This is a genomic window from Salarchaeum japonicum, assembly GCF_049705945.1.
Lineage (GTDB): Archaea > Halobacteriota > Halobacteria > Halobacteriales > Halobacteriaceae > Salarchaeum > Salarchaeum japonicum_A.
Genome location: NZ_JBNAMV010000004.1, coordinates 1246264 through 1299680, shown reverse-complemented (window position 1 = coordinate 1299680; position 53417 = coordinate 1246264). Strand labels below are relative to the sequence as shown.

Genomic DNA, 53417 nt, shown 5'->3' with positions numbered 1-53417 from the left:
TCGCGTGGGCGGACGACGGCTTCTACTACGTCGCCACCGGGGGGATGGGCGAGCAGATGTCGAAGGAACTCCGCCACGAGACGCTCTCCGGCGAGCGGACGGTCGTCGGGACGCACGACGACCAGCACGTCTGGCCGGGACTGGACGCCCACCGCGATCGATTGGTCGTGTCGTTCAGCGAGATGAGCGGCGGCACCGAACTCGCGGTGCTCGACGACGGCGAGTTCGTGCCGGTGTTCGACGGCGAGGACGCGGCCGCGGACGTGTCGTTCGCGGGCGACGACGCCTACGTTCGCACCGAGAAGAACGCGCCCCGCGGTCGCGTACTCCGCGCGGACGCGGACGGTTTCCTCGCCGGTGACCCCGACTTCGAGACGGTCGTGCCGGAGGGCGAGGGCGTCGTGCGGAGCGTCGCGGTCGCCGACGACTTCCTCGTGGTGCACGAGCACCGGGACGCGCACTCCCACCTCGCGGTGTACGACCGCGACGGGAGTCCGGCGTTCGACGTGCCGCTGCCGGACTACGTGAGCGTGGACGGCCTCGACGCGGACAGCGACGCCAACGAGTGCCACTATCGCGTGCAGTCGTTCGGCACGCCCGCGACGGTGACGCGCTGCGACCTCGGCGCGCGGGAGACGGAGACCTTGGACGCGCCCAGTCTCGACACGGAGGTGGACGTGGACGTGACGCAGGAGTACGTCGAATCGACCGACGGCGCCCGCGTTCCCGTGTTCATCGCTCACGCGCGGGAGACGACGCCGGACGCGGAGACGCCCGCGGTGCTGTCGGCGTACGGCGGCTTCCGTATCAATCGTACGCCGGCGTTCTCGCGGTTCCGACTGCCGTTCCTCGCGGACGGCGGCGTGTTCGTGCAGGTGTGCGCGCGCGGCGGGTCCGAGTTCGGCGAGGAGTGGCACGAGGCGGGAATGCGCGAGGGGAAACAGCACACGTTCGACGACGTCATCGCGGCCGCGGAGCACGTCGTGGACGAGGAGTACACGTCCACGGACCGCCTCGGCGTCGTCGGCGGGAGCAACGGCGGACTGATGGCGGGCGCGGTGCTCACGCAGCGCCCCGACCTCTGGGGTGCCGTCGTCTCGGCTGTTCCCCTGCTCGACATGCTGCGCTTCCACGAGTTCCTGCTCGGGGAGTCGTGGACCGTCGAGTACGGCCACCCCGAGGACCCGGAGGCGTTCGAGTACATCCGCGACTACTCGCCCTACCACAACGTGGCGGACGAAGAGTACCCGGCGACGCTGTTCACGACCGCGGTCGGGGACTCGCGAGTCCACCCGAGCCACGCGCGGAAGATGACGGCACGCCTCCAGGACGAGGGGCAGGGCGGCCCGTTCTGCTGTCGGACGAAGACTGACACCGGCCACGGTACCGGGAAGTCGATGTCGATGGCGGTGGCGGAACAGCTCGACCAGTGGACGTTCCTCTACGGGTTCCTCGGCGCGGAGGCGAACGCCTGAAATAGCCGGCGGGAGTATGGAGGATATCGTGGCGACGCAGGTTCAGCGCGTGGATACGTTGTTCTTCCACGAGGTCGGCGACGAGTACCTCGTGGTGGCGGAGCGGGACGACGAGCGACTGTTCCGCGCGAAACTCGAACTCGCGGAGAAGGCGGCGGGCCCGCGGCCGGTGAAGTTCCGCGTGAAGGACGGGTCGTCGGAGGACCCGCGCCCGCCGGACGAGTTCGTGGAGATCGCGCGCCGAGCGACCCGCATCCGCATCAGCCAGCAGACGCGCCGGGCGAAGCGCGACGAACTCCGGGAGATGCTGTCGGGGTATCAGCTCGCGGGGAAGTCGAAGGCGGTGCGGACGTGCCGGTACTGCGCGAACCAGGGGCGGTATTCGCCCCTCACGGAGGACACGGCTATCGAGGCCGACGGCGAACACATCTGCCAGGACTGTGCGAAACAGGAGTTGGAGCGCGAACTCGCGTTCAACGGCGACCTCACGGGCGCGGCCCAGGACCGCCTGGAGGACCTCCTGCTCGAAGTCCAGGACCTCGACCGCATCACGAGCCTCCTGCAGGGCCAGCTCGACCCGGATTTGACGAAGTTCGACGAAATCAGCGCGAACACGGACGACATCGACCCCGTGCCGGTGAGCGACCTCGACATCCATCCGGGGATGCGCGACCGGCTCGAAGACCGCTTCGACACCTTGCTGCCCGTGCAGTCGCTCGCGGCGAAGAACGGGCTGGCCGAGGGCGAGGACCAGCTCGTGGTGTCCGCGACCGCGACCGGGAAGACGCTCATCGGCGAAATCGCAGGCCTCCACCGATTGCTCTCCGGAAAGGGGAAGATGCTGTTTCTCGTGCCGCTGGTCGCGCTCGCGAACCAGAAGCACGAGGACTTCGAGGACGACTACGGAGATATGGCGAACGTCAGCATCCGCGTGGGCGCGTCCCGGATTCGGGACGACGGGATGGCGTTCGACCCGAGCGCGGACATCATCGTCGGCACCTACGAGGGAATCGACCACGCGCTCCGCACCGGCCGCGACCTCGGAGACATCGGGACGGTCGTCATCGACGAGGTACACACGCTCCAGGAGGACGACCGCGGCCACCGGCTCGACGGCCTCATCAGTCGCCTGAAGCACTACTGCGAGCAGCGCGAGCGGGAGCGCGCGGAGTACGGCGGCGCGCAGTGGATCTACCTCTCTGCGACCGTCGGGAACCCCGGCGTGCTCGCGCGTGGGTTGCGCGCGAACCTCGTGGAGTTCGAGGAGCGCCCGGTCCCCATCGAGCGACACGTGACGTTCGCGGACGGCCAGGAGAAGCCGCGAATCATCAACAAACTGGTGCGTCGGGAGTTCGACAAGGAGTCCTCGAAGGGCTACCGCGGGCAGACCATCGTGTTCACGAACAGCCGTCGGCGTTGTCATCAAATCGCGCGAAAGCTCGACTATCCGGCTGGCGCGTACCACGCGGGCCTGGACTACGGGAAGCGCAAGAAGGTCGAGCGCGAGTTCGGCGACCAGGACCTCGCGGCCGTGGTGACGACGGCGGCGCTCGCGGCGGGCGTGGACTTCCCCGCCTCGCAGGTGGTGTTCGACTCGCTCGCGATGGGAATCGAGTGGCTTTCCGTCCAGGAGTTCGAGCAGATGCTCGGCCGCGCGGGCCGCCCGGACTACCACGACCGCGGGAAGGTGTACATGCTCGTCGAACCCGACGGCGTCTACCACAATTCGATGGAGATGACGGAGGACGAGGTGGCGTTCAAACTCCTGAAGGGCGAGATGGAGGACGTGGTGACGACGTACGACGAGACGAGCGCGGTCGAGGAGACGCTGGCGAACGTGACGGTCGCGGGGAAGGGCGCGAAGCGCCTGAACGACCGCATGATCGGCGAAATCCCGACGAAGCAAGCGCTGGGGCGGCTTCTCCAGTACGAGTTCATCGACGGCTTCAGTCCGACGCCGCTCGGTCGCGTGGTCACGTCGCACTTCCTCGAACCGGACGAGGCGTTCCAGATACTCGACGGTATCCGAAAGGAACGCACGCCGTTCGAAATTGTTGCGGAACTCGAACTGTACGGCGAAGACATCTAGCGTCTCTAAACGAATTCTAGCAGTTTTAGGGACGAACGTAAACCATTCCGCGGCAGAGTGTGTTGTATGCGACCAAGTGACAGTGCGGGCGGGAGTGGCGTGTTCGAGTGCTTCTCGTGCGGCGCGCGCGTCTCCGGGCCGTCAGGGCGAGCGTGCAGCGAGTGCGGCGGCGAACTCAACAATATCAGCGCGCCCCGGGACGTTTAGAGCCCCCAGAGCACGGCGATACCGCCGACCGTGACGAACGAGAGGAGGAGCTGGAGCGGCGCGCCGACCCGGAAGAAGTCCCGGAACTTGTAGCCGCCCGGCCCGTACACGAAGAGGTTCGTCTGGTAGCCGACCGGCGTCATGAACGCCGTCGACGCGGCGAACATCACGGCGAGGATGAACGCGAACGCGTTCGACCCGACCTGCTGGGCGGACTCCACCGCGACCGGAATCATCAACACCACCGAGGCGTTGTTGCTGACGACGTTCGTGAGGAGCGCGGTCGCGACGTAGAACACCCAGAGCACGCCGATGACGGGGAGGAACTGGTCCGTGCTCGCCACCGCGTTCCCGAGGAGTTCCGCGCCGCCCGTCTGTTCGATGGCGATGCCGAGCGGGATGACGCCCGCGAGCAGGAAGATGACGTTCCAGTCCACCGAATCGTAGATTTCGGGTGGTTTCAGCACGCCGAGGAGCACCATCGCCACCACGCCCGCGAGCGCCGTCGTCACGATGTCGAACGTCGGAATCCCCGACAGCGCGCCGAGAACCGGGACGCCAGAGAGGACGCCCCACGGCATCGCCGCGAACCCGATGACGCCCGCGATAATCGCGATGGCGTGCGGGATTTTCTCGGTCCGGTAGTCGGGGTCCTCGGGTTCGTGCGCGACGATGAAATCCCGGTTCTGGCTGAGGCGGTCGAGACTCCCCGTCGTCGCCTGCACGAGCAAGGTGTCACCGACCTTCAGCGGCGTGTGGTCCATGCGCTCCCGGACGAGCTCGCCGCGCGACCGGAACGCGAGCACGTTCACGTCGTAGCGGTCGCGGAACGTCGAACTCGCCAGCGTCTCCCCGACGAGCGCGCTCCGCGCCGGCACGATAACCTCCACCAGCCCCTGCTCTTCTTCCTCCTGCTCCAGTTCGTCCCCCGTGATAGCGCCGACGAGGTCGAGGCCGTCCACGTCCATCAGGCGTTCGAGGCTCGTGCGGTCCGTCCGCACCTTCAGGAGGTCGCCGGAACGCAGCGTCTTCCTGTTCAGCGGTTCGACGAACGACTCGCCGCTTCGGTCTATCTGGAGGATGTCGAAGTCCAGCGGCGTCTCCTGGCCCACGTCCTCCACGGTCATGCCCGCGACCGGCGAGTCCTCCCGCACCACGACCTCCGTCAGGTAGTCCTGGAGTTCGTACTCCTCCACGTAGTCGTCCTCGGGGAGCACGCGCTCCGGCAACAGCCAATAGCCAATCGTCATCAGGTAGGCGATACCGATGATGAGCACCACCACGCCCAGCAGCGTGAACTCGAACATCGAGAACTCGCGGAGGCCGAGTCCCGCGTACTCCGGTTGTTCCGCCAGCCGCGCCGCCACGTCGCTCGCGAGGATGTTCGTCGACGTTCCGATGAGCGTCAACATCCCGCCGAGCATCGACGCGAACGACAGCGGAATCAGAAGCTTCGACGGACTCGTCTTCCCCTCGTGCGCCAGGTCGGAGATGACAGGAACGAGAATCGCCACCACGGGCGTGTTGTTGATGAACCCAGACACCGGCCCCGCGACACCCACCGTCGCCGCCAACTGCCGGAACGGGTCGTCGCCCGCGAAATCCGCGAGCCGATTCCCCAGCCGCTGCACCACACCCGTCCGACTGATACCCGTCGACAGAATCAGCATCGCCAACACCGTAATCGTCGCCGGACTGGAAAACCCCGAAATCCCCTCACGCGCCGAAATCTGCGTCCACGGTTCCAGAACCATCAACAACACCATCACCAGAATCGCCGTGATATCGATAGGGAGCGCTTCCGTCGCGAACAACACCAGCGCCAAACCCACCAACGCAAACACCACCAGCATATCCACCGACACCCCGAACGGCAGCGCTAGAGGACAGAGAGACATACACCCCGCTACGGCAACCCCCAATAAGAAACCACTCGCCACGCAACGAAACGCTTTACCGCAGTCGAGAGCAATACTCGAACGCGGGACCGTGGGTTAGCCTGGTATACTTCGGGCCTTGGGTGCCCGTGACCCCGATTCAAATTCGGGCGGTCCCATTCTTCGACGCCTGTTCGACCCGGAGCCGTAGGGTTAGTTCTGGAGCCAGGTGGGGACGGGGCCGATGCTTTGGGGGGAGTTGTGGTGGAGTTGTTCGAGGCAGTGCGTGATGAATTGGACGATGTCGCGGCCGGCTTCGGGTGCGAGGGTGATGATGGTGCCGACGGTGGTGGTGAGTGTGAAGTGGAAGAGGATGGCTTCGTCGTAGACGGAGATGGTGCAGTGGTCGTGGCCGAGGTCGAACGGGCGGTCGGGTTGCTGTTCGCGGCTTTTGGTGCGGTAGTGGTCGACGAAGGTGGCGAGTTCGGCGTCGGTGTAGTCGCCCGCGACGTCGTCGCGGATGTATAGCACGTCGTGGTCGTGTTCCGTGTAGTGGATGGCGGCGCGGAGGTAGTCGCCCGCCTGCTCGCGGAGGAACTCGACTAGCTCGTTCGCGGGTTGCTCCGGCATACTCGAACGGAGGCTGGGCGCGTATATCACCTTTTCCTCGCTGAAAACCGTCACGAAATCTTCTAATGTCGGTTGACAGGTGTGCTCGCGGCTGTCAGTCGCGGGCGAGTCGGTTTCGGGCGGCGTAGGCCGCGCCGCCGAGGACGCCGGCGGCGGTGGTGAGCGCGCCGAATCCGGGCGTGGACCCGGACGCGTCCGTCGTCGTTCTAGTGGTGGTCGACTCCGCCGAGTCGGTCGTAGTGAGTGTGGCCGTGCCGTCGTAGGCGGTGAACAGGCTCTCGTCGCCGGGGAAGACCGTCGTGGTCGGGTGGGCGGCGTTGCCGCGGACGTTGTCGTCGGGGTCGGTGACGTCGCCGGCGGTGAACGCGAGGTCGGTGTCGAGCGCGGTGGCGAGCGAGTTCTGGCGGGCAGTGGCGTTCCCGGGCGCGGCCGCGCTTCCGAGGAAGACGACGGCGCCGCCGCCAGCCTGGAACGAACGGAGGGCGGCGAGTTCGCCGTCCGCCAAGTCGTCCGCGGGCGCGGTGACGAGGAGCGCGCTCGCGCCGTCGAGGACGCCGGACGTGAAGTCGTTCACGCCCTCGATGCCGCGGTCGACGCCTTCGAGGTAGCGCTGGTAGGTCTGCGCGCTCTCGGCGGAGACGGCGTACGAGGCGTCGAACTGGCCGTGCCCGCCGTCGATGGCGAGGTGGCCGTCGCGCTCGGAGAGCGCGCTCGCGAGGTTCGTGAGGAACGCGTAGTTCCCGTAGGACGTCCCGCCGTCCGCGAGGTCGAGGAAGCCGTAGTCGTCGGCGAGGAAGGCACTCGCGACGAGCGCGACCCGGTTCTCGGCGTCGGCGGCGACGAGCGGCGCGCCCGGCTGTGACGCGGACGACCCCGCGGCGACCACGACCGATTCGTCGGGAACGCTGCCGCCGGTGGCGGTAAGCGGGACCGCGTTCGGGAACGCGAGCGAGTCCACGGGCTCGTTGGCGAGCGTCGGACTGTCGTCCGGGTCGCTCTGCGCCCAGACGCCCGTGCCGTCGGCGCGCGCCGCGAGTTCCGTCTCGACGAGCGCGTCGTGGCCCATGTACCCCGAATCGTAGACGCGGCCGTGGCCCGTCTCCACGACTGTCTCCGACCAGTTCGTGTCGCGGTCGCCGGAGCCGTCCGCGTCGTAGTAGACGGTGGCGAGGAGGCGGCCGTACGGCCCGCGGATGCCCTCGTTCGGGTCGAACGCGAACTCGACGGTCTCGCCCATGAGGCGGTCTTCGGCGAGCGCGGACGCGTTCGCGCCCCACTCAGCGAGGACGGGATAGTCGCCGTCCACGTCGCGGCCGGACGGTTCGTCGCCCAGTCCCTCCCACTCGTAGGGGTTCTCCGCGTCCGCGTTCCCGGCGGTCTCGGGCGTGTCGATGCCGAGGATGCGGATCGTCTCGGTCGCGCCGCCGTCGAGTTCCACCTCCACGGTGTCGCCGTCCGCGACGGCCGTTACGGTCGCGGTGTACCGCTCCCCGACCTCGTACGTCGGCCCGCTGCTGATTCCCTCGCGGGGCGCGAAGTAGGGGAAGGCGGTGTTGAACTGGTCGGTTCGGACGACGTAGGGTGCGCCCGCGTTGTGCGCGTCGTCCACGATTTCGGTGTCGTTGAACCGGAACGCGAGGTCGAGCGCGCCCGCTATCTCGTTCAGGGCGTCCGTCCGGTCGTACCCGCCGTAGTCGGCCTGGTGGTGGAGGAACACCGCACCGCCGCCGTCCCGGAACGACCGGAGGGCGTCGAGTTCCGACTGGGAGAAGGCGTCGGGAGAGGTGACGACGACGGCGTCCGCGCTCGGGAGGTCGTCGACGAGACTCGTCGTCGCGTCGACCGTGTAGCCGTTCGACTCCGCGTACGACTCGAAGCGCGAGAACTTGGAGAGCGCGTAGTACTGGCCGTGACTCTCGTCCCAGAGAACGGTGCCGCCGCCGACGTGTTCGTCCCAGACGTTCAGGAGGAACTCGTCGTTTCCGGATGCGAAGTCCGCCTCGTCGGTGGCGAACGGCGCGCCGAACCCGACGACGGACCCGTCGACGGCGACGAGGGGCGGCCGACCGTCGGGGTAGGGAACGGTGTCGCCGTTCCCGTCCTCGTCGGTGGTGGTCGCGCTGTCGTGCGCCCAGACCGCGACGTGCTCGTCGGCGAGTCCGGGCGTCAGGGAGTCGTCGAGGAGGGCGCTCGTCGAGTCGAAGACGAGGGCGGGGACTGTCTGTTGGGGGAGGGCTGTCGCGTGGCCGGCGGTCGCAGCGGCAGCCGTGCCGGCGACGGCGGTCTTGAGGAAGGCACGTCGACGCATACCGACTACTGCGGGATTGGTCAGAAAAAGATACCTATGACATCTATATAGTCGGTGTGTTGGGAAGGTTCTTACGCGAGTACGCCCTACCTCGGAGAGAATGGCGCAGTCCCAGGACCAGGAACTCACGGAGCGCTTCGAGACGTTCTTCCGCCGGTACTACAGCGACGAGGTCGGCGCGCTCGCGCGGCAGTACCCGCGGGAGAAGAAGTCACTCGTGGTCGACTGGGACGACCTCTACCAGTTCGACCCGGACTTCGCGGAGGACTTCGTCCGCCACCCCGACCAGCTCCAGGAGGCCGCGGAGGAAGCGCTCCGCGTCTACGACCTCCCCATCGACGTGTCGCTCGGCCAGGCGCACGTCCGCGTGCGAAACCTCGGTGAGGCCACCGAAATCCGGCGTCTGCGCGCGGAACACATGAACACGTTCGTCGCCGTGCAGGGCATCGTCCGGAAGGCGACCGACGTGAAACCGAAGATTCAGACGGCCGTGTTCGTCTGTCAGCGTTGCGGGAGCGAACAGCACGTCGCGCAGGGCGACGGCGGCTTCCAGGAACCCTACCAGTGCGAATCCTGCGAACGCCAGGGCCCCTTCCAGTTGGACTCGGAGAAATCGGAGTTCGTGGACAGCCAGAAACTCCGCATCCAAGAGAGCCCGGAAGGCCTCAGCGGCGGGGAGACGCCGCAGGCCATCGACGTACACATCGAGGACGACATCCCGGGTCGCGTGACGGCGGGCGACCACGTCACCGCGACCGGCGTCCTCCGCCTCGACGACTCGAACACCGAGAACGACTCGCCCGTGTTCGACCACTACATGGAGGGGTCGTTCATCGAAATCGAGGACGAGGAGTTCGAGGACATGGAAATCACGGAGGACGACAAGGAGGACATCGTCGAAATCTCCCAGGACCCCGAAATCTACGAGACGATGGTGGACTCCATCGCGCCCTCCATCTACGGCCACCGGCAGGCGAAACTCGCGATGCTCCTCCAGCTCTTCAGCGGCGTCACAAAGCACCTCCCGGACGGCTCCCGCATCCGCGGTGACCTCCACATGCTCCTCATCGGTGACCCCGGGACCGGAAAGAGCCAGCTACTCTCGTACATCCGCCACATCGCGCCGCGGTCGGTGTACACGTCTGGAAAGGGTAGCAGTTCGGCCGGACTGACGGCGGCGGCGGTTCGCGACGATTTCGGTGACGGCCAGCAGTGGACGCTCGAAGCGGGCGCGCTCGTGCTCGCCGACCAGGGCATCGCGGCGGTGGACGAACTCGACAAGATGGCGGCCGACGACCGTTCGGCGATGCACGAGGCGCTCGAACAACAGCAGATTTCGGTGTCGAAGGCCGGTATCAACGCGACCCTGAAGTCGCGGTGTAGCCTGCTCGGTGCGGCGAACCCGAAGTACGGCCGGTTCGACCAGTACGAACCTATCGGTGAGCAGATCGACTTGGAGCCCGCGCTCGTGTCGCGGTTCGACCTCATCTTCACGGTGACGGACAAGCCCGACCCCGAGGAGGACTCGCGGCTCGCGCGCCACATCCTCCAGACGAACTACGCGGGCGAACTGAACACCCAGCGGGAGAAGGTGACGTCGAGCGAGTTCACGGAGGCGGAGGTCGAGGACCAGACGGAGGAGGTCGCGCCCGCGGTCGACCCCGAACTCCTCCGGAAGTACATCGCGTACTCGCGGCGGAACGTCTATCCGACGATGAGCGAGGAGGCGCGGCAGGCCATCGAGGATTTCTACGTCGACCTGCGCGCGGAGGGGCAGGGCGAGGACGCGCCCGTGCCGGTCACCGCCCGTCAGTTGGAGGCGCTCGTGCGGCTTGCGGAGGCGTCGGCGCGGGTTCGACTCGCGGACGAGGTGACGCAGGAGGACGCGGACCGCGTCATCGAAATCGTGCGCTCGTGCCTCCAGGACATCGGCGTCGACCCGGAGACGGGCGAGTTCGACGCGGACGTTGTGGAGACGGGGCGGTCGAAGACCCAGCGAGATAGGGTGAAGAACATCCGGAGCATCATCGGCGAGATTCAGGAGGAGTTCGACGAGGGCGCGCCCGTCGAGGAAGTGCTCGACCGCGCGGAGGAGGTCGGGATGGAGGCGTCGAAGGCCGAACACGAGATAGAGAAGCTCAAGCAGAAGGGCGAGGTGTACCAGCCGAGCCAGGGCCACCTCCGAACGACCTGATGGACCGAATCAGCGCACTCCGGAACGTCGAGGACGCCCTGTCCGCGTACGAGGACGGCGACCTCGACATGGAGGGAATGGAGGAGCGCGTGCTGGGCGTGCTGCGAACGTACGCGACGGAGTTCGAACCGGAGGCGGAGTTGGCGGCGTACCGGGCGCGCGGCGACAAACGCGCCGACGGACTGGTCGTCGTCGCCGAGTCCAGCGAGGAGGCGCGCGAACGCGTTCGCGGACTGCTCGACCCGGACGAGGTCGAATTCGACCTCGAACACGTCGGATAGGAACTTATTTTAACTACACGTTTCTATCGAAGTTAGTGCTACTCGTGGTGACGTACTCCCGGGACGCCCGCCAGACGCTCCGGACGATGTGCGGGACGTACGACGAGACGATCGTGCGGCGGTTCGGGCGCGCCGCCTTGTTCGCGGAGACCGAACTCGGGGCGTTCCTCGCGCTCCGCCTCCGCGCGAAACACGGCGGCGACGTACAGGTCGAGCGCACCGCGCCGTGGAACGAGTTCCGGGATGCGCCCGAACGCGTCCGGGACGCCGCCGCAGAATACGAATCTCGAAAGTCCACGAGCACGCCGTACGCGAAATTCCGCGCGGGAACCCCGCATCCCGCAGTGGACGCGATGCGGGACGCCGACCTGTGAAACTCGCCCTCGCGGGCGTCCACGCCGCGGGACGAGCGCTCGACCTCCGCGAACGGGACATCGCGCCCGTCCGGCTTCTCGCCGAGCTCCGCGACCCCGAGAGCGAGCGGGTCGTCTGTCGTCGCCCGGGGCCCGCGCACCGCCACGTCGGGCACCTCACCGCGACGACCAACGCCACAGACACCGACGTGCTCGCGGCGGTCGCGTCCTCTCGCGGCCTCGAACCGAATGCGGACCCGCCGCCGATGGACACCGCGGCAGAGCGGCGCGCGGTGGCGGCGGCGACCGCGGACGTGGTTGCGCTCCGGGAGCGCGTGGAGCGCGCGAGCGGCCGCCTCGAAGCCCTCCGCGACCTCGACGCGGGCACCGCCGACGCCACAGCCGAACTCCGTCGTGCGACACTCGAACTCACCGACGCGGAGACGGAGCGCGTCGCCGCCGAACAGCGCCTCGACGCCGCGGAAGCCCGGTTACGGCGCGAGCGCGACAGCCGAGAAGCCGGGTTACGGCGAGCCGACGCACGCCGAAACCATCCCGACCGGAGGACGGCGGCGCTCGCGGAGCGCGCACGACCGCTCGTGCAACGAGCACGTGAGGCAGTCCCGGACTGGAATCCCGCGGCGCTCGCCGCCACGCGCGCCGCGCGCACTCCCGCGCCCGTCGTCGTGGAGGACGGTCTGTTCCGTCACCCCGCGCAGGCCGCCGCGTGCCTCGACGCGCCCGTGAGTCTCCTCTAACTTCAAGTACGAACCCGCGGCCAGCGGAGGCCATGGAGCACGACGCCAGAACCATCCGAGGAGACGTGACGCTTGTCATGGTGCTCGTCGAGAACGACGCCGAGCGCGAGCGCGGCGTCCGGGTGACGAACCTGCTCGACGGCGCGGTGTGGCCGCCGCGAACGAACGGCGTTCCCGAGGAGGGCTGGAGCGAGTCGGGCTACGAGGGCGTGCTCGCGCCCGGCGAACGCCGCGGTATCGGGTACGCGACGCCCGCGCCGCCCGACTCGAACCCCGTTCGCGTCGAACCCATCGAGCGGCGGAGCGCACCCAAGGGAACCGACCCGGTTCGGGGCCTCCCGGACCCGCGACCGCCCCGCGACGCGCTCCGAGCGGACGTGCCGGCCGCGGTGACGGCGTGGCTGGACGACGTGGAGCGACGGGGCGGACAGACCGACCGCGAGCGCGCGGCGCTCGAACGGGCCGCTCGACTCCGGGAGGATTCGTGATTCTCGCGGTCTGCGGCGGGAAGGGCGGCGTCGGGAAGTCCACGACGGCGTTCAACCTCGCGGCGCTCCTCGACGCGGTCGTGGTGGACGGCGATTTGGCGATGGCGGACCTCCCGACAGCGCGCGGCCCCGACTTCCACGACGTGCTCGCGGGCCGCGCGAGCGCCGTGGAGGCCGTGCGCGAGGACGGCCCGGTGCGGATTCTGCCCTGCGGGCGGTCGCTCGCTGGCGCGCGGGCCTGCGACCTCGGCCGCATCGAGGCCGCGCTCGCGGCGGTCGAGGACGAGTACGGACGTGTCGTGGTGGACTGTCCCGCAGGATTGAACGCGGCGGTCGGCGCGCCGCTCGCCGCTGCCGACGCCTGCGTGCTCGTGACGACACCCGCGCCGGCGGCGCTCGCGGACGCGCTCAGAACGCGGGAACTCGCGCGGGAACTCGGCTCCGGACTCGCGGCAGTGGCGCTGAATCGAGCGAAGGAGAACGAGTGTGACTCCCGCGAGTCGTACGAGCGGGCGTTCGGCGGGCCGGTGGTTCTAATCCCCGACTGTTCGGCGGTTGCGGTGGCGGGCGCGCGCGGCGTGCCCGTGGTGCTGTCGCGGCCCGACGCAGTGGCGAGCGAGGCGTTCCGGCGGCTCGCGGCCCGCGTTCAGTCGAGCGCGCGGTAGGTACTGCGGAGAGTGACGGGCGTCACGTCCGCGACAGCGGCGGCGTCGGCCTGCGTGACGGCGTGGTCGGTGTCGCGCGCGGCGGCGTACAGGCAGGCGGCGGCGACGCCGCTCGGGTTCTTCCCGCCGACGACGAGGTCGTCGAGGAGGGCGCGGGCGCGGCGTTCGAGCGCGGGCGGGAGGTCGAGTTCGGTGGCGAACCGTGGGAGGTACTCGCGGGGGTCGATGGGGCCGACGGGGAGGCCGAGGTCGCGGTTCATCGCGCCGTAGGCGGCGCGGAGTTCGTTCCGGTCGGCGCGCGCGACGGCGACCACTTCGCCGACGGTGCGGGCGACGTTGTTCGTGCGGCAGACGGCGTAGACGGCCGCGGCGGCGAACCCTTCGAGACTCCGGCCGCGCAGGAGGGACTCGTCCTGCGCGGACGAGAACAGCGCGCACGCCTGGTCGCGGACGCTGTACGGGAGGGACAGCTGGCCGACGACGCGCCGGATCTCCGTGAACGCGTACACCTTGTTCCGGTCGGTCTTCGAGGCGATGCGGGCGCGGTCATGCTGGCGGCGCATCCGCGCGAGCCGTCGGCGCTTGCGTCCCTTCACGCGCGTGCTGCGGCCGATTTCGGTGGAGAGGCCGCGGTCGTGCCGGGAGTGCGTGAGCGGTGCGCCGGTGCGTTCGCGTTCGTCGGCGTCGCACGCCCGCCACTCGGGCCCGCGGTCGAGGGGGTCGTCGGCGACGACCAGCCCGCAGTCCGTGCAGACGGTTTCGATGCGTTCGGTGGCGAGCGAACCCTGGCATTCGGGGCAACTTCGACTCATCACTTTCACCTTGGCCCCACAAGAGTATTTAAATGAGCGCGGAATCCGGGTGTCGGCCCCCGAATCGACGGTTGGAACGTCCCGGTAACCGTGACGTTCCCGCGCTCGATGGCGCAGTCGCTGTATTTTCCCGGGTAAACGTTATGTACGAAAGCCGCGGAGAGTGAGTGTATGGCGTTGTCGGATATCGCGGCGGGACTGGAGGTCACGGCGACCCAGCGCGAGCGCGGGCCGACGACCGTCGACGGCACGGAGCGCGCACTCGCCGACCGCCTCCGCGAGTTCGCGGCAGACCTCCCATGCGATGCGCCGACCGCTGCGCTCCTCCTCGAAGCGTACTACGATGGCGGGAGCGTCGAATCCGCCGCGCGCGCCGCCGGCCTCGCGCCGGTCGCGGGCGCGAAGGCGCTGCACTTGCTCGGCGTGGACGGGCTCACGCCGTTGTCGCCGCTCGCCCGCGACATCGTCGCGGACTGGCTCGCCGGCGAGCTGTCGCGGTCGGACGCGCTCGCGTTGACGGGCGCGGGAGAACACGAGTTCGCGCTCGGCGCGTTCGTCGAGGCACACGACCCGCTGCCGGGCGCGCGGGCCGTCGTCGACGGCGAGTTCCTACGGTAGTCGGCGTCGGAGCGCGTCCAGCCGACCGGCTGATTCTTCGAGCGCGAGGTCGAGTTCGAACACGGTCTCCGCGAGCCGACCAGCCGCTCGTGCGCCAGCGCTGTCGGGCGTTCCGGTGACTGGCTCGGATGCGAGGTCGGGGAGCGTGTGGTCCGCGTCCGGCGGCGCGGCGTCGGGCGTGGTTCGCGTGGCGACGAGGAGGTCGGCGTTCGCGCCCACGTCGGCGAGGCGGCCGCGCTCGCGGGCGGTGGCGTCGGTTCCGCGCGGCGTGCCGGGGAAGACGAGTGCGACGCGGTCGGCGTCCGTCACCGCGGCGACGGCGGGGTTCGCGGCGACGGGCGGCGTGTCGATGAGGACGTAGTCGAAGTCGCGGAGCGCGTCGTCGAGAACAGCACGAAGGCGCTGGGCGGCGTCCGGGCTCTTGGCGGCGGCGACGCGGCCGAAGGGTGCGTGGGCGGGCGCGAGCGCAAGGCGGCCGGGCGCGTCCAGTGCGTAATCGTGAACGGCGTCACTGAGCGCGGTGTCGGGGTCGGTGAGGAGCGCCGTCGTGTCGGTTGTGATGTCGCCGCGGACGTGTCGTGCGAGGCCCTGCGTGTCGAAGTCGAGGTCGAGAACGAGCGCGTCGTGGTCGGCGGCGGCGAGCGCCGCGCCCGTTTCGAGGCAGGCCCGAGTGGTGCCCGCGCCGCCGACGGTGCCGACGAACGCCGCGGTTCGAGGAGAGTCCATCGACAACTATACTCTCCTTCTTAGATTAAAACATCCCTATTTCTCGCGGAATTAGTCCCGGGGTTCGTCGGCCGCGGCCGCGATGTCGTCGGCGAGGGCGTCGAGTTCGTCGTCTCCGAGGTTGGGCGGGCTCCCGGCGACGGCGTGGATGGGGTTGCCGCCGTCGTCCTCGAAGCGTGGGACGATGTGTCCGTGGACGTGCGGGACCTCCTGGCCGGCGGCCGCGCCGTTGTTGAATCCGATGTTCGACGCGTCGGCGTCCACGGCATCTTCCACGACGGGCGTGAGGGAGTGAATAGCCGCGAACAGGCGGTTGGCGTGTTCGGCCGGCACGTCGCCGAGCGTCTCGTAGTGGGTTTTCGGGATGACGAGGGTGTGCCCGGGCGCGATCGGGTTCGCGTCGAGGAACGCGAGCACGTCCTCGTCCTCGTACACGACGCGCGCGGGGATGTCGCCGTCGACGATCTGGCAGAAGATGCAGTCGTCCATACGCGCAGTGAGGGCGGGCGGGAGTATGAAAGTAGGGCTACAGGGAGGTGTCGGTCCAGACGGCGTCCTCCGGCGGGCGGCGCATCGTGTACTCGCAGGGCCGCGTGCGAACCGTCTCGAACCCGAGGTTCTCGTAGAGCGCGACGGCGGGCCGGTTGCTGCGTTCGACGTGGAGGCGGACGGCGACGCCGGCCTCGTCGGCGCGCGCGAGCAGGGAGCGCAGGAGCGCGGTGCCGACGTGTGCGCCCTGGTAGTCCTGGTGGACGAAGATGGCGAGTTCGTACGCGCCGTCGTGGTCGGGAACGAGGGCGGCGTGCCCGACCGGGTCGCCGTCGTGGTTGGCGACGACGTGGTAGCCGTCCCTGAAGCCGGCGAGCCACGACGCTATCTGCGGGACGCCGGCCGGTGGAATGCCCTGCGCGCGGTCCGCGGGGTCGAAGTCGTCGTACATTCCGACGAGCGCGTCGCGTTCGCCTTCGGGGAGGTGCGGGTACGCCCGGATGGTGAGCGAACGCTCCTCGTCGTCGAGGACCGACCGGACGACCGGTCGCGTTGAGTGGTCGCCGAACAGGGCACCGGAATCGCGTTTCGCGTTCGTTCCAGCCATCGTTCTCGTGAGAGGCAATTGTTTCTACCAAATATATACGCGTTCCCCATATATACGTTCAATTAAGAATGGGTAAAGGGAGGACGCTAGGAAGTGGTTACGTGATAATACGAATATTAGGACAGTGGCGGTGGAAAAGAGCCTTGAGTATCGACGGCAACCCAGCAGTATGCTCGAACTCCTCGTTGAAGTCGCGGAACCACTCGCGTTCGCGCTCGGCGCACTCGTGTTCTCCATCGCGGGTGCAGTAATCGACCTCACCGCCGTCTCGACGTTCAGCGGCGGGGAGACGACGCTCGCGCTCTGGATGGCGTTCATCGGGTCCGCCGCGCTCTACGCCGGCGTGTTCCTGTTCGGGTCGGAGGCGCGAGCGCGACTGGCGGCGCGCGAGGCGTAGACTGCAGGACCGAACACCCTTTTAGCGGGGCGCGTGAGAGACACGCGTATGGAACGCTTCGCTTCGGTCCCGGACCAGTACGACCCCGAAGACGTGCGAGAGCGCGTGTTCGAATACTGGGACGAGGTCGACGCATACGAACGGACGAAACAGCATCGCTCGGACGGCGAGGACTTCTTCTTCGTCGACGGCCCGCCGTACACGAGCGGTGCCGCCCACCTCGGAACGACGTGGAACAAGACCCTCAAGGACGCCTACATCCGCTACCATCGGATGCTCGGGTACGACGTGACGGACCGTCCGGGCTACGACATGCACGGCCTCCCCATCGAGACGAAAGTCGAGGAGAAACTGGGGTTCGAGAACAAGAAGGACATCGAGGAGTACGGCATCGAGAACTTCATCGACGAGTGCAAGACGTTCGCGGAGTCCCAGTTGGACGGCCTGCAGGAGGATTTCAAGTCGTTCGGCGTGTGGATGGACTGGGAGAACCCCTACAAGACCATCGACCCGACGTACATGGAGGCCGCGTGGTGGGGATTCTCGCGCGCCGCGGAGCGCGACCTCGTGGAGCAGGGGAAGCGCTCCATCAGTCAGTGCCCGCGCTGCGAGACCGCCATCGCGAACAACGAGGTCGAGTACGAGGACGTCGAGGACCCGACGGTGTACGTGAAGTTCCCGCTCCGTGACGAGGAGGGGAGTCTCGTCATCTACACGACGACGCCGTGGACGATTCCCGCGAACGAGTTCGTCGCGGTCGGCGAGGACATCACGTACCAGAAGGTCGCCGCGGAGACGGACGGCGAGCGCGAAGTCCTCTACATCGCGGAGGACTGCGTGGAGAACGTCCTCTCGAAGGGCCGCTACGACGACTACGAGGTCCTGGATTCGTTCCCCGGCAGCCACATGCTCGGCTGGGAGTACGAGCATCCGCTCCGGGAGGAAGTCCCGGACAACCCCGATGTAGACGGCGTGCACGAGGTCTACCACGCGGACTACGTCGAGGCGGCGGACACCGGCCTCGTGCACTCCGCGCCCGGACACGGGGAGGTGGACTTCGAGCGCGGCGAGGAACTCGGCCTCCCCGTCTTCTGTCCCGTCGCGGGCGACGGCACGTACACGGACGCGGGCGGGAAGTACGAGGGCCAGTTCGTGAAGGACGCCGACGAGGAAATCACGGACGACCTCGCGCGGAAGGGACTGCTGCTCGCCTCGGGCACGGTCACGCACTCATACGGACACTGCTGGCGGTGCGACACGCCCATCCTCCAGCTCGCGACCGACCAGTGGTTCATCACCATCACCGACGTGAAAGAGGACCTCCTCGACAACATGGAGGACTCGGAGTGGCACCCGCAGTGGGCGCGCGACAATCGATTCCGGGACTTCATCGAGAACGCGCCGGACTGGAACGTCTCCCGCCAGCGCTACTGGGGAATCCCCGTCCCCATCTGGGTCGCGGAAGGAACGAAAGGCGAGAACCCGGAGGACCGCATCGTCGTCGGGAGCCGCGAGGAACTCGCCGAACTCGCGGACCAAGACCTCGACCCCGACGAGATGGACATCCACAAGCCGACCGTGGACGACGTGACCATCACCCAGGACGGCGTGACGTACGAGCGCGTGCCGGACGTGTTCGACGTGTGGCTCGACTCCTCGGTCGCGTCCTGGGGGACGCTCGACTACCCGAGCGAGGAGGACGACTTCGAGGACCTCTGGCCCGCCGACCTCATCATGGAGGCGCACGACCAGACCCGCGGCTGGTTCTGGTCACAGCTCGGAATGGGGACGGCCGCGATGGACGAAGTCCCCTACGACGAAGTCCTCATGCACGGGTTCGCGAACGACGAGAACGGCCGGAAGATGAGCAAATCGGTCGGGAACGTCGTGCAGCCCAGTGAGGCAATCGAGCGCTACGGCGCGGACGCGATGCGGATGTTCCTCCTCTCGGTCACCCCGCAGGGCGACGACATGCGCTTCTCGTGGGACGAGATGGAGAACATGGCGCGCGACCTCAACATCCTCTGGAACGTCTTCCGCTTCCCCCTGCCCTACATGCGGATGGACGGCTTCGACCCCGAAGTCCCCGAATCCGCGGGCGGAACGGGCGTCGAACTCGCCGTGGACGACGACGCCCTGCTCGTGGAGGACGAGTGGCTGCTCTCCCGACTCCAAGAGGTCAAACACGAGATGAACGGCTACTGGGAGGACTTCGAGCAGCACCGCGCGCTCGACGAACTCCTCACGTTCGTCGTGGAGGACGTCTCCCGGTACTACGTGCAGGTCGTCCGCGACCGCGTCTGGGAGGAGGACGCCACGGACGGGAAGACCGCGGCGTACGCGACGCTCTACAAGGTCCTGCTGGAGGTCGTGCAGTTGCTCGCGCCGTACGCGCCGTTCGTCAGCGAGGAGATCTACGGCCACCTCACGGGCGACGACGGCCACCCCACCGTCCACATGTGTGACTGGCCGACGGAGACCGAGCGCTACCGCCAGCCTGCCCTAGAGGACGACGTCGAAGTCCTGCGGGACATCGAGGAAGCCGGCGGGAACGCCCGCCAGCAAGCGGGTCGGAAGCTCCGCTGGCCCGTCGCGGAAGTCATCGTCGACGCCGACTCCGAGGCGGTCGCGGACGCCGTGGACAGCCACCGCGGCCTCCTCGCCGACCGACTGAACGCCCGCCCCATCACGGTCGTCGGCCCCGACGAGAACTACGGGAACGTCGAGTACTCCGCGCGCGCCGACATGAGCGTGCTCGGCCCGGCGTTCGGCGGGGACGCCGGCGACGTGATGCAGGCGCTGAACGAGGCCCGAGTCGCCAACGACGACCTAGACGAACTCGAAGCCGTCGTGAGCGACGCGCTCGACCGCGACGTCGAACTCACCCCGGAGATGGTGGAGTTCGTCGAGGAAACCCCGGAGGACGTGGCGGCGACCGACTTCGAGGGCGGCACCGTCTACCTCGACACCACGTTGGACGACGACGTGGAGAGCGAGGGATACGCTCGCGAGGTCATCCGGCGCGCGCAGGAACTCCGAAAGGACCTCGACCTCGACATGGACGCCCAAATTCGACTGGACGTTCGCGTGTTCGACGACCGGGTCGCCCGCCTCATCCACGAGCGCGAGGACCTCATCACGGACGAAGTCCGCGCGCGAGAACTCGACGACGTCGACGCGGACACCGCGAACGCCACCGTCGAGGAGTACGAGGACGTGGAGGGCGTGCGGATGATTCTCGGCGTACAGAAGGTCTAGGCGAGTTCGGCGGCGACCGCTTCGGCGGCGCTGACCTCGCTCACGGCGCGCTCGATGGTATCAGTCCCGTACACTTTTTCCGCGCCGGCGTTCGCGAGTTTCGTGCGCGCGTTCCCCGCGAGCAGCGGGTGGACGCACGTGACGAACACGCGTTCGGGCGCGTCGAGGACGCTGATGGCTTCGCTCATCGTGGAGCCGGTGGCGATGATGTCGTCCACGACGACCACGTCCCGGCCGGTGACGTCGGTGTCGCTCGGCTCTATCGAAACGTCGGTGCCGGAGTGACGGGTCTTCTCGAAGTAGTCCGCGTCGCCGGGCCCGTAGGCGTCCCGCACGGACTGCGCGAGGTGGATGGCTCCCTCGTCCGGCGCGACGAACACGGGGTCGCGGAGGTCGTCCGGGAGCGCCCCGGCGAGCCGCGGCGCGGCGTTCACGTTCCGCGTCGGCACCGTGAAGAAGTCGCAGACGCCGTCCTCGTGAACGTTCACGGTCAACACTTCGTCTGTTCCGGTGGAGACGGCGCGCGCCAGCGCCCGCGCCGAGACGGGTTCGCCGGGTTCGAACGCGTCGTCCTGTCGGGCGTACCCCATGTAGGGAATGACGGTGACGACCTCGGTCGCGCCGGCCTCGCGCGCGGCGTCCTGTAACTGGAGGAGTTCGACGTAGTCCTCGTCCGCCGTCGTGCTGCAGACGACTACCGCCCGACCCTCGACTGGCGGCACGCGCACGAGGCGTTCGCCGTCCGGGAACCGCTCGTACTCCACGTCCGCGAGCGACTCCCCGAGCTCCGCGGCGAGCGCGGCGGCGAGCCCCTGCGAGGACGACCCGCTGACTATCATAGTTGAGGACTGTGGCGGACGGGGGGTATCGGTTTCGGTCCGCACCACACGGAAAACACTTGTTCGCGCACCGCACAGTCCCGGTCGATGAGTCGGTTGTTCCCGTTCCGGTCGCCCGCGTCCTCCGACGCCGACGAGCCGCGACTGGTCGACATCTCGGAGGACGCCGCGGACGACGTGTTCGCCGCGCTCGCCTCAGGAACGGCGCGCGCCGCGTACAAGGCGCTGCACGACGACCCGCGGACGGCGTCCGACCTCGCCGAGCTGACGGACACGACGGTGCAGAACGTCCGCTACCACCTCGACAACCTCCGGGACGCCGGCCTCGTGGAGGTCGTGGACACGTGGTACTCGGAGCGCGGAACGGAGATGAATGTGTACGCGCCGACGGACACGAGCCTCGTCGTGTTCGCGGGCGACGACGACGACCGCTCCACCCTCCGCACGGTGCTCCGCGAACTCATCGGCGGCGTCGGCGCGCTCGCGGTCGGCGCGGTCGCCGTCCAGCGGTTCGCCGAGGAAGGCACGCTCGCGCCCGCGTCGGGCGGCGCGCCGATCGGGAACGTCACCGCGACGACTACGACTGCGGACGGCGGCACCGTCCCGGAGGCGACCACGGACGCGGTGACGACGGCGACGCAGACCACGACGGACGCGGTGACGACGATGACGCGGACGACCGCGGAGGCGACGGGGACGCAGGTGTCGTACACGCAGACGACGACGGAGACGGTGACGTACGCCACGCAGACGACGGAGCCGACGACCGCGGCGGAGACGGTGACACAGACCGCGGCGCAGACCACGACCACCGCGGCGGACGCCGCGGCCGCCAGCCCGGACGTGTTCGCGCCGGGTCTCGTGTTCTTCGCCGGCGGCCTCGCCGTGCTCCTCGCGATAGTGGCGTACCGGTACGCGCGCTAGGGAACGGCGATACCGGCTACCTCGCGCAGCCCCAGGCTTCGGGAGCGCCAGCCGTCGCCGGCGTCCACGAGCAGGGTGGCGTCCGCCGTTATCGCGTACACCGCGCCGTCGCCGTGCGCAACGTCCACGAGCGCGGCGTCGGTGTCGGTCGCGCGTTCGCGCCAGCCGTCGGCGGTGCGTTCGTACAGGCGGCCGTCCACGATAGCGTGCGCGCGGTCGCCGTCCGCGACGACCGCCGACGCAGCTCCAGAGAGTTCGTCGAGCCAGCCGTTTCCGAGGCGGAACACGCCGTCCGCGGTCGCGGCGTACGGGCCCGCAGCGGCCACATCCCGCGCGTCGTCCAATCCAGCGTTCGAGACGCTCTCGGAAGTGATGCGGTGGACGCCGTCCGCGGCCGCGACGAGGTCGCCGTCCACGGCGCGCACGTCACCGAGCGTACCGCGGTCGACCCAGTCGCCGTCCGCGTACTCCGCGAGCGTCCCGGAGGCGTCCGCGGCGAAGAGCCCGGTGCCGTAGCCGACGGCGACGGCGTCCGCGAACCCGGCGTTCTCGAACTCGTCCTCGCCTCGCGTGACGACGACACCGTCCTCGGCCGCGACCGCCCCCTCACCGGGACGGGCGGCGACATCGCGGGCGGTGCAGCGGTGTGCGAGCCCGAACCGGCCGATCTGGTCGGCGGATACCGACACCGACGCGACACCCATCGCGGTGGCGACGAGCACGACCTCGCTTCCCGCCTTCTCGGCGTACACGCGCTTCTCGTCGATAGTCGTCATAGTCGCCCCATCGGGTTTCGGCGTGAAAGCGTTGCGGCTATCCGCTTCGACTCCGAACCACGAATATGAAGCGACGCGGGTTCCTCGCGGCGACCGGGACCGGAGTTGCGGGCGCGCTCGCCGGCTGTTCGGGCGCGCTGAGCACGCAGTCCCCCGAGTGGCGGTTGCGCGCGATGGCCATCACGGAGTCCACCGCGAGCGAGACGGACACGACGTGCACGCTGAACGAGCCGTTCGTGGAGGCCTATCCGAACCTCCAGAACGTGCTCGCGCTCGCCTCGCAGTCCGAGACCGGCGAGTGGCAGGCGATTCCCGTGGAACTCGAACCCGGGAACGAACTCGGGGACGCTCTCTACGAGTTCTGCGGCGGAAGCATCCGGGGCGCGTACTACTACAAGGACCAGCCGTACTACATCAGCCTCGTGGACACGCGACCCGAGAACGGGAAAGGCCACGGCGCGCACGACCACTAACGGAACGCCTTAGGACGGCCGGACTAAGGGAAGCGTATGAAAGTGTTCGGGTCGAGCGGGACGCGGGGCGTGGTGAACGAGGAGCTCACGCCCGGGTTCGTGCTCGACGTGGCGAAGGCAGCGGGGACGCTCTGGGGGGCGGACCGCGTGGCCGTCGCGCGGGACACGCGAGCGACGGGCCGGATGCTCGCGAACGCGGCGACCGCGGGCCTGCAGGCGGTCGGGTCGGACGTGGACCGACTCGGCGTCGTCCCGACCCCGGGCACGCAGGTGTACTGCGAGGAGGAGGGCGTGCCGGCGATGATGATTACGGCCTCCCACAATCCGCCCGAGTACAACGGCGTGAAGCTCGTCGGACCCGACGGAATCGAACTGTCCGTGGACGAGCTCGAACGCGTAGAGAACGTCTTTCTCGGCGACGGCTACGAGACCGTGGCGTGGGACGAGACGGGCGACGACCGCGCCGTGGAGGATGCGCGCCGCCGCTACACCGACCAACTCATCGACGCCGTCGATACCGACCGCATCCGGGACGCCGACCTCACCGTCGCGATCGACCCCGGGCACGGAGCGGGCGCGCTCACCAGCCCCGACTTCTACCGCGAGCTCGGCTGCGAGGTCGTCACCGTGAACAGCCAGCCGGACGGCCGATTCCCGGGCCGCGACCCCGAACCCATCGAGGAGAACCTCGCGGACCTCGGACGGCTCGTGGGGGCCGCGGACGCCGACGTGGGTATCGCACACGACGGCGATGCCGACCGCGCCATCTTCTTCGACGAGACCGGAACGTACGTCGAGGGCGACGCCGCGCTCGCCGCGCTCGCCGCCGCCGAACTATCCGAGGGAGACACCGCCGTCTCCGCGGTGAACGTCAGCCAGCGCCTCGTGGACGTCTGCGAGGACGCGGGCGCGTCGCTCGACCTGACGCCCGTCGGGAGCACACGCATCATGACCCGAATCCGCCAACTCCACGCGGAGGGCGAGACCGTTCCCGTCGCGGGCGAGGGGAACGGCGGCATCATCTTCCCGAACTACCGGCTCACGCGGGACGGCGCGTACACCGGCGCGCGCTTCCTCGAACTCCTCGCGGACTCGCCCGCGAGCGAGGTCGTCGAACCCTACGCGGACTACTGGAACGTCCGCGTGAACGTCCCCTACGACTCGGAATCCGACCGCGAGCGCATTCTCGGCGCGGCCGAGGAGTACGCCCGCGACGCGGACGCCGACCTCACCACCGTCGACGGCTACCGCCTCGACTACGGCGACGCCTGGGTGCTCGCCCGACCGAGCGGCACCGAACCCGTCGTTCGCGTGTACGCGGAAGCGACGAGCGCCGACCACGCCCGCGACCTCGCCGACGCGTTCGCAGACGCAATCGAACCATAGAGAGTCACGCCTAGTCGAGCGCCGCCTCCAGTTTCTCGCGTTCCTCCCGAAGCGCCTGAAGCTCTTCTTCGACCGCGCCCGATTCGAGTTCCGCGCGCTCCTCATCGGTGAGTTCGGCTTCCGCGACCGCTGTGGTGCGGAGTCGGCCGTAGTCCTCGCGGAGCGCGACGTTCCGCACCTCGCGTGCGAGCGCGACCGTCTCGTCGTCCGCGAATCGCGCGACGACCGCGACGAGTTCGCGCGCCCGATATCGGAGTTCGTCCGCCGGCAGCGGCGGCCACTCGACGGTCAGCGGGTCGGCGTCGAGCCGGTCGAGGTAGGTGGTGTTCCCGCCGACGGCGCGCTTCAACCGCTGGGGCTGGTCGACGTAGTGGTCGAGTTTCGACACCGAGTACTCCGCGAACTCCAGGAGGTCGGAGATGGGTTTCTCGCCCGCGTCGGCCTCCCTGACGTACGCGTCGAGGTCGCTCGGCGGGTGCGGAACGCCGACGAGCGGGTAGCTCGCGGCGGTCTCCGCGAAGTCGAGGAACTCGCGCGCGCTCGCCGACCCGCGAAAGGTGGAGAAGTCGTCGCGGACGGCGTCGTTGTAGGACTCGATGGGGTCGCGGAGTTCCTCGGTGGGCGCGTCGAGGTCGGCGTTCCCGAGGTCGTGGAGGCGTTCCAAATCCGCGAGTCGTTCGTTCACCTGGTCGAGACGCTCCCGGACTGCGCGCACGGCTTCCTGATGGCGGTTTCGTGCGTCCGCCCGGGTTTCGAGGAGGTCGCGGTACTCGCGGGCCGGCCCGAGGGCGTCCCGGGCGTTCTCGAAGTCGGACTCTGAGACGCGGCGCTTGTCGAGGCGGTCGTCGTACGCCTCGAACGCGCCCCGGGCCGGGAAGTCCTCTGGGATGTCGTCGAGCAGGTCGTCGACGTCGCCTTGGAACGCGACGAACGACTGGAAATCGCCCGTTCCCGTCGCGGACTCCTCGTATTTGGCGAGCAAGCGCTCGGCGCGCTCCAGTTTCTCCACGACGCGTTCGATGGTGTCCTCGCCGACCTCCTCGACGGCCGCCGCCGCGTCCTCGCGCGCGGTCTCGGCGGCGTCGAGTTCGGCGAGGACGCTACTCGTAGACGGCATCCGGGTCGAACACCTGTTCGCCGACGGTGTCGCCGTCGAGCGTTCGATGGAAGCACGATTCGTAGCCGGTGTGGCACGCGCCGCCCGCCTGCTCCACGACGTAGAGGACGGCGTCGCCGTCGCAGTCGACGCGGATTTCCTCCACGTCCTGGGTGTGCCCGCTCGTCGCGCCCTTCTCCCAGAGTTCCTCCCGGGAGCGACTGTAGTAGTGCGCGCGACCGGTCTCCGCGGACCGTTCGAGCGCCTCCCGGTTCGCGTACGCGAGCATCAACACGTCGCCCGTGTCGGCGTCTTGCGCGACCGCCGGGACGAGGCCGTCGTCCCCGAAGTCGAGGTCCACGCCGAACTCTGCTGACATACCCGATTCGACGGTGCTGGGACGGATAGTCTTTCTGTCAGCCCTCGGTGCGTCCCGTGACGACGCGCCAGCCGACGTAGCAGACGACGGCGAGAATCAGCGCGAGCAGGAGGCCGTAGAGCGTGCCGGTCACCAGCGTGACGAGGAGGACGAGCAGGGCGAGCGCGGCGACGACGGCGGCGTGTTCGGTGTCGCGGGCGCGAACGAGCGCGGCCACGGTGAGGCACGCGAGCGCGACGATACCGCCGAGTAGCGGCGTGAACAGGACGAGGACCGAGTACGCGAGGACGGCGAGTCCGAGGAGGGCGACGACGCCCGCGAGGGCGTCGTGTCGGTCGATGGCCATGTTCGTGGGTTCGGTCGAACCGCCAAGGGCGTTTCCCTACACGAGGCCGATGAGGCGCATCAGGGCGAACAGGAGGTCGCCGGCGGTGAGCGCGAGCAACAATCCGACGAACAGCGGGACGATGAATGGGACGCCGGGCGTTATCCAGACGCGCTCCTGGCTCGTGATGACGTCGAGGCCGTCCCGGAGTTTCCCGGGCGTGGTGCCGTACGCCGTGGAGTCAATGTCGTCGAGGAAGCGCGCCGCCCCCCACGGGTCGTCGTACCCGCCCGCGGCCTCGCCCGGCATCGGTTCGGAGGTGGGCGCCGAGATTGCCTCCGTCGTCACGGAGCCGTCCCCTGGTTCGTTCGTTTCTTCAGGGACGGTCGCGGGGTCGCGGTAGCGCTCGGGATGCGCGAGCAGTTGGCCGAGCGTGACGCCGCGCCACCGCAGGTACATCCGGAGCGCGTCCAGATCGAGACCGCCGCGCGAGAACCCGTCCGGTGTTTCGAGGAGAGTGCCGTGCGCCTCCGCCAACTGATGGCTCGTGACCGGCCGTCCGACGAACATCAACCGGGAGAACACGCCGGTGAGCGCGTTCCGCACCGCGAGCGCGAGCGGATACCCGAGACTCGCGAGCATCGCGTTCGTCACCACCGTCACCGAGAACACGCCCAGTTGGGTGCGAACCAGCGGGAGCGCGAGGTCCGCGACGTAATAACTCGGATACGTCGGGTAGAGCAAGGCGACGACGCAGAACGCCTTGAAGTCAGCGCCGCCGAACCCGCCGATGAACCAGAACGCGTACGCCAGCGGAATCACCAGCAGACTCACCGCCGCCCGCACGAGGAACAGGGTCGTCCGCTCGACCAGCACGTACTCCCACGCCAACAGGCCGAGGCCGAGCGCGACGAACGGATACCAGAGTTCGTTCGGCACCCGCCGCACGCGCACGTCGTGGTAGGCCGCCCACGCCAACGCCGGAACGAACAGCAATCGAAGGAGGTCGGGAAGCGTCGCGTACACTACCTCAACGAGCGCGGTCCGGCGTGTTAGGCGTTACTCCCCGTGACCGTCGAGCCAGCGGCTACGAGCGAGTGAAAGAAGTGAGAAGCTGGACGCGTCCGAAGGGATTCACGGAACCCCCGTCCCGCGAACCGACGTTGCCGCGTTAGATGACGCGGTTCTGGAGGTAGTCGAGGTGCTTCGCGTTGTAGACGATCTTGACTTCCTCCGCTTCGGGGCTGCCGATGCAGGTGAGGCGGACGTTCTTCTCCTCGACCTCCTCGTCGGAGAGGATCTGCTGCATGTCCATGTTGATCTCGCCCTCCTTGAGGATGGCAGCGCAGTTCGCGCACGCACCGGCGCGGCACGAGAACGGCCAGTCGTAGCCCTGTGCTTCGGCGGATTCGAGGATGTAGCCGCCCTGCGGCACGTCGAGTTCGCCGTAGTCCTCGGCGTCGAGACCGGCGTCGGCGGCCTTCTCGAAGAGGTCGTCGTCCTCGATATCCCAGCCGTGGTCGTCCAGCACTTCGTAGTTGAGGTATTCGACGGTTGGCATCATCCGACGGTTCTACGGCCGGAGGCATATGGCTTGTGGGATACGTCCGCCCTCAGGGCGTGTAAAGCGGTATCAGGGTGAACAGTCCCCAGGACGCGGCGGCGGCGATAGAGGGGGTGAGCACCCAGAGCATGACGACGCGTGCGGTGGTAGATGGGTCGAAGAGGTCGCTCGCGACGAGTTCGTCCGGGTCCTCCTCGCCCATCGCGGGGACTTCGTCGGGGCGGTCGGCGGCGAGCGCGTTCATGCTGACTTTCGCGTCCACGTCCCCGCGCGCCACGTCGGTCGCTTTCACGGTGCGGGTGGCGCGCCCCCAGCCGAGGCCGACGATGCACATGGTGGCGGAGACGGCGAGGCTAGCGGGGATGCCGATGACGGAGAGGAAGGTGATGAGGGAGGCTGAGACGACTTCGACGATGAGCGCGGCGAGCAGGGGGAGGTCGGTGAGGTCGTTACCGACGGTGTCGAGGGTGCGGCGGGCGATGGTGAACGCACCGACGCCAATAGCCGCGCCAGCGAGGAGGACGCCGCTGCTGGCGGTGATGGCGTCGCTCCCGACGAGCGGCGCGACGGCGTTCGCGACGTTGGACGCGCCGGCGGAGAACGCCATGTAACAGCCGATGACGACGACGAGCGCGCTCGCGAGGAGTTCGCGGCCGGTGGCGTCGTCGGCGATGCGCGGCCGTCCGCCCTCCAGGTAGACGACGGAGCGTTCGGACTTCTCGATGGGGAAGGCGGCGTCGAGGTAGGGGTAGAGGTAGCGGCCGATGACCGCGCACAGCCAGAACGCGAGAATCGGGGCGACGAGCCACCAGACGACGATTTCGCCCATGACGGCCCAGTCGAGCGTGCCCGAGGCGACGCCCAATCCGGCGATAGCGCCGACGGCGGTCATGGAGGTGGACGCGGGAACGCCGAACGTGTTCGAAATGAGGAGCGCGAGGCCGACGAAGAAGAGGACGCCGACGGACGCGGCGAGCGTGAACGTGTCCGCGGGAACGATGTCGCCGCCCATCGTGTCGATGACGTTCCGGCCGACCGTCCACCCGCCGAGTAACGCGAACCCCGTCATGAGGCCGGCGGCACCGAGTTTGGAGACGACGTTACTCCCGACGGCGGGCCCGAACGCGACGCCCGTCGACGACCCGCCGATGTTGAAACCGACGAACGCGGCGACCGCGAGACCGACGATAAGGAGCAGTTCCATCTACCCGGCATAGTCGATGGCGGCGTTTCAACCCCCCGAAAAACCGGCGGCGTTTTTCCCGGTCGGGTTCGAACTCCGGGTATGTTCGAGTCCTTCGAGGTCGTCCCCGCCGTGGACATGCAGGACGGGGAGGTCGTGCAGTTAGTGCAGGGGGAGCGCGGCACCGGGAAGACGTACGGCGGCCCGCTCGCCGCCGCCGAGAACTGGGTGGACGCGGGCGCAGACACCTTGCACCTCGTCGATTTGGACGGTGCGTTCGAGGGCGAGCGAAAGAACGCGGACGCCGTCGAAGCCATCCTCGCGGCGGTCGACGTGGACGTCCAGCTCGGCGGCGGCGTGCGCACCGCGGCGGACGCGATGAGCCTCCTCCGGCTCGGCGTGGACCGCGTCATCCTCGGGACGGCGGCCGTCGAGGACCCCGGAATCGTGGATGTCGTGACGAACAGCTATCCCGACGGCGTGCTCGTCAGCCTCGACGCGAAGGACGGCGAGGTCGTCGTCTCCGGCTGGACGGAGGGGACGGGACTCGACCCCGCGGACGCCGCGGAGCGCTACGAGGACCTCGGTGCGTCCGGCATCCTGTTCACCGACGTGGACGTGGAGGGACAGGAAGCGGGCGTACGAACCGAGGAAATCGAGCGCGTCGCGAGCGCCGTCGACATCCCAGTCGTCGCGTCGGGCGGCGTCGCCACCGTCGAGGACGTTGTCGCGACGAGGGACGCGGGCGCGGCCGCCGCCGTCGTCGGCACCGCGCTGTACGAGGGGAACTTCACGCTCCGCGAGGCGCAGGACGCCGTCGGGCAGCGCTAGACCCTTGTGGGGCGGCGTCGAAGGAGGGGTATGAGCGAGAGAAGCGCGAGCGTCGCACGCGCGACCGCCGAGACCGAAATCGAGGTCGCGCTCGACGTGGACGGAACCGGGGAGAGCGAGGTCGACACCGGCGTCGGCTTCTTCGACCACATGCTGGAGTCGTTCGCGAAACACGGCCTGTTCGACCTCACGGTCTCCTGTGTGGGCGACCTCGACATCGACGACCACCACACCGTCGAGGACGTGGGTATCGTCCTCGGGCGCGCGTTCGCGGACGCGCTCGGCGACAAGTCGGGCCTGGAGCGGTTCGCGGACCGCCGCGTCCCCCTCGACGAAGCCGTCGCGAGCGTCGTCCTCGACCTCTCCGGTCGCCCGCTCTACGAATTCAGCGGGGAGTTCAGTCAGGCGTCCGTCGGCGAGTTCACGAGCGTGATGGCGCGGCACTTCTTCCGGTCGTTCGCGACGAACGCCGACGCGACGCTCCACGTCGAGGTCGCGGGCGAGAACGCCCACCACGAGATAGAGGCGCTGTTCAAGGCCGTCGCTCGCGCGCTGGACGACGCGACCCGCGTGGACGACCGACGGCAGGGCGTCGCGAGCACGAAAGGCCAACTGTAGATGTTCGACGAGATACTCGAAAAGTTCGAGGGAAGCCCCGGCCAGCAGGCCGTCATCCGCCTCCTGCTCGAACGCGGGTTCTCCGTGAACGACGAGGGCCGCGTCGTCTCCGGTGACATCGAAATCCCCTACACGCAGATAGCGCAGGAGGCCGGCGTCGACCGGCGGGTCGTGGACTCGACGACAGACGCGATTCTCGCGGACGACGACCTCACCCGCATCTTCCGGAACATCAGTCAGATTCCGAGCCTGATGGACCTCGCGCCCGTCCTCGACCTGACAGTGATAACCATCGCCGTGAACGACGCCGACGAGTCCGGTATCGTCGCGCAGGTCACGAGCCTCGTCGCCGAGTACGACATCAGCATCCGCCAGACAATCAGCGAGGACCCCGAGTTCACGGACGAACCACGGCTCTACCTCGTCACCGACGAGACGCTTCCCGGCGACCTCGTCACCGACCTGATGAACCTCGACTTCGTGCGGTCGGTCGAACTGTCCTGATGCCGGCGTCGTATCTGACTGTCGCGAACCCCGGACAGGCGTCGTTCGAGGTGCGGGGGTCCGAGTTCATCGGCCACATCCGTCGCGCCGCCACGACCGAGGACGCGGAGGCGTTCATCGACGCCGTTCGCGCGGAGTACGACGACGCGACGCACAACGTACCCGCGTACCGGGTACGGGTAGAGCAGGGCGGCCCCGGACGAGGCGGCGGAGCGACGAGCGGCGACAGCCGCGAGTCGGGCGGCCCGGGAGGCCAGTACATGTTGCGGGAGTACCAGAGCGACGACGGGGAACCGTCGGGGTCGTCGGGAAAGCCGGCGTTGAACGTCCTGCAGGGCGAGGAGTTGGAGAACGTCGTGGTGGTGGTGACGCGGTACTACGGCGGGACGAACCTCGGCGTGGGCGGATTGGTGCGGGCGTACTCGAAGGCGGTGAAGGACGTGATTGCGGACGCGGGAACGGTCACGGAGCGCCCGCAGGAGTCGTTCTCGGTGGCGGTGGCGTACGATGATTCGGGGACGGTTCGCGGCATCCTCGAATCCGCGGACTGCGCGTTCGACGCCGAGTACGGCGAGGACGTGGCGTTCGACGTGACCGTCGCGGTCGAGGACGCGGACGCGCTCCGGGACCGACTTCGGGACGCGACGAGCGGACGAGCAGACATCGCGTGACGGTGTGAGAGAGCGGCTTTTCGTGGAGGGTTTGCGGCGGTCGAGCGCGCGAGACCGCCGGCAAACGGTCCGACGCGACGAGCGGGCGCGCGGATATCGAGTAGTTTCGAACCGAAATGTCCTTTGTGTCGGGTTCCCACGCGATGGTATGAATCGGATTCGTGCGAGCGAGTATCACGACATCGCGAAGCCGAGCGACCCCCGGGTGTCCCCGGACGGGGACCGGGTGGCGTTCGTCCGACGGGTCCCCGAGGACGACGAGTCCTACGACGCCACCGTGCACGTAGTGCCCGTGGGCGGCGGGGAGCCGCGGCAGTTCACGACCGGCGAGGGCGCGGACTCCCAGCCGCGGTGGTCGCCGTCGGGCGACCGGCTCGCGTTCGTCAGCACCCGGGGTGGGGACGACGACCGCCCCCAGCTCTGGATTCTCCCGACGACCGGGGGCGAGGCGCGGCGCGTGACGGACGTGCCGGGCGGCGTCTCGAACCCCGAGTGGAGTCCGGACGGCGAACGCCTCCTGTTCACGCAGTCGGTGACCGAGACCGAGCGCGAGGACGGCATCGACCTCGAACTCCCCGACGAGGAGTACGAGCGCGACCCGCCGGACCCGCGCGTCATCGACCGGCACGTCTACCGCGCCGGCGCGCGCTACATCGACGACGCCCGCAGCCACGTCTACGTCCTCGACACCGACACCGACGAACTATCCCGACTCACCGAGGACGACCTCGACCACGTCTCCGCGACGTGGGGTGACGCGAGCACCGTCTACTTCGCCGTGAAGCGCGGCGAGAACCCGGACGACTCGATGACGTTCGACGTGGACGCCTACGACCTCGACGAAGAGGCGACGGAGACGGTGACCGAGGCGACGGGCTGGCTGCCGACGCTCGCCGCCACCCCGGAACGGCTCGCGTACACGTGGACGCCGCTGGAGAACGCGTCGATGCGCCAGTCCGAAATCGACGTGTTCGACCTCGAAACCGGGGACACAGAGACCGTCACCGACGACATCGACCGGACGGTGAGCGCGCTCGGCATGGAGTTCAGCGGCGACTCGCTGTACTTCGCGACGCCCGACGAGGGCCGCGTGACGCTGCGGCGCACCACCGATTCGGGTGTCGAGACCGTGCTTGACACCGGCGGACACATCGACGGGTTCTCCGTGTCGACGGACGCGGTGGCGTTCACGCAGTCCGAGTGGGACCATCCCGGCGACGTGTTCGCCGCGACGCCCGGCGGCGCGGAGGAAGTCCGCTTGACGCGGCTGAACAGCGACTACCTCGACGAGCGCGCCGTCTCGGAGCCTGAAGAACTGTGGTTCGAGAACGGCGAGGCCGACGAAATCCAGGGCTGGGTGCTCACGCCGCCGGACTTCGACCCCGACGAGGAGTATCCGCTCGCGGTGGAGATTCACGGCGGCCCGCACACGATGTGGAGCACCGCCGGGACGATGTGGCACGAGTTCCAGTCGCTCGCCGCCGCGGGCTACGTCGTCTTCTGGTCGAACCCCCGCGGTTCGACGGGGTACGGCGAGGACTTCGCGACCGCAATCGAGCGCGACTGGGGCGACGTGACGATGGTCGACGTGATGGCGGGTACCCGCGAAGTCGCGGACAGGGAGTACGTGGACGACGAGGACACGTTCGTCACCGGCGGCTCCTTCGGCGGGTACATGACCGGCTGGATGGTCGGGCACACCGACTACTTCGACGGCGCGGTCGCGCAGCGCGGCGTCTACGACCTCTCCTCGTTCTACGGTTCCACGGACGCGTTCAAGCTCGTGGAGGGCGACTTCGGCACGACGCCCTGGGAGGAACCCGACTTCCTCTGGGAGCAGAGTCCGGTCGCGTACGCCGACCAGGTGGAGACGCCGACGCTCGTGGTGCACGCGGACAACGACTTCCGCGTCCCCGTGAACAACGGCGAGATGTTCTACCTCTTCATGAAGAAGAACGGCGTCGACACCCGCCTCGTGCGGTATCCCCGGGAGGGCCACGAGCTCTCCCGGTCGGGCGAACCCGGGCACGTCGTCGACCGCCTCGAACGCATCGTCCGGTGGTTCGACGGCTACTCCGCGCACAGCGACGCCGACCGCGCGCTCGACCGCCCCGCGAACGACGGCCTGAGCGCGGATGACGAGGCCGACGAAGCGGACGGGACGGACACCGAGGAGTAAGGAGCGCTAGGTAGCCGTCCGGGGGTCGGCTTCGTTCGGAGAACGTGGAGAAAAACCGCACGCATGCAGCGGTGTTCGAGGTGAAGGAAAGGGGTTAGACGAGGTAGGTTGCGACGAGCGTCGCGCCGGCGATAACGAATCCGCCGATGAAGAACGACCGCAGCGCGACGATGCGCGGCGAGGTGCGGTTCCACTCGTCGTGTTCCTGAAGGTCTTGCCAGGCGGTCATCGGATTCCGCCCCATCGCCTCCGCGTTCTCGATATGGTCGTCCGCGCCGCTCGTCAGCACCAGCGAGACGGAGGCAAACACGAAGGCGAGCGCGAGCGCGACGAGTCCAGGCGGGACGGACTGGAACGCGGCGACGGCGAGCGCGAGCGCGACGACAACGCCGGGGAGCAGGACGCCGTAAAGCGCGACGATGCGAAGCAGGCGTTTCATACACTCCCGGAAACGTCGGTTGTAGGTAAATTAGTCGACGATGATGTTCTCGTCGTCGACGACGGTCTGCTCCTCGGGTTGCATCTCGGACTCGTAGCGGTCGATCCAGTCCGCGAAGCACGTCGGGCAGAGGCGCTGTTGGTCAATCTGGGAGCGGTCGACCGTGACGCGGACGGTGCGGGCGAGCGCGTCCGACACGTCGTCCCCGCAGTGCGCGCAGGAATCCTCCGACATATCTACCGCATACACGCCGAGGTATAAAGAACTGCGGCGTCAGAACCCGTACGCGACCGCGAACGTCCAGACGAGCCCCCCGAGGGAGAAGACGAGGATCTGTCGCGCGATGCGCTGGCGTTCCGCCGGGTCCATTCGGTCACGCGCTTCGATCTGTTGCTCGTCGCCGCCGCGTGCGAACGACGCGAGGCGTTTCCAGAGCGAGTCCGGCAGGTCGTTCTCGCGCTCGGTCTTCGTCTCGACCACGGAGAGCGCGTAGAGGAGGAGCGCCAGCAGCGGCAGCGTGAGTACGATGAGCGCGAAGTCGGGCGCGACGCCGACGAGCACCGCGCCCGCGTAGACGACCGCGACGACCAGGAGGGGGAGGCCGACGGCGAGCACGAGCAGTGCGACCGGAGTCATACGTGAACACTCTCGCGAGCGACGTTGGGCGTTACGGTCGCTAGTTCGTGCGGAACGCGCGATCGCCCGCGTCGCCGAGGCCGGGGATGATGTAGCCTTCCTCGTTGAGGTGGTCGTCGATGCTGACGGTGAGAAGGTCGGCCTCGGGGAACCCGTCCTGCACGCGCAGCAGGCCGTCGGGCGCGGACACCGCGGAGAGCACGAAGAGGTTCTCCGGGTCCGCCTGTCCCTCCAGCACGGTGTCGAGCACGGTGCACATCGTGGAACCGGTGGCGAGCATCGGGTCCGCGACGATGACCGTGTCGTCCTCCGTGATTTCGGGGAGCTTCACGTAGTCGACCGTGATGGGGAACGTGCCGTCCTCGCGCTGCCCGGACTCGTCGCGGCCCGCGCTGATGACGCCCTGCTTCGCTCGCGGGAACGCCTTCAGCAGTCCTTCGACGAACGGCGTCGCCGCCCGCAGCACGTTGATGATGACCACGTCGTCCAGTCCCTTCACGCGCTCGCCCGTCGTCGGCGCGAGCGGCGTCTCCAGTTCGACGTACTCGGTCTCCATCACGCCGTCGATGACCTCGTAGCCGCAGATGCGGCCGAGTTTCACCAGGCCCTTCCGGAACCCGACCTGTTCCGTCGATTCGTCTCGAATCCGAGAGAGCGTGTCCTTCGCGAGCGCGTGCGTGATGACGTGCGCGTTCTCGCGGTCCTCGATTGGCATACCGGAAAAAGGGGCTGGGGATTGCGTTAAGGTGTCGGTTACGCGGCGCTACGCGCCGCGGGACAGGTGAGCGGGGAACACCGTGACCCGCAAACAAGGCGAACGCGCCACGAATCGACGTGGGAGTGGGAATCGTTCGCAGCGGCAACACGTAAGGGCGCGGGTGTCGTAGGCGTGTCAAACCGCGATGCAAGAGAGTATCTCCGGGTTCAAGGTTCGGGGTGACTGGGGCGATATCGTCGAGCACGGCGAGCGCGTGACGCGGGCGTTGCGGGACGCCGGCGTCGAGTCGGGCGCGCTGGAATCGTGGAACGAGTGGCGGCCGAAGGCCCACGAGCGCATCGACGAGGAGGTGTCGGAGAAGACGGCGGAACAGGCGAGCGTGGACGAGGGCGAAGGCGAGCGCGCGGGCCGGTCCGCGGACGACGACCTCGGGTCGGCGGGCGAGCGCCTCACCGAGTCCTACGAGAAACTGGGGGAGGACGACGTGGGTGGCGCGATGTCGAAGTGGCAGGACTCCATCGACTACGTCGCGCGCGCCGCCGACACCGCGGGCCGGAAGGCGCTCAGAACCATCGAGAACACGGTGTACCGGAAGGTGATGACGCAGATAGCGCCCTACTACTTCGACAACGACCTCGTGAGCGCGAACGTTCGGTACGTGCGCTCGCAGGAGGAGTTCGTGTTCGAGGTGAACGTGAACGACGACGACTTGAAGGACTCTGTACGCGAGTACCTCGACTCCTACGAGGAGGACGTGACGCGCTGGCACGTGGACGCGGAGAAGGACGTCGAGGACGTCGCGGCCGCGGAGGGCGTCGAACTGCCTGAGACGGACGCCGACACGAACCCGACGACGAACTAAGCGACACCCTCAAGCGTCGCCCTCTACACGGGAGCGTATGGCAGGTATCGCCGTTCTGGTCGTCGCCGCCATCGCGAGCCTCTTCATGGCGTGGGCCATCGGCGCAGGGTCGTCGGGGTCGACGCCGTTCGCACCCGCGGTCGGCGCGAACGCAATCCCCGTGATGCGCGCAGGCTTCCTCGTCGGCATCCTCGGCCTCGCCGGCGCGGTGTTCCAAGGGGCGAACGTGAGCGAGGCGGTCGGACAGGACCTCATCATCGGACAGTCGCTCTCCCCGACAGCCGCCGTTATCGCGCTCACCATCGCCGCGGTGCTCGTCGCTATCGGCGTGTTCGCGGGCTACCCCATCGCCACCGCGTTCACCGTCACTGGCGCGGTCGTCGGCACCGGACTCGCGATGGGGGGCGGTCCCGCGTGGGCGAAATACCAGCAGATAGCGGCGCTCTGGGTGCTCGTGCCGTTCGTCGGCGGCGGCATCGCGTACGCCACCGCGCGAGCGCTCCGCCGCCTCGACCGCGACCGCGTCGTCATCCCCGTTCTCGGCGGCGTCGTCGGCGTCATCGTCGCGAACGTGAAGTTCGTCTTCCTCGGGCCCGCGGGAACGAGTCAGTCGCTCTCCGCCGCCGTCACGCCCGGCCTCCCGGGTCGCGCCGGCGTGTCCTTCGTCGTCGCCGCGCTCGTCGCGCTCGTCCTCTACCGCGAAATCGACCGCGACCCCGCGCGCGGCCAGCGACGGTTCCTCCTCGCACTCGGCAGCCTCGTCGCGTTCAGCGCCGGCGGCAGCCAGGTCGGATTGGCCGTCGGCCCGCTCCTCCCGCTCGTCGGCGAGGACATCCCCATCACGTACGTGCTCGTCGGCGGCGGCATCGGCCTGCTCGCCGGGTCGTGGACGGGCGCGCCCCGGATGATAAAAGCGCTCAGTCAGGACTACTCCAGCCTCGGCCCGCGGCGCTCGATTGCGGCGCTCATCCCGAGCTTCGCCATCGCGCAGACCGCGGTGTTCTTCGGCATTCCGGTCTCCTTCAACGAGATAATCGTCTCCGCCATCATCGGCAGCGGGTACGCCGCAGCGGGCGCTGGCGGCGGCGTGAGCAAGCGGAAAATGGTGTTCACCGTGCTCGCGTGGATCGGGTCGCTCGCGCTCGCGCTCGGCGCGAGCTACGGCGCGTACGTCGCTGTCGACGCGGTGCTCTAGGCCTCGGGTTCGTCCTCGGCTTCGAGCGACTCCGCGTCCTCGACCGGCTCCTCGACCCGGGAGACCCGGGCTTTCATGATGCGCGTGTTCTCCACTTTCTCCGCGCGGAGTTCGACGCCGTCGTACTCGAACGTCTCACCCTCCTCCACGAGTCGGCCCGCGCGGTTGAAGATGAAGCCCGCGATGGTTTCGAACTCCTCGCCCTCCGGGAGGTCGATGTCGAGCGCGTCGTTCACCTCGTCGATGTTCACCTCGCCGCGGACGAGCACGGAGTCGTCGTCCACGAACGTCACGGGCTTTTCCTCCTCGCCCTCCAGGATTTCGCCGACGATCTCCTCGATGAGGTCCTCCGTCGTGATGAGTCCCTCCGTGGTGCCGAACTCGTCGATGACGACCACCATGCCGACGCGTTCCTCCTGCATCTCCGCGAGGAGTTCGTCCACGTTCTTCGACTCCGGAACGTGCAGGGTCGGTTCGATGAGGTCGGAGAGCGGAACCTCCTCGCCCTCGCCGTAGACGTGCTGGCGGACGAGGTCGCGGAGCGCGACCACGCCGATGACGTTGTCCAGACTCCCCTCATAGATGGGAAGGCGTTCGTGGCCGGACTGCACGCACGTCTGAATCGCCTCGTCCACGGACGCGTCCTTCGCCACCGCGTCCACGTCGAGGCGCGGCGTCATCACTTCCTTCGCGATGGTGTTGTTGAACCGGAAGATGCGCTGGAGCATCTCGCGTTCCTCCTCCTCGATGACGCCCTCGCGCTCCCCGGTCTTGATCATCTCCTGAATCTCGTCACGGGAGACGTACGAGGTCTCGATGGCCGCGCGACCACCGGTGACGCGGTTGACGAGCCGCGTGAGGTAGTCGAACAGCACGACGAGCGGGTAGAGGATGCGTTCGGAGAGCTTGAGGAAGGGCGCGACGCGGAGCGACCACGACTCCGTGTGTTCGACCGCGTACGACTTCGGCCCGGACTCCCCGAAGAGGAGGACGAGCGCCGTGACGCCGAGCGTCGACACGAGCACCGCGACACCGGAGTTCGTGACGTACATCCCGACGAGCGCCGTGGCGAGCGACGACATCGCGATGTTCACGAGGTTGTTCCCGACGAGAATCGTCACGAGGAGGCGGTGCGGGTCCTCCTTGAGGTCCGCCACGGCCTCCGCACCGGGGATGTCGTCGTCGCGGAGCGCGTCGATGCGGTGGCGGGCGATGGAGAACATCGCTATCTCGGACGACGAGAAGAACGCCGACAGCGCCATCAGGAGGATTATCGCAGCCGCGCCGAGCACGGCGTACGTATCAGTCCCGAGTGTCACGCCGAACACCAGCGGTGTCAGTACCGGAGACAAACCCACAATAGTCGTGGGTTTCGTCCGCTGCCGATTAAACGTTATCCCCTGCGTGCCGCGGGCAACACGTTTACGCCGGGTTCGACCGAACAACGAGGTATGAGCGCGAGCGAAGCAACCCCGACACCGGAGAGCGCGGACGCCGACGTCCTGCTCTACCGGCTACAGGCGTGTCCGTTCTGTGAGCGCGTCGTCCACAAGCTCGACGAGTACGATATCGACTACCACTCGCGGTTCGTCGAACCCCTCCACTCGGAGCGGGACGCGGTGAAGCGCGTCGTCGGCGCGCGCACCGTCCCCGCCATCATCGACGAGAACACGGGGGTCGCGATGGCCGAATCCGGGAACATCGTCGACTACCTCGACCGAACCTACGGGGGTGAGGACTGATGGACTTCGACGTGGTGAGTCTCCCCGACGCGGACCACGTGGAGGCGGGCGAGCAAGCGCCGAACTTCACGCGGCCGCTCGTGAACGACGAATACTGGGAGGACACCTCTCTCACGGACCTCCTCGACGAATCGCCCGTCGTGTTGGTGTTCCACTCGATGGACGGCGCGTTTCCGGCGACGTACGCGTGGCAGGAACTCGCGGAGCGCGAGTTCGAACAGTACGGCGTCCAGGTGGTCGGTCTCTCCATCTCGTCGCCGTACGAGCACAAGCGCACCATCGAGGAGCGCGGCATCGAGCAGTACGCGCTGTTCAGCGACCCCGCGAACGACGTGGCGCGCAAGTACGGTATCGAGCACGACCTCGACGGCATGACCGGCATCGAGGAGCCGCGGCCGGCGGTGTACGTGGTCGACGAGGACCGCACCGTCGAGTACGCGTGGGTCGCTTCGGAGTGGCCGGAGTTCCCGGACTACGACGAGATCGAAGCCGCGGTCGACGACCTGTAGATGTCGCTCACGGACGCCACCGCCGCCATCGACGACGGCGGCCTCGTCGTCTACCCGACGGACACCGTCTACGGTCTCGCCGGCGACGCCCTCGACGCCGACGCGGTGGAGCGCGTGTTCGCGGCGAAGGGCCGCGACCGCTCGAAACCGCTGTCGATGGGCGTCGGCAGCGTCGACGCCGCGCTCGACCACGTCCACGCGAGCGAGCGCGAGGAGGCGTTCATGCGGGAGTTCCTCCCGGGCGCGGTGACCGTGGTGTGCGAGAAGCGCGGGAGCGTGCCGGACGCGCTCACCGGCGGGAAACCCAAGGTGGGCGTGCGGGTGCCCGACCACGACCTGGCGCTCGACTTCCTCGCCACCGCGGGGCCGGTGACCGCGACGAGCGCGAACCGGAGCGGTCGCTCGAACGCCCGCCGCACCAGCGACCTCGACCCCGAAATCCGGGACGCCGTCGGCGTGGTGCTGGACGGCGGCGAGACGCCGGGCGGCGAGAGCACCGTGGTGGACGCCGGCGCGGGCGTGATTCACCGCCGCGGCCGGGACGCGGACCGTATCGAGGCCTGGCTAGAGGAGCGACCGTAGGCTCCGCGTTTTCGCCCCGCACTCCGCCCGATAGTCGCAACTCCCGCAGCGCGCGGTGTCGCGGAGGCGCGGCGGCGGGCCGTCCAGTCCCTCGACGGCGCGGAGCGTGCGGCGGTAGAGCGCGCGATTCCCCGCAGTCAATCGTACCTCTCGGACGACGCCGTGCCGGGGGTACTCGACGAGCGCGGACTCCACAGGAGTGCGTTCGCGCCACGCGAGCGCGAGCGCCGCGGCGACGGCGCGGACGCGCTGTGGCTCCCACACACCGCTGTCCGCGGGGTCGCCCGGCGAGACGAGCACGGGCCGGAGCGGGTCGTATCCGATTTTCTGCACGAGACCCCGGCAGTCACGGCCCTCCACGAGCACGTCGCGCTCGGGCGGGTCGGTGAGCGTCCGCCAGCAGTCGCGCTCGCGGAGCGCGCGGAGGCGTCGCCGGTAGGTGTCGGGGTCGACGGCGAGGTCGAAGGTTCGGAGCGCGGTGTCCGACGCGAGGAGGAACTCGGGGTAGCGCGCGGCGATTTCGTGCGCGCGTTCGGCCGCAGCCGGCATCCCGTCGGGCGGGTCGCGCCGCCGATAGTAGAGCTGGCGCGGACAGTACGCCGCCGTCGCGAGCGCGCTGAACGAAGTTGTCACGTCGTCCGCTGGCCGCGCTCTCCTACTTGAACACTCGGCCGAACCACCGCGGAGAGCAGGTGGAAAAACGAGGCGGAGAGAACGGGAGAAAGAGAATTGTCGTGGGCGGTTTCAGGGGTTAAAGCGAGATGTCCATCTCCTGGCCTTCGGTGGCTTCGTCGAGGCCGTCCTCCTGCACGCTCTCGGTGAGGGGGTCGGTGAGTTCGCGGTCGGTGAGGATGGCCTCGAATTCGTCGCGGTAGCGGTCGTTGACGCGGCGGATGTCGCGGCGGGTGTCGCGGACGCGGCGGTAGCGTCGGACGGTACTGGTGCTGACGTCGAGAGCGTCGGCGGCGTCCGTGAGGGTGTCGTGGTCGTCGAGCGCCGCGTCGAGCGTTTCGAACTCGAATGGTGCGTCGAGGTCGGATTCGGTGAGGAGGTGGAGGTCGAGGCGGGCGCGGGTGACGGTTTCGGACGTGGTGTCGAGGTCGCGGGCGATGGCGGCGTCGGCTTCGTCGGCGTAGAACCCGCGGACGACGCGGACGTACTCCTCGGTGTCGAGGTCGGTGGTGAAGTCGAGGGCCTCGTGCATGTGGGCGACGGTGTCGCGGAGGCGGTCGTCCACCTCGTCGTCGGAGGCGAGAGTGCCGTGGGTCTCCGTCTGGGTCTCGGTGACGGTGTCCTCCTCGGTGACGTCGAGGAAGATGTCGCGGAGCTCCTCGGTCTTCTCGTTCATGATGGTCAAAAGGCACGTCCCGCTCCGGTAAAGGCTTGATGGGTATTCTCACGCGGTGAGAGAAGTCGTAAACCAGTAAGTTGAACACGGTTGACGGAAGGCGTGTGGGTATGAGTACGAACCACGAGTCGGTCGAACTGGTCGGCGACCAGGTCGTCGGAAACCTCGCACGCGCGGCGCTGTTCGCGGCGCTCACCGGCGTGTTCGCGTACGTCTCCTTCCAGCTTCCGGTGTCGAGCGTTCCGTTCACGCTGCAGGTGCTCGGCGTGTTCCTCGCGGGCGCGTTCCTCGGGCCGGTCTGGGGGTTCGCGGCGATGACGCTGTACGTCGTCGCGGGCGCGGTCGGCGTCCCCGTCTACGCGTACGGCGCGAGCGGCCTCGGTACATTGTTCGGCCAGTGGGGCGGCTACCTCTGGAGCTATCCGCTCGCCGCCGCCATCGTCGGGTACGCCGCGCACGGCGCGAACGGCCTCCGGGACCTCGACGCCATCTCGCTCCCCCGGTTGGTCGCCGGGATGGCCGTCGCAACTGTCCTCATCTACGCGTTCGGCACCGTCTTCTTCGCGTACGTCGGGAACGTCGGCCTCGTCGAGGCGGCGCTCACCGCCGCCGTTCCGTTCGTCCCCGCCGAACTCCTCAAGATGGGCGCGACCATCGCGGCGGTCCGCGCCGACGACATCACTGCATCCTGATGATTCGCACTGACTCGCTCGTCCACGAGTACGAGGGGACGCGCGCGCTCGACGGCGTCAGCCTCGACATCGCGGACGGCGAGTTCGTCGTGCTCGCGGGCGCGAACGGCAGCGGGAAGACGACGCTCGTCCGGCACTTCAACGGCCTGCTCGAACCCGACGCGGGCGACGTGCGGGTGAACGGAACGCCCGTCTCCGAAAACCTCGTCGCGGCGCGCGCGAGCGTCGGCATGGTGTTCCAGGACCCCCGCGACCAGTTCGTCGCCGGCACCGTGCGCGAGGACGTGGCGTTCGGTCCGGAGAACCTCGGCCTCCCCCGCGAGGAGGTCGATGAGCGAGTCATCGAGGCGCTGGACGCGGTGAACATGAGCGGGCGGGGCGACGAACTTCTGAGTCGGCTCTCGGGCGGCGAGCAGGAGCGCGTCGCCATCGCGGGCGTGCTGGCGATGCGGCCCGACCACGTCGTGCTCGACGAACCGTTCACGGGCCTCGACCAGCCCGCGCGGGAGAGCGTGCTCGACCGATTGGACGCCCTCCACGAGTCGGGGACGAGCCTCGTCGTCGTCACCCACGACCTCCGGGACGTGCTCTCGCGGGCGGACCGCGTCTGCCTGCTCTCCGAGGGACGCGTGCTCGCGGACGGCCCGCCCGAGGACGTGCGCGAGCGACTGCCCGAGGCGAGCGTGCGCGACCCGTGCTGACGCACGAACCCGGCGACTCCCCGGGCCATCGCCTCGACCCCCGGTCGAAGCTCGCGCTCCAGGCCGGGTTCGCCGCCGCCGCGTTCGCCCACACCACCCCCCGGGGTTTGCTCGCGCTCTCCGCGCTCGCGGTCGCCGGAACGCTCGCGTGCGGGCTCTCCCCCCGGAGCGCGCTCCGCGAGTACCTCGCCGTCCTCCCCTTCCTCGTGCTCGCACCGGTGATTCAGGCGCTCACGTGGGGCGCGCCCTGGATAGTGCCCGCCGACGCCGTACAGCCCGCGCTCGCGTCCTGGCGCACGCTCCTCCTCCTCCTGCTCGCCGCCGCCTACGTCCACACCACGCCCGTCTCCGAATCCCGCGCCGCAGTGGCGTGGCTCGTCCCCGGCCGCGTGGGGCGACTGCTCGGCGTCGGAACGGGCCTCGTCTTCCGCTTCCTCCCGCTCCTCCAGAGCGACGTGCGACGCCTCCGGGACGCCTCGCGCGCCCGCCTCGGCGACCAGCGCAGCGTCCGCGACCGCGTGCGACTCGTCGGCGTCGGCGGCCTCCGGCGCGCCCTCCAGCGCGCCGACCGCCTCGCGCTCGCCCTGCGCGCCCGCTGTCTCTCCTACAACCCCACGCCACCCCCGCTCGCCTTCGCGGGCCGAGACTGGGTCGCCGTCGCGCTCACGCTCGCACTTGTCGCAAGTGCGTACGCGGAACCGCTCGCCACGACCGTCGCGGCGCTCGCGTAACGGTTACAAGTGGTAGCCAGGACGGACAACTCGCCTCACAGCGTTAGCCGTTGTGGCAACCTTTAAGCGCGTCCTGTCCGGGATAACGCGTATGTCACTACTCGCGCAGGCGTCGGACGTGACGCGTCCGACCTTCTGGCGAATCGGCCACGTCGGCGAGGCCCTGTTCTACTATCTCGCCGCCGTCGCCATCGCCATCTTCCTGTACGGCGTCTACGACCGGTTCGCGCGCTACACCCGGGGAAGCGAGGACCCACGCGAGCGCGTGAACGACCTCGCGGGCCGCGTCGTCTCCGCCGCGAAAATCGTCGCGTCCAATGAGAAACAGTTCGACCGCGACCGCTACGCCGGCGTGATGCACCTCTTCATCCTCTGGGGCTTCCTCACGCTCCTCATCGGCACCACCATCCTCGCCATCGACATGGACATCTGGACGAAAGCGCTCGGCCAGCCGTCCTTCTGGACGGGCGACTTCTACCTCGCGTACTCGCTCGTGATGGACGCGCTCGGCCTGCTCTTCGTCGTCGGCGTCGGCATGGCGCTCTACCGGCGCTACTGGGCGAAGACCGACCGCCTCTACGGCAAGCACACGTCCGCCGAGGACGGCCTCTTCCTCTGGACGCTGTTCGGCCTCGGCGTCGGCGGCTACCTCCAGGAAGGTATCCGCATCCTCGGCACGAGCACCACCCGCGACGTGTCCTTCGAGACCGCGAGCTTCGTCGGCTGGTTCACCAAGGACGTGCTCCAGCTAGTCGGCGTGACGCCCGAGATGGCGACAGCCGCGTACGCGCCGCTCTGGTGGAGTCACGCCCTGCTCGCGCTCGCGTTCATCGCCGCCGTCCCGTACGCGAAGCCGTTCCACATGATTTCGAGCTTCGCGAACGTCGTCACGCGCGACGAGAACGCCGGCAGCCGCCTCCCCCGCGTTCCCGAGGACGCCAGCCCCGACGAGATCGGCGCGAGCGACATCGACGACTTCTCGTGGAAACAACTGCTCGACCACGACGCCTGCACCAAGTGCGGCCGGTGTTCCTCGGTGTGTCCGGCGAACGCCTCCGGGCGGAACCTCGACCCCCGTGACGTCATCCTCGACCTGAAGAACTACCGGGAGAGCGTCGACGCCGGCGGCGACGAGAAAGCCATCGTCGCGGACGGCGGGACGTCCGTCATCGACTCCTCGACGATGGAGTCCTGCATGAGCTGCATGGCCTGCATGGACGCCTGTCCGGTGGACATCGAGCACGTCACGCAGTTCACGGAGATGAATCGTCGTCTGACGGAGTCCGGCCAGATGGACGAGAACGTCCAGGAGACGATGATGGACCTCTTCCAGAACGGGAACAGCTTCGGCGACCCCGCCCGGAAGCGCCCGGACTGGGTCGAGGACCTCGACTTCGACGTGCCGGACGCCCGCGAGGAGAGCGTCGAGTTCCTCTGGTACGTCGGCGACTACCCGAGCTACGACGACCGGAACAAGAAGGTCGCGCGGTCGCTCGCCCGCATCCTCCACGAGTCGAACGTCTCCTACGGCATCCTCTACGAGGACGAACAGAACGACGGGAACGACGTGCGGCGCGTCGGCGAGGAAGGCCTCTTCGAGATGCTCGCGGAGGACAACATCGCGGCGTTCGAAGACTGCGACTACGAGAAGATCGTCACCACCGACCCCCACTCGTACAACACATTCTCGAACGAGTACGACCAGTTCGGGTTCGAGAACACGGACGCCGTCTACCACTACACGCAGGTCGTCGAGGAGCTCGTCACGGGCGACCGCCTCGGCCTTTCGGGGACGGAACTCGACTACACGGTCACCTACCACGACCCCTGCCACCTCGGCCGGTACAACGGCGAGTTCGAAGCGCCCCGCGAGGTCATCCGCGCGACCGGCGTGACGCTGGACGAGATGCCGCGCAACCGCTCGAACAGCTTCTGCTGCGGCGGCGGCGGTGGCGGCCTCTGGATGGACATCGACGAGGAGTCGAAGCCATCCGAGGAACGCATCCGGGAAGCCCTCGAAGACACCGACGCCGGCTCCGGAATCGACCGGTTCGTCGTCGCGTGCCCGATGTGCATGACGATGTACGAGGACGGCCGCAAAACGGGAAGCTTCGAGGACCAGATCGAAATCACGGATATCGCGGAGTTGGTCGTTGAAGCCCTCGATGCGAAGGCGGACGCGGCGGCGTCGGGCGATACGTCGCCCGCGGCGGCGGACTAGCGGTACTCGTTTTCGAGGAGTCGGTATCTGCGTTCGTCCGCGTACTCGCCGTCGTAGAAGAACTCGTCTTCGAGGCGCGCCTCCTCTTGGAAGCCGACGGATTCGAGCACGCCCGCGGAGGCGTCGTTGGAGGCGACGAGGCCGGCGCGGAGCTTGTGGAGGCGGCGCTCCCGGAACGCGTACTCGCAGACGGCGTCGAGCGCGTCGCTCGCGTATCCCTCGCCCTGATAGCTGGGGCGAATCCAGTAGGAGACCATACCGCGGCCGTGGCGTTCGTCCACGCGGAAGAGCGAGCACGCGCCCACGCGGCCGTCGTCGACGCGCACGACGAACCGCGCGCCCTCGTCCTCCAAGAGGCTTTCGCGCATCTCCTCCTGGGTGGTGGGTTCCGCCAGGAGGAGCGGGGTGCGGAGACGGTGGTCGTTCCACGCGCGAGCGAAGAACTCGACGTCGTCCTCCGCGGCCGGGTGAAGCGTCACGGTGTCGCCGGTGAGGAAGGCGGACATGCGTGGTGGTTCGCCGCGACCACGAAGAGCGTTCTCACTCCCCAACGAGCTCGCGGGCGTAGGGCGAGCGCGGGCGGTGCCGGCCCTCGAACCCGGGTTCGCGAACGCTTTTACTCGCCGCGGCCCGAGACCGAGTATGGACATCACGCGGCGGCCGCGCCGGCTGCGACGGGACGGCATCCGTGAACTGGTGAGCGAGACGAACTTGGAGAGTTCGGACCTCGTCGTGCCGATATTCGTGGACGCGACGACGGAGTCTCGAACGCCCATCGAGTCGATGCCGGGCCACGAGCGCGTGCCCGTGGAGGAGTCGGTGGCGCGCGTCGAGGAGGCCCTGGAGGCGGGCGTGGAGGCGGTGATGGTGTTCGGCATCCCCGAATCGAAGGACTCGCGGGGGTCGCGGGCGTGGGCCGAGGACGGCGTCGTGCAGCGGGCTGTCCGCCGCATCACCGCGGAGACGGACGCGTACGTCATCACGGACGTGTGTCTCTGCGAGTACACGGAGCACGGTCATTGTGGAATCTTGGAGGAGGACGCGGAAGCGGACGGTCGGCTGACCGTGCGGAACGACGAGACGCTCGACCTCCTCTCGAAGACCGCGGTGTCGCACGCCGAGGCGGGTGCGGACATGGTCGCGCCGTCCTCGATGACGGACGGGATGATCGGCGCGATTCGCGCGGGACTGGACGACGCGGGGTTCGCGAACCTTCCCGTGATGAGTTACGCGGTGAAGTACGAGAGCGCGTTCTACGGGCCGTTCCGTGACGCCGCGGACGGCGCGCCCGCGTTCGGCGACCGCCGACACTACCAGATGGACCCCGCGAACCGGCGGGAGGCGATGCGGGAAGCCCGCCTCGACGTGGAGGAGGGCGCGGACGCGCTGCTGGTCAAACCCGCGCTCCCCTACCTCGACATCGTGAGCGACGTGCGCCGCGAGTTCGACCATCCCGTCGCCGCGTACAACGTCAGCGGCGAGTACGCGATGCTGCACGCCGCCGCGGAGAAGGGCTGGCTCGATATCGAGGAGACGGCGATGGAGAGCCTGCTCTCCATCAAGCGCGCCGGCGCGGACCTCATCGTCACGTACTTCGCTGAACGAGTCGCAGACTCGCTCAGCTAACAACCGAACGTAGTTCGGTGACTTCGCCGAGCAGGTCGCGGACGCGCTCGACTGATGGGCGAAGGATCCGTCGAAGCGAGGGGATGACGATTATTTTTCGTGTAGAAGGCCGTGCGTCGCGGGGTTGGAGCGGCGCGCGCGGTGGCGGCGAACGACCACACACCCCGATGCAGGTAGTCGTTTGACACTACGTTCGGAAAGCGCTATGGAAACAATTGCCACACAATTGGACGGAATACATCCTTAAGGAGGTAATACCTGATTAGGTTTTGTCCATATGCGCACTAACTCCCCCTATATTTTTGTTTTCTGAAGCAAACCATTATATTCCACTCTTTCATGGTGTCCTCCCGTGAGTTAGACGCATGTTGAAACACAACACGGCAACATCGGTAGACGAACGTCCAATGAGTAGTTGCGGTACGGCGGAGGTGTCGTGATGGCGAGCCTCATCGAACTCGCTAGCGGCGTCCAGACGGTCTGGACGCTCGTCGTCTGCTTCCTCATCTTCTTCATGCAGCCCGGGTTCGCGCTGCTGGAGGCCGGACAGGTCCGCGCGAAGAACGCCGCCAACGTCGTCATGAAGAACATGATGGACTGGGCGCTCGGCGTCATCGTGTTCTTCCTCGTCGGGAACGCCGTCTACGCGCTCGCCGGCATGCTCACCACCGAGGGCGTCGCCGTCGACGTGAACGCCGCGTTCGCGTACATCGGCGACCCCGGCGCGTACGTCGGCTGGCTGTTCGGCGCGGTGTTCGCGATGACCGCCGCGACCATCGTCTCCGGCGCGGTCGCGGAACGCATGAAGTTCAGCGCGTACGTCTTCACCGCCATCTGCCTCACGGCGATCATCTACCCCGTCATCGGCGGGTTCGCGTGGGGCGGCAACGGATTACTGTCCAGCGCCGGCTACCTCGGACAGGCCATCGGCGCGGGCTACGAGGACTTCGCGGGCGCAACCGTCGTGCACATGCTCGGCGGCCTCGCCGGCCTCGTCGCGGCGGCCATGGTCGGCCCGCGGACGGGCCGCTTCGACGCTGACGGCAACCCACACCCGATTCCCGGCCACAGCGTCGTGTTCGCCGTCATCGGGACGTTCATTCTCGCGTTCGGCTGGTACGGCTTCAACGTCGGCACCCAAGCAGTCATCTCCGTCGGTGACGCCACCGAACTCGCCGGCGTCTCGTACAACGCCGACGCGCTCGGTCGCGTCGCACTGAACACCACGCTCGCGATGGGCGTCGGCGCGGTCGGCTCCACGATCGTCACCGCGTTCCGCGAGGGCAAGCCCGACCCGCTCTTCGCGGCGAACGGCCTGCTCGCCGGCCTCGTCGCCATCACCGGCGCGTGTTTCCACGTCACCTGGTGGGGCGCAGTCATCATCGGCCTCATCGGCGGCGTGCAGACGCCCATCGTCCACCGCTGGGTCGTCCGCAACCTCAAGATAGACGACGTCTGCGGCGTGTTCGCCGTGCACGGAAGCGCGGGCGCCATCGGCACCATCCTCATCCCGGTGTTCGCCGCGGACGGCTTCGGCGCGAGCCAGCTCGCGATGCAGGTCGCCGGCGTGCTCGTCATCGCCGTCTGGACCATCGTCACGATGTGGATCGCGCTCACCATCGCGGACGCCATCTGGGGCCTCCGCGTCGACGAGGACGAAGAAGAAGTCGGCCTCGACCAGGGCGAACACGGCATCGCCGCGTACCCCGAGTTCGGCGGCGAGGAAGCCACCGTCCGGGCTGATGGCAGTGGGATGCGCACGGGTGACCACCCCGCATCCGACGGTAGCGGCGAACTCCGCACCGACGGCGGCAACGAGGACGACGACCCCGAACTCGTCACGGACGGCGGCGTCGACCTCCCTGAAGACGGCCTCCGTACCGACGGTAGTGGGGAACGCACGGACGAACGTCCCGTTACCGACGGCGGCGAGGACGAGTCAGAGGACGGCCTCGAACTCAACTCTGATTCGGAGATCGACCTCGTGATGTCGGTCATCCGGCCCGACCGCCTGAGCGAGGTGAAGACCGCGCTCGCGGAGATCGGCGCGCCATCGCTCACCGTCACGAACGTCTCCGGGCGCGGCAGTCAGCCCGCGAAGACCGGGCAGTGGCGCGGCGAGGAGTACACGGTCGACCTCCATCAGAAGGTCAAAATCGAGTGCGTCGTCGCTGACATCCCCACGGAGGACGTGGTGGAAGCCATCGCGGACGCGGCGCAGACTGGCGAGAAGGGAGACGGGAAGGTGTTCGTCATCCCCGTCTCCGACGCCTACCAGGTCCGGACGGGGAAGACCGGTCCGGACGCGGTCTGAGCGGGCGAGTCGTATCGCGCGGGAACCGACAGCGAACTCCCATCCATCATCCACTTTTCGCTGTTCGAGTCGGTGAGCGGCGGCGCTACTCGTCGACGCGCAGGCGGAGCGTAACGTCGTCCGGGTCGGCGACAGTGATGCCGTCGGGCGTTCGATCGATATCGTAGTCGGCGTCCGCGAGTCGGTCGGCGGCCGCGTCGAGCGTCGCGTCGTCGGGGACGAGGAGTTCGTACCAGTCGAGGCCGCGGCCCTCGCTGGGCGTGGTGCGGCCCCGCCACGTATTGAGGCCGACGTGATGGTGGTAGTCGCCCGCGGCGACGAACAGGGCGTCGTCGCCGAACTCCTGGCGGACGGAGAGGCCGAGCGCGTCGACGTAGAACTCGCGGGCGGTCGCGAGGTCCGTGGATTCGAGGTGGACGTGGCCCACGTCGGTTTTCGGGGGTGCGTCGCGCGCGCCGGTGGCGTCCGCGGCGAGGTCGTCGAGGGCAAGCGGGTCGGTCGTCATCGCGACGCGGCCGTCCGCGACCGGCCACGCGTCCCGGGGGCGGTCGCGGTAGAGTTCGACGCCGTTGCCCTCGGGGTCGGCGAGGTAGAGCGCCTCGCTCACGCCGTGGTCGGACGCGCCGCCGAGCCGCCAGTGTTCTCGGACGCGTTCGAGGGCGTCCGCGAGCGCGCGCCGCGTCGGGAATCGGAACGCGACGTGGTAGAGGCCGGCGGCCGACCGCGGCCGGGCGGGAGCGTTCGCGTCCTCGCGGAGTTCGAGCAGGGGCGCGTCGCCGGCGCCGAGCGTGGCGCTGTCGGGCGTCCGGTCGAGAACAGTGAGACCGACGACGTCCCGGTAGAACGCGGTGAGTTCGCCGAGGTCGCTGACGGTGAGCGCGACGCGGCCGACCCGCGTCCCGTCGAGGCTGTCGTTCATGCGTGAACGGACGCGAGCGAGCGTATAAACGCCGGGGGCGGCGGCGCTGGTCGCCGCGAGTGCGGAGCGTCAATCCTTTTCCCGAGTCCGACCCAACCCCGGGTATGAACCGCGATACGTCCCGCGACCTCTACGACCGCGCGCTCGACTCGCTGCCGGGCGGCGTGAACTCCTCGGTGCGTGCCGCGCCCGTGCCGTACCCGACGTTCGTTCGGTCGGGCGAGGACGGGCACGTGGTGGACGCAGACGGGAACCGCTACGTGGACTGGGTGATGGGGCTCGGCCCGCTCCTCCTCGGGCACAGCCTCCCGGAGCGCGTCACGTCCGCCATCCAGTCCCGGACGGCGGACGGCCCGATGTTCGGGATGCCGACCGAGCTCGAAGTGGAGCACGCGGAGTTCGTGACGCGCCACGTCCCCTCGGTGGAGATGGTGCGGTTCGTGAACTCGGGGACGGAGGCGACCGTCTCGGCCGTCCGCCTCGCGCGCGGCTACACGGGCCGCGACAAGGTCGTCGTGATGGAATCCGGCTACCACGGCGCGCAGGAATCAACACTGGTGGAGGGACAGGGCCAGCCGTCGTCACCGGGGATTCCCGCGTCGTTCGCGGAGCACACGCTCCCCGTGCCGTTCAACGACCCGGAGGCCGCCCACGAGGTGTTCGAGGAGCACGGCGACGACATCGCCGCGGTGCTCGTGGAGCCGGTTCTCGCGAACAAGGGCATCGTCGAACCGGAACCCGGCTACCACGAGACGCTCCGCGATTTGACGGACGACCACGGCTCCCTCCTCGTCTGGGACGAGGTCATCACGGGCTTCCGCGTCGGCGGCCTGCAGTGCGCGCAGGGCAAGTACGGCTTCGACCCCGACCTCACCACGTTCGGGAAGATTATCGGCGGCGGCTTCCCCGTCGGCGCGATCGGCGGGAAGACCGAGATTATGAACGAGTTCACGCCGTCGGGCGACGTGTTCCAGGCGGGGACGTTCTCCGGGCATCCCGTGACGATGGCTGCGGGCCTCGAAACACTCCGGTACGCCGCCGAGGAGGGCGTGTACGACCACGTGAACGCGCTGGGCGACCGGCTCAGGTCGGGCCTCGAAGACGTAGTGGAAGATCAGGCGCCCGCGTATTCGGTCGTAGGGACGGACAGCCTGTTCAAGGTCGTGTTCACGCGGGACGGCCAGCGTCCACGGAACGGTAGCGATGTCGGGGACGCGAGCGTGGAGCGCTGGAACCGCGTGTTCCGCCCGCAGATGCAGGATCAGGGCATCATGCTCTCACAGAACCAGTTCGAGAGTCAGTTCGTCTCGCACGGCCACACGGAGGAGGACGTGGATCGAACCATCGAGGCGTACGCGGACGCGCTCTAGAAGGGAAGGGGGTTTCAACGACGCCGTCCGAGTGTTGGTATGGACAAGAGCGAGCCGATTCGGCTGGCGACGCGGGGGTCTCAGCTCGCGCGCCGGCAGGCGGCCGAGGTGCAGGCCGCCCTCGAGGACCGCCGGTACACGGTGGAACTCGTGGAGGTGGAGACCGAGGGCGACCGCATCACGGACGAACGCATCCAGGACCTCGGGAAGACGGGTGCGTTCGTGCGCGCGCTGGACGAACGCGTCCTCGAGGGCGAGGTGGACGCGGCGGTGCACTCGATGAAGGACGTGCCGACGGACGTGCCCGCCGACCTGGTGACGGCGGCGGTGCCGCGGCGCGCGAGCGCGGGCGACGTGGTCGCGACTATCGACGGCGAAACCCTCGACGAACTGCCGGACGGCGCGGTCGTCGGCACGTCGAGTCTCCGCCGGAAGGCCCAGGTGTTGAACGCGCGCCCCGACCTCACGGTGGAGCCGATTCGGGGGAACGTGGACACCCGACTGGAGAAACTGCTCGCGCCCGCGCTGCAGGCGGAACACGAGCGACGGCTCGAGTACGAGAAGGAACAGGAGTCCGCGGAGGCGCGCGACCAGAAGCGCGACGGCGACGACATCCATCAGGACGACGAGCGCGTCTACGAGCGCGACGTGGAGGAGTGGTTCAGTTCGCTGTCGGAACTCGAACGCGCGGCGATGGAGCGCGACGTGGAAACCGAGTACGACGCGGTCGTGCTCGCGCGCGCCGGCCTCGAACGCAGCGGCCTGGCGTACGACGTGGCGCTCACCGACCTCCCCGTCGAGGACCACGTGCCCGCGCCGGGACAGGGAGCGC

At 68.4% G+C, this 53417-nt stretch carries 57 protein-coding genes and 1 tRNA gene (2 of these 58 only partly in view); 34 read left to right on the top strand and 24 right to left on the bottom strand.

Annotated elements, in window-relative coordinates:
- From ACOZ4O_RS08635 to ACOZ4O_RS08625, 3 genes are all read left to right on the top strand, one after another.
- On the top strand, positions 1-1475 hold the 3' portion of the coding sequence (locus ACOZ4O_RS08635) for a prolyl oligopeptidase family serine peptidase (protein WP_424524904.1). Its footprint begins 505 nt before the window's first position; the window shows 1475 of its 1980 coding nt (coding positions 506-1980); its start codon lies beyond the left edge, outside the window; it ends in the stop codon at positions 1473-1475.
- Positions 1476-1503: 28 nt separating this feature from the next.
- Positions 1504-3564, top strand: coding sequence for a DEAD/DEAH box helicase (locus ACOZ4O_RS08630; protein WP_424526158.1), 2061 nt, complete (start codon positions 1504-1506; stop codon positions 3562-3564).
- A gap of 66 nt (positions 3565-3630) precedes the next feature.
- Entirely contained in the window at positions 3631-3771 is a 141-nt protein-coding gene (locus tag ACOZ4O_RS08625; RefSeq protein WP_424524903.1) for a rubrerythrin-like domain-containing protein, read from the top strand.
- Here ACOZ4O_RS08625 and ACOZ4O_RS08620 read toward each other — a convergent pair.
- Positions 3768-5693, bottom strand: a complete 1926-nt coding sequence (locus ACOZ4O_RS08620) for an SLC13 family permease (RefSeq protein ID WP_424524902.1) — start codon at positions 5691-5693, stop codon at positions 3768-3770. The genes ACOZ4O_RS08625 and ACOZ4O_RS08620 overlap by 4 nt on opposite strands.
- A 61-nt stretch (positions 5694-5754) precedes the next feature.
- Between ACOZ4O_RS08620 and ACOZ4O_RS08615 the strand changes: the two genes are divergently transcribed.
- Positions 5755-5827, top strand: a tRNA-Pro gene (locus tag ACOZ4O_RS08615).
- 34 nt (positions 5828-5861) lie between these two features.
- Here ACOZ4O_RS08615 and ACOZ4O_RS08610 read toward each other — a convergent pair.
- Both ACOZ4O_RS08610 and ACOZ4O_RS08605 read right to left on the bottom strand, forming a co-directional pair.
- Positions 5862-6278, bottom strand: a complete 417-nt coding sequence (locus ACOZ4O_RS08610; protein ID WP_424524901.1) for a DUF7522 family protein — start codon at positions 6276-6278, stop codon at positions 5862-5864.
- Positions 6279-6372: 94 nt separating this feature from the next.
- A complete protein-coding gene (locus ACOZ4O_RS08605) occupies positions 6373-8586 on the bottom strand; it encodes a thermonuclease family protein (RefSeq protein WP_424524900.1) in 2214 nt (737 codons plus the stop codon).
- Between the two features lie 100 nt (positions 8587-8686).
- Between ACOZ4O_RS08605 and ACOZ4O_RS08600 the strand changes: the two genes are divergently transcribed.
- From ACOZ4O_RS08600 to ACOZ4O_RS08575, 6 genes are read left to right on the top strand one after another with little or no spacing between them, the layout of a single operon-like run.
- Complete coding sequence (locus ACOZ4O_RS08600; RefSeq protein WP_424524899.1) at positions 8687-10780, top strand: minichromosome maintenance protein MCM; 2094 nt, start codon at positions 8687-8689, stop codon at positions 10778-10780.
- On the top strand, positions 10780-11061 hold the full coding sequence (locus ACOZ4O_RS08595) for a hypothetical protein (RefSeq protein WP_424524898.1): 282 nt from the start codon (positions 10780-10782) through the stop codon (positions 11059-11061). The genes ACOZ4O_RS08600 and ACOZ4O_RS08595 overlap by 1 nt, the downstream gene beginning before the upstream one ends.
- 35 nt (positions 11062-11096) lie before the next feature.
- The gene (locus tag ACOZ4O_RS08590) at positions 11097-11435 is read left to right on the top strand and encodes a hypothetical protein (protein ID WP_424524897.1); all 339 of its coding nucleotides are present in this window, start codon (positions 11097-11099) and stop codon (positions 11433-11435) included.
- Positions 11432-12172, top strand: coding sequence for a hypothetical protein (locus ACOZ4O_RS08585; RefSeq protein ID WP_424524896.1), 741 nt, complete (start codon positions 11432-11434; stop codon positions 12170-12172). The genes ACOZ4O_RS08590 and ACOZ4O_RS08585 overlap by 4 nt, the downstream gene beginning before the upstream one ends.
- Before the next feature lie 32 nt (positions 12173-12204).
- Entirely contained in the window at positions 12205-12660 is a 456-nt protein-coding gene (locus ACOZ4O_RS08580) for a hypothetical protein (RefSeq protein WP_424524895.1), read from the top strand.
- Positions 12657-13325 carry a chromosome partitioning protein ParA gene (locus tag ACOZ4O_RS08575; protein ID WP_424524894.1) on the top strand — a complete coding sequence of 223 codons (669 nt, stop codon included), beginning with the start codon at positions 12657-12659 and terminating at the stop codon, positions 13323-13325. Before ACOZ4O_RS08580 ends, ACOZ4O_RS08575 begins: the two co-directional genes overlap by 4 nt.
- Here the strand turns inward: ACOZ4O_RS08575 and ACOZ4O_RS08570 are convergent.
- Positions 13307-14137: a transcription initiation factor IIB gene (locus ACOZ4O_RS08570; protein ID WP_424524893.1), complete on the bottom strand. Its 831-nt coding sequence runs from the start codon at positions 14135-14137 to the stop codon at positions 13307-13309. The two genes, ACOZ4O_RS08575 and ACOZ4O_RS08570, sit on opposite strands and share 19 nt — an antisense overlap.
- A 171-nt stretch (positions 14138-14308) precedes the next feature.
- Here ACOZ4O_RS08570 and ACOZ4O_RS08565 point away from each other — a divergent pair, with 171 nt between their 5' ends.
- The gene (locus ACOZ4O_RS08565; RefSeq protein WP_424524892.1) at positions 14309-14755 is read left to right on the top strand and encodes a hypothetical protein; all 447 of its coding nucleotides are present in this window, start codon (positions 14309-14311) and stop codon (positions 14753-14755) included.
- Here ACOZ4O_RS08565 and ACOZ4O_RS08560 read toward each other — a convergent pair.
- Genes ACOZ4O_RS08560 through ACOZ4O_RS08550 form a run of 3 tightly spaced genes read right to left on the bottom strand, consistent with a single transcriptional unit; the run spans position 14747 to position 16577 of the window.
- Complete coding sequence (locus ACOZ4O_RS08560) at positions 14747-15481, bottom strand: AAA family ATPase (RefSeq protein WP_424524891.1); 735 nt, start codon at positions 15479-15481, stop codon at positions 14747-14749. The genes ACOZ4O_RS08565 and ACOZ4O_RS08560 overlap by 9 nt on opposite strands.
- A gap of 51 nt (positions 15482-15532) precedes the next feature.
- Entirely contained in the window at positions 15533-15970 is a 438-nt protein-coding gene (locus ACOZ4O_RS08555) for an HIT family protein (RefSeq protein ID WP_424524890.1), read from the bottom strand.
- A 37-nt stretch (positions 15971-16007) separates the two neighbouring features.
- Complete coding sequence (locus tag ACOZ4O_RS08550; protein WP_424524889.1) at positions 16008-16577, bottom strand: N-acetyltransferase family protein; 570 nt, start codon at positions 16575-16577, stop codon at positions 16008-16010.
- 169 nt (positions 16578-16746) lie between these two features.
- Between ACOZ4O_RS08550 and ACOZ4O_RS08545 the strand changes: the two genes are divergently transcribed.
- Both ACOZ4O_RS08545 and ileS read left to right on the top strand, forming a co-directional pair.
- Positions 16747-16974, top strand: a complete 228-nt coding sequence (locus tag ACOZ4O_RS08545; protein ID WP_424524888.1) for a hypothetical protein — start codon at positions 16747-16749, stop codon at positions 16972-16974.
- A 48-nt stretch (positions 16975-17022) separates the two neighbouring features.
- Positions 17023-20232 (top strand): isoleucine--tRNA ligase, encoded by a 3210-nt coding sequence (ileS, locus tag ACOZ4O_RS08540; RefSeq protein WP_424524887.1) that lies wholly within the window; start codon positions 17023-17025, stop codon positions 20230-20232.
- On the opposite strand, the gene ACOZ4O_RS08535 is transcribed toward ileS, so the two are convergent.
- The gene (locus tag ACOZ4O_RS08535) at positions 20229-21071 is read right to left on the bottom strand and encodes a ribose-phosphate diphosphokinase (protein ID WP_424524886.1); all 843 of its coding nucleotides are present in this window, start codon (positions 21069-21071) and stop codon (positions 20229-20231) included. The two genes, ileS and ACOZ4O_RS08535, sit on opposite strands and share 4 nt — an antisense overlap.
- Before the next feature lie 87 nt (positions 21072-21158).
- Between ACOZ4O_RS08535 and ACOZ4O_RS08530 the strand changes: the two genes are divergently transcribed.
- Positions 21159-21995, top strand: a complete 837-nt coding sequence (locus ACOZ4O_RS08530) for an ArsR/SmtB family transcription factor (RefSeq protein ID WP_424524885.1) — start codon at positions 21159-21161, stop codon at positions 21993-21995.
- Here ACOZ4O_RS08530 and ACOZ4O_RS08525 read toward each other — a convergent pair.
- The gene (locus ACOZ4O_RS08525) at positions 21992-22771 is read right to left on the bottom strand and encodes an HVO_0234 family beta-propeller protein (protein ID WP_424524884.1); all 780 of its coding nucleotides are present in this window, start codon (positions 22769-22771) and stop codon (positions 21992-21994) included. The genes ACOZ4O_RS08530 and ACOZ4O_RS08525 overlap by 4 nt on opposite strands.
- Positions 22772-22836: 65 nt before the next feature.
- Here ACOZ4O_RS08525 and ACOZ4O_RS08520 point away from each other — a divergent pair, with 65 nt between their 5' ends.
- Together ACOZ4O_RS08520 and glmM are read left to right on the top strand one after the other, a co-directional pair.
- Positions 22837-23244, top strand: a complete 408-nt coding sequence (locus ACOZ4O_RS08520; RefSeq protein ID WP_424524883.1) for a hypothetical protein — start codon at positions 22837-22839, stop codon at positions 23242-23244.
- Positions 23245-23280: 36 nt separating this feature from the next.
- Positions 23281-24630 (top strand): phosphoglucosamine mutase, encoded by a 1350-nt coding sequence (gene glmM, locus ACOZ4O_RS08515; protein WP_424524882.1) that lies wholly within the window; start codon positions 23281-23283, stop codon positions 24628-24630.
- A gap of 10 nt (positions 24631-24640) precedes the next feature.
- Here the strand turns inward: glmM and ACOZ4O_RS08510 are convergent, their stop codons facing one another.
- The 6 genes from ACOZ4O_RS08510 to ACOZ4O_RS08485 all read right to left on the bottom strand — a co-directional run bounded on the left by ACOZ4O_RS08510 (position 24641) and on the right by ACOZ4O_RS08485 (position 29198).
- On the bottom strand, positions 24641-25747 hold the full coding sequence (locus ACOZ4O_RS08510) for a DUF7118 family protein (protein ID WP_424524881.1): 1107 nt from the start codon (positions 25745-25747) through the stop codon (positions 24641-24643).
- Positions 25731-26105 (bottom strand): phosphoribosyl-AMP cyclohydrolase, encoded by a 375-nt coding sequence (gene hisI / locus ACOZ4O_RS08505; protein ID WP_424524880.1) that lies wholly within the window; start codon positions 26103-26105, stop codon positions 25731-25733. The genes ACOZ4O_RS08510 and hisI overlap by 17 nt, the downstream gene beginning before the upstream one ends.
- A 37-nt stretch (positions 26106-26142) precedes the next feature.
- On the bottom strand, positions 26143-26451 hold the full coding sequence (locus ACOZ4O_RS08500) for a hypothetical protein (RefSeq protein WP_424524879.1): 309 nt from the start codon (positions 26449-26451) through the stop codon (positions 26143-26145).
- 36 nt (positions 26452-26487) lie between these two features.
- A complete protein-coding gene (locus tag ACOZ4O_RS08495; protein WP_424524878.1) occupies positions 26488-27456 on the bottom strand; it encodes a prepilin peptidase in 969 nt (322 codons plus the stop codon).
- Positions 27457-27601: 145 nt separating this feature from the next.
- Entirely contained in the window at positions 27602-27991 is a 390-nt protein-coding gene (gene fer, locus ACOZ4O_RS08490) for a ferredoxin Fer (protein ID WP_424524877.1), read from the bottom strand.
- 52 nt (positions 27992-28043) lie between these two features.
- Entirely contained in the window at positions 28044-29198 is a 1155-nt protein-coding gene (locus tag ACOZ4O_RS08485) for an anion permease (RefSeq protein ID WP_424524876.1), read from the bottom strand.
- Positions 29199-29279: 81 nt separating this feature from the next.
- Between ACOZ4O_RS08485 and hisA the strand changes: the two genes are divergently transcribed.
- The 5 genes from hisA (at position 29280) to ACOZ4O_RS08460 (ending at position 33980) form a co-directional block, all read left to right on the top strand.
- Complete coding sequence (gene hisA, locus ACOZ4O_RS08480; RefSeq protein ID WP_424524875.1) at positions 29280-30008, top strand: 1-(5-phosphoribosyl)-5-[(5-phosphoribosylamino)methylideneamino]imidazole-4-carboxamide isomerase; 729 nt, start codon at positions 29280-29282, stop codon at positions 30006-30008.
- Positions 30009-30038: 30 nt separating this feature from the next.
- On the top strand, positions 30039-30626 hold the full coding sequence (gene hisB, locus ACOZ4O_RS08475; RefSeq protein WP_424524874.1) for an imidazoleglycerol-phosphate dehydratase HisB: 588 nt from the start codon (positions 30039-30041) through the stop codon (positions 30624-30626).
- Positions 30627-31130, top strand: a complete 504-nt coding sequence (locus tag ACOZ4O_RS08470; RefSeq protein ID WP_424524873.1) for an amino acid-binding protein — start codon at positions 30627-30629, stop codon at positions 31128-31130. It abuts the gene before it with no gap.
- Positions 31130-31801 carry an IMPACT family protein gene (locus ACOZ4O_RS08465; RefSeq protein WP_424524872.1) on the top strand — a complete coding sequence of 224 codons (672 nt, stop codon included), beginning with the start codon at positions 31130-31132 and terminating at the stop codon, positions 31799-31801. The genes ACOZ4O_RS08470 and ACOZ4O_RS08465 overlap by 1 nt, the downstream gene beginning before the upstream one ends.
- A 148-nt stretch (positions 31802-31949) precedes the next feature.
- A complete protein-coding gene (locus ACOZ4O_RS08460) occupies positions 31950-33980 on the top strand; it encodes a S9 family peptidase (RefSeq protein WP_424524871.1) in 2031 nt (676 codons plus the stop codon).
- Between the two features lie 94 nt (positions 33981-34074).
- Here the strand turns inward: ACOZ4O_RS08460 and ACOZ4O_RS08455 are convergent, their stop codons facing one another.
- From ACOZ4O_RS08455 to upp, 4 genes are read right to left on the bottom strand one after another with little or no spacing between them, the layout of a single operon-like run.
- On the bottom strand, positions 34075-34419 hold the full coding sequence (locus ACOZ4O_RS08455) for a hypothetical protein (protein ID WP_424524870.1): 345 nt from the start codon (positions 34417-34419) through the stop codon (positions 34075-34077).
- A gap of 30 nt (positions 34420-34449) precedes the next feature.
- Positions 34450-34653 carry a DUF7569 family protein gene (locus ACOZ4O_RS08450; protein ID WP_424524869.1) on the bottom strand — a complete coding sequence of 68 codons (204 nt, stop codon included), beginning with the start codon at positions 34651-34653 and terminating at the stop codon, positions 34450-34452.
- 39 nt (positions 34654-34692) lie between these two features.
- Entirely contained in the window at positions 34693-35055 is a 363-nt protein-coding gene (locus ACOZ4O_RS08445; protein WP_424524868.1) for a hypothetical protein, read from the bottom strand.
- A 40-nt stretch (positions 35056-35095) separates the two neighbouring features.
- The gene (upp, locus tag ACOZ4O_RS08440) at positions 35096-35770 is read right to left on the bottom strand and encodes a uracil phosphoribosyltransferase (RefSeq protein WP_424524867.1); all 675 of its coding nucleotides are present in this window, start codon (positions 35768-35770) and stop codon (positions 35096-35098) included.
- A gap of 187 nt (positions 35771-35957) precedes the next feature.
- On the opposite strand from upp, the gene ACOZ4O_RS08435 reads away from it, so the two are divergent.
- Together ACOZ4O_RS08435 and ACOZ4O_RS08430 are read left to right on the top strand one after the other, a co-directional pair.
- The gene (locus ACOZ4O_RS08435; RefSeq protein ID WP_424524866.1) at positions 35958-36635 is read left to right on the top strand and encodes a DUF5828 family protein; all 678 of its coding nucleotides are present in this window, start codon (positions 35958-35960) and stop codon (positions 36633-36635) included.
- Between the two features lie 37 nt (positions 36636-36672).
- Positions 36673-37830: an anion permease gene (locus ACOZ4O_RS08430; RefSeq protein ID WP_424524865.1), complete on the top strand. Its 1158-nt coding sequence runs from the start codon at positions 36673-36675 to the stop codon at positions 37828-37830.
- On the opposite strand, the gene ACOZ4O_RS08425 is transcribed toward ACOZ4O_RS08430, so the two are convergent.
- Positions 37827-39188: a hemolysin family protein gene (locus tag ACOZ4O_RS08425; protein WP_424524864.1), complete on the bottom strand. Its 1362-nt coding sequence runs from the start codon at positions 39186-39188 to the stop codon at positions 37827-37829. The two genes, ACOZ4O_RS08430 and ACOZ4O_RS08425, sit on opposite strands and share 4 nt — an antisense overlap.
- 93 nt (positions 39189-39281) lie before the next feature.
- On the opposite strand from ACOZ4O_RS08425, the gene ACOZ4O_RS08420 reads away from it, so the two are divergent.
- From ACOZ4O_RS08420 to ACOZ4O_RS08410, 3 genes are read left to right on the top strand one after another with little or no spacing between them, the layout of a single operon-like run.
- A complete protein-coding gene (locus tag ACOZ4O_RS08420; RefSeq protein ID WP_424524863.1) occupies positions 39282-39572 on the top strand; it encodes a glutathione S-transferase N-terminal domain-containing protein in 291 nt (96 codons plus the stop codon).
- Complete coding sequence (locus ACOZ4O_RS08415; RefSeq protein WP_424524862.1) at positions 39572-40081, top strand: peroxiredoxin family protein; 510 nt, start codon at positions 39572-39574, stop codon at positions 40079-40081. Before ACOZ4O_RS08420 ends, ACOZ4O_RS08415 begins: the two co-directional genes overlap by 1 nt.
- Positions 40082-40663, top strand: a complete 582-nt coding sequence (locus ACOZ4O_RS08410; protein WP_424524861.1) for an L-threonylcarbamoyladenylate synthase — start codon at positions 40082-40084, stop codon at positions 40661-40663. It abuts the gene before it with no gap.
- On the opposite strand, the gene ACOZ4O_RS08405 is transcribed toward ACOZ4O_RS08410, so the two are convergent.
- Both ACOZ4O_RS08405 and ACOZ4O_RS08400 read right to left on the bottom strand, forming a co-directional pair.
- Entirely contained in the window at positions 40646-41296 is a 651-nt protein-coding gene (locus ACOZ4O_RS08405; protein WP_424524860.1) for a CRISPR-associated protein Cas4, read from the bottom strand. The two genes, ACOZ4O_RS08410 and ACOZ4O_RS08405, sit on opposite strands and share 18 nt — an antisense overlap.
- A gap of 118 nt (positions 41297-41414) precedes the next feature.
- Positions 41415-42011: a conditioned medium-induced protein 4 gene (locus ACOZ4O_RS08400; protein WP_424524859.1), complete on the bottom strand. Its 597-nt coding sequence runs from the start codon at positions 42009-42011 to the stop codon at positions 41415-41417.
- Positions 42012-42121: 110 nt separating this feature from the next.
- Here ACOZ4O_RS08400 and ACOZ4O_RS08395 point away from each other — a divergent pair, with 110 nt between their 5' ends.
- From ACOZ4O_RS08395 to ACOZ4O_RS08380, 4 genes are all read left to right on the top strand, one after another.
- Positions 42122-42703 carry a biotin transporter BioY gene (locus tag ACOZ4O_RS08395; RefSeq protein ID WP_424524858.1) on the top strand — a complete coding sequence of 194 codons (582 nt, stop codon included), beginning with the start codon at positions 42122-42124 and terminating at the stop codon, positions 42701-42703.
- The gene (locus ACOZ4O_RS08390) at positions 42703-43404 is read left to right on the top strand and encodes an energy-coupling factor ABC transporter ATP-binding protein (RefSeq protein ID WP_424524857.1); all 702 of its coding nucleotides are present in this window, start codon (positions 42703-42705) and stop codon (positions 43402-43404) included. Before ACOZ4O_RS08395 ends, ACOZ4O_RS08390 begins: the two co-directional genes overlap by 1 nt.
- Positions 43398-44135, top strand: a complete 738-nt coding sequence (locus ACOZ4O_RS08385; RefSeq protein ID WP_424524856.1) for an energy-coupling factor transporter transmembrane component T family protein — start codon at positions 43398-43400, stop codon at positions 44133-44135. Before ACOZ4O_RS08390 ends, ACOZ4O_RS08385 begins: the two co-directional genes overlap by 7 nt.
- 91 nt (positions 44136-44226) lie before the next feature.
- Positions 44227-46356, top strand: coding sequence for a (Fe-S)-binding protein (locus tag ACOZ4O_RS08380; RefSeq protein WP_424524855.1), 2130 nt, complete (start codon positions 44227-44229; stop codon positions 46354-46356).
- On the opposite strand, the gene ACOZ4O_RS08375 is transcribed toward ACOZ4O_RS08380, so the two are convergent.
- Positions 46353-46862: a GNAT family N-acetyltransferase gene (locus tag ACOZ4O_RS08375; protein ID WP_424524854.1), complete on the bottom strand. Its 510-nt coding sequence runs from the start codon at positions 46860-46862 to the stop codon at positions 46353-46355. The genes ACOZ4O_RS08380 and ACOZ4O_RS08375 overlap by 4 nt on opposite strands.
- Positions 46863-46998: 136 nt before the next feature.
- Here ACOZ4O_RS08375 and hemB point away from each other — a divergent pair, with 136 nt between their 5' ends.
- Both hemB and ACOZ4O_RS08365 read left to right on the top strand, forming a co-directional pair.
- The gene (gene hemB / locus ACOZ4O_RS08370; protein ID WP_424524853.1) at positions 46999-47982 is read left to right on the top strand and encodes a porphobilinogen synthase; all 984 of its coding nucleotides are present in this window, start codon (positions 46999-47001) and stop codon (positions 47980-47982) included.
- A gap of 439 nt (positions 47983-48421) precedes the next feature.
- Complete coding sequence (locus ACOZ4O_RS08365; RefSeq protein WP_424524852.1) at positions 48422-50296, top strand: ammonium transporter; 1875 nt, start codon at positions 48422-48424, stop codon at positions 50294-50296.
- Positions 50297-50381: 85 nt separating this feature from the next.
- On the opposite strand, the gene ACOZ4O_RS08360 is transcribed toward ACOZ4O_RS08365, so the two are convergent.
- Positions 50382-51215, bottom strand: coding sequence for a VOC family protein (locus ACOZ4O_RS08360; RefSeq protein WP_424524851.1), 834 nt, complete (start codon positions 51213-51215; stop codon positions 50382-50384).
- A gap of 104 nt (positions 51216-51319) precedes the next feature.
- On the opposite strand from ACOZ4O_RS08360, the gene hemL reads away from it, so the two are divergent.
- Both hemL and hemC read left to right on the top strand, forming a co-directional pair.
- Positions 51320-52585, top strand: coding sequence for a glutamate-1-semialdehyde 2,1-aminomutase (hemL, locus tag ACOZ4O_RS08355; protein ID WP_424524850.1), 1266 nt, complete (start codon positions 51320-51322; stop codon positions 52583-52585).
- Between the two features lie 39 nt (positions 52586-52624).
- Positions 52625-53417, top strand: partial view of a hydroxymethylbilane synthase gene (gene hemC, locus ACOZ4O_RS08350; RefSeq protein ID WP_424524849.1) — the 5' portion only. Its footprint extends 326 nt past the window's final position; 793 of the gene's 1119 nt are visible here — the first part of the coding sequence; its start codon is at positions 52625-52627; the stop codon falls past the right edge of the window.

What these genes read in the sequence shown, in the direction of transcription:
- ACOZ4O_RS08570 (WP_424524893.1), bottom strand. Translation starts at nt 14,137, where the DNA reads ATGAGTCGAAGTTGCCCCGAATGCCAGGGTTCGCTCGCCACCGAACGC.
- ACOZ4O_RS08550 (WP_424524889.1), bottom strand. Translation starts at nt 16,577, where the DNA reads ATGGCTGGAACGAACGCGAAACGCGATTCCGGTGCCCTGTTCGGCGAC.
- ACOZ4O_RS08420 (WP_424524863.1), top strand. Translation starts at nt 39,282, where the DNA reads ATGAGCGCGAGCGAAGCAACCCCGACACCGGAGAGCGCGGACGCCGAC.
- ACOZ4O_RS08510 (WP_424524881.1), bottom strand. Translation starts at nt 25,747, where the DNA reads ATGCCGTCTACGAGTAGCGTCCTCGCCGAACTCGACGCCGCCGAGACC.
- ACOZ4O_RS08360 (WP_424524851.1), bottom strand. Translation starts at nt 51,215, where the DNA reads ATGAACGACAGCCTCGACGGGACGCGGGTCGGCCGCGTCGCGCTCACC.
- hemL (WP_424524850.1), top strand. Translation starts at nt 51,320, where the DNA reads ATGAACCGCGATACGTCCCGCGACCTCTACGACCGCGCGCTCGACTCG.
- ACOZ4O_RS08380 (WP_424524855.1), top strand. Translation starts at nt 44,227, where the DNA reads ATGTCACTACTCGCGCAGGCGTCGGACGTGACGCGTCCGACCTTCTGG.
- ACOZ4O_RS08600 (WP_424524899.1), top strand. Translation starts at nt 8,687, where the DNA reads ATGGCGCAGTCCCAGGACCAGGAACTCACGGAGCGCTTCGAGACGTTC.
- ACOZ4O_RS08485 (WP_424524876.1), bottom strand. Translation starts at nt 29,198, where the DNA reads ATGGAACTGCTCCTTATCGTCGGTCTCGCGGTCGCCGCGTTCGTCGGT.
- ACOZ4O_RS08595 (WP_424524898.1), top strand. Translation starts at nt 10,780, where the DNA reads ATGGACCGAATCAGCGCACTCCGGAACGTCGAGGACGCCCTGTCCGCG.
- ACOZ4O_RS08545 (WP_424524888.1), top strand. Translation starts at nt 16,747, where the DNA reads ATGCTCGAACTCCTCGTTGAAGTCGCGGAACCACTCGCGTTCGCGCTC.
- ACOZ4O_RS08395 (WP_424524858.1), top strand. Translation starts at nt 42,122, where the DNA reads ATGAGTACGAACCACGAGTCGGTCGAACTGGTCGGCGACCAGGTCGTC.
- ACOZ4O_RS08465 (WP_424524872.1), top strand. Translation starts at nt 31,130, where the DNA reads ATGCCGGCGTCGTATCTGACTGTCGCGAACCCCGGACAGGCGTCGTTC.
- ACOZ4O_RS08470 (WP_424524873.1), top strand. Translation starts at nt 30,627, where the DNA reads ATGTTCGACGAGATACTCGAAAAGTTCGAGGGAAGCCCCGGCCAGCAG.
- hisI (WP_424524880.1), bottom strand. Translation starts at nt 26,105, where the DNA reads ATGTCAGCAGAGTTCGGCGTGGACCTCGACTTCGGGGACGACGGCCTC.
- ACOZ4O_RS08460 (WP_424524871.1), top strand. Translation starts at nt 31,950, where the DNA reads ATGAATCGGATTCGTGCGAGCGAGTATCACGACATCGCGAAGCCGAGC.
- ACOZ4O_RS08365 (WP_424524852.1), top strand. Translation starts at nt 48,422, where the DNA reads ATGGCGAGCCTCATCGAACTCGCTAGCGGCGTCCAGACGGTCTGGACG.
- ACOZ4O_RS08560 (WP_424524891.1), bottom strand. Translation starts at nt 15,481, where the DNA reads ATGGACTCTCCTCGAACCGCGGCGTTCGTCGGCACCGTCGGCGGCGCG.
- ACOZ4O_RS08520 (WP_424524883.1), top strand. Translation starts at nt 22,837, where the DNA reads ATGAAGCGACGCGGGTTCCTCGCGGCGACCGGGACCGGAGTTGCGGGC.
- ACOZ4O_RS08625 (WP_424524903.1), top strand. Translation starts at nt 3,631, where the DNA reads ATGCGACCAAGTGACAGTGCGGGCGGGAGTGGCGTGTTCGAGTGCTTC.
- ACOZ4O_RS08450 (WP_424524869.1), bottom strand. Translation starts at nt 34,653, where the DNA reads ATGTCGGAGGATTCCTGCGCGCACTGCGGGGACGACGTGTCGGACGCG.
- ACOZ4O_RS08565 (WP_424524892.1), top strand. Translation starts at nt 14,309, where the DNA reads ATGGCGTTGTCGGATATCGCGGCGGGACTGGAGGTCACGGCGACCCAG.
- hisB (WP_424524874.1), top strand. Translation starts at nt 30,039, where the DNA reads ATGAGCGAGAGAAGCGCGAGCGTCGCACGCGCGACCGCCGAGACCGAA.
- ACOZ4O_RS08525 (WP_424524884.1), bottom strand. Translation starts at nt 22,771, where the DNA reads ATGACGACTATCGACGAGAAGCGCGTGTACGCCGAGAAGGCGGGAAGC.
- ACOZ4O_RS08535 (WP_424524886.1), bottom strand. Translation starts at nt 21,071, where the DNA reads ATGATAGTCAGCGGGTCGTCCTCGCAGGGGCTCGCCGCCGCGCTCGCC.
- ACOZ4O_RS08415 (WP_424524862.1), top strand. Translation starts at nt 39,572, where the DNA reads ATGGACTTCGACGTGGTGAGTCTCCCCGACGCGGACCACGTGGAGGCG.
- ACOZ4O_RS08500 (WP_424524879.1), bottom strand. Translation starts at nt 26,451, where the DNA reads ATGGCCATCGACCGACACGACGCCCTCGCGGGCGTCGTCGCCCTCCTC.
- ACOZ4O_RS08555 (WP_424524890.1), bottom strand. Translation starts at nt 15,970, where the DNA reads ATGGACGACTGCATCTTCTGCCAGATCGTCGACGGCGACATCCCCGCG.
- ACOZ4O_RS08580 (WP_424524895.1), top strand. Translation starts at nt 12,205, where the DNA reads ATGGAGCACGACGCCAGAACCATCCGAGGAGACGTGACGCTTGTCATG.
- hemB (WP_424524853.1), top strand. Translation starts at nt 46,999, where the DNA reads ATGGACATCACGCGGCGGCCGCGCCGGCTGCGACGGGACGGCATCCGT.
- ileS (WP_424524887.1), top strand. Translation starts at nt 17,023, where the DNA reads ATGGAACGCTTCGCTTCGGTCCCGGACCAGTACGACCCCGAAGACGTG.
- ACOZ4O_RS08400 (WP_424524859.1), bottom strand. Translation starts at nt 42,011, where the DNA reads ATGAACGAGAAGACCGAGGAGCTCCGCGACATCTTCCTCGACGTCACC.
- ACOZ4O_RS08375 (WP_424524854.1), bottom strand. Translation starts at nt 46,862, where the DNA reads ATGTCCGCCTTCCTCACCGGCGACACCGTGACGCTTCACCCGGCCGCG.
- ACOZ4O_RS08445 (WP_424524868.1), bottom strand. Translation starts at nt 35,055, where the DNA reads ATGACTCCGGTCGCACTGCTCGTGCTCGCCGTCGGCCTCCCCCTCCTG.
- ACOZ4O_RS08390 (WP_424524857.1), top strand. Translation starts at nt 42,703, where the DNA reads ATGATTCGCACTGACTCGCTCGTCCACGAGTACGAGGGGACGCGCGCG.
- glmM (WP_424524882.1), top strand. Translation starts at nt 23,281, where the DNA reads ATGAAAGTGTTCGGGTCGAGCGGGACGCGGGGCGTGGTGAACGAGGAG.
- ACOZ4O_RS08430 (WP_424524865.1), top strand. Translation starts at nt 36,673, where the DNA reads ATGGCAGGTATCGCCGTTCTGGTCGTCGCCGCCATCGCGAGCCTCTTC.
- ACOZ4O_RS08455 (WP_424524870.1), bottom strand. Translation starts at nt 34,419, where the DNA reads ATGAAACGCCTGCTTCGCATCGTCGCGCTTTACGGCGTCCTGCTCCCC.
- ACOZ4O_RS08605 (WP_424524900.1), bottom strand. Translation starts at nt 8,586, where the DNA reads ATGCGTCGACGTGCCTTCCTCAAGACCGCCGTCGCCGGCACGGCTGCC.
- upp (WP_424524867.1), bottom strand. Translation starts at nt 35,770, where the DNA reads ATGCCAATCGAGGACCGCGAGAACGCGCACGTCATCACGCACGCGCTC.
- ACOZ4O_RS08610 (WP_424524901.1), bottom strand. Translation starts at nt 6,278, where the DNA reads ATGCCGGAGCAACCCGCGAACGAGCTAGTCGAGTTCCTCCGCGAGCAG.
- hisA (WP_424524875.1), top strand. Translation starts at nt 29,280, where the DNA reads ATGTTCGAGTCCTTCGAGGTCGTCCCCGCCGTGGACATGCAGGACGGG.
- ACOZ4O_RS08530 (WP_424524885.1), top strand. Translation starts at nt 21,159, where the DNA reads ATGAGTCGGTTGTTCCCGTTCCGGTCGCCCGCGTCCTCCGACGCCGAC.
- ACOZ4O_RS08435 (WP_424524866.1), top strand. Translation starts at nt 35,958, where the DNA reads ATGCAAGAGAGTATCTCCGGGTTCAAGGTTCGGGGTGACTGGGGCGAT.
- fer (WP_424524877.1), bottom strand. Translation starts at nt 27,991, where the DNA reads ATGCCAACCGTCGAATACCTCAACTACGAAGTGCTGGACGACCACGGC.
- ACOZ4O_RS08410 (WP_424524861.1), top strand. Translation starts at nt 40,082, where the DNA reads ATGTCGCTCACGGACGCCACCGCCGCCATCGACGACGGCGGCCTCGTC.